Genomic DNA, 57,052 nt, shown 5'->3' with positions numbered 1-57,052 from the left:
GCGCTCGGCTGGCTGGCCTTGACCCAGCTGCATCGCGTCCCGCATCCCGTGGCGCCCGCGCCCGTCGTCGCCGTCAAGGCGGCACCGGTCGTATCGGGGCCTGTGCGGGCGCCGCAAGCGCCGGCGACGGTGAGCGGACCGGTGCCGGCGACGGCGCCCGTGCCGGTGCCCGCCGCCGCATCTGCGCCGGGGGAGCCGCCGCTGGCCGCGCCCGCCGCGGCCGCGGAGCCCGGGCCGAAGCCGATGTCGCGCGCCGAACGCCGCGCCGAGCGTGCCCGCCTCGCCGCGGAGCGCAAGGCCGCCAAGGTCGCCAAGGCCGCCGGCGCCGCGCCGGCCGGAACGCGGAGCGTCGTGCGTGCGCAGGACGTCGCGCCGATGGAGCCGGACAGCGCGGAAGCGCGCGCGGCCCGCCGCGCGATGGCGCAGGCGCTGGCCGCACGCGGAAAATCGGTGAAGAAGACGTCCGCCGCCATGCTCGCCGCGGCGCGCGCGGCCGCGCGGGACGACACGGTAGCGAAGGGCAAGCACGGCGTGCAGGGCCGCGAGGAGACGGGCGCCCAGCGTGCGGAAGGCGAATACCGGCGCGCGCTGGCGAGCCTGCAGGAAGGCCGCATGGGCGAGACGGTCGCCGCGCTCGAACGGGCGCTCAAGTACGAGCCCACGCACGAGGCGGCGCGCCAGACGCTGGTCGGCCTCTTGATCGAAGCGAACCGCACCGACGAGGCGATGCGCCAACTGCAGCTGGGCCTCACGCTGGACGCGCGCCAGCCGGCCATGGCGATGCTGCTGGCGCGCCTGCAGATCGAACGGGGCGGCAGCGGGATCGACACCTTGATGCGCACATTGCCCTATGCCGGCAACGATCCCGACTACCACGCCTTCCTGGCGGCCGCGCTGGCGCGCCAGCAGCGCCACCGCGAAGCGGCCGAGCAGTATCAGCAGGCCGTGCGGGCCATGCCGTCGAACGGCGTGTGGTGGATGGGCCTCGGCATGTCGCTGCAGGCCGAAAAACGCAACGGCGAGGCGCTCTACGCGTACCAGAAGGCGCGCGCGAGCGGCGGGATGTCGGAGGAATTGCAGGGGTTCGTCGAGCGGCGCATCCAGCAGCTCGGGCGATAGATCGGGCCGTCGCGATCGTGTGCGTGATGGATGCCGGGGGCATCGATCACGTGCCCGCGTGGTGACAGGTCAAGCCGGATTTGCCGCGTCCGTGGCGGCATGCGTTGAACGCGTGGGCACGGGGTGCCCACCGTACGATATCCATCGGCAGGCGTAGGGTGGGCGGCCTCCGCCCACCATGGCGTGCGTCACACCGCCGCCAGCCGCGCCAGCGCCACGTTCAGCGTCTCATCCTTCTTCGCGAAGCAGAACCGCACGATGCCCGATTCCGTCGGCCGGCTGTAGAACGCCGACACGGGTATCGCCGCCACGTTGATCTCGCGCGTGAGCCACTGCGCGAATTCGGACTCGCCGAGATCCGAGATCCCGTCGTAGCGCACGCACTGGAAATACGTGCCGTCCGCCGGCAGCAAGGTGAAGCGGGACTGCGCCAGGCCCGCGCGGAACAGGTCGCGCTTGCGTTGGTAGAACGCGGGCAGGTCGCGCCACGGCGCCGGGTCGCGCATGAAGCCGGCCAGGCCGGCCTGCATCGGCGTGTTCACGCTGAAGACATTGTACTGGTGGACCTTGCGGAATTCCGCCATCAACGGCGCCGGCGCGGCCACATAGCCGACCTTCCAACCCGTCACGTGATACGTCTTGCCGAAGCTGGAGACGACGAACGCGCGCTCCGCCAGCACCGGGTGCCGGCTCACGGAGGCGTGCGGCTGGCCGTCGTAGACCATGTGCTCGTACACCTCGTCCGACAGGATCAGGATCTCGGTTCCGGCCACGATGTCGGCCAGCGCATCGAGATCGGCCTGGCGCAGGATGGTCCCGGTGGGGTTGTGCGGCGTGTTCACGACGATCATGCGGGTCCGTGGCGTGACGGCCGCCGCGACGTCGTCCCACGGCAAGCTGTAGCCGTCCGCGCCGACGCGCATGGCGACGGGTACGGCCACGCCGCCGGCCAGCGCGATCGACGGCTGGTAGCTGTCGTAGCAGGGCTCGATGACGATCACTTCGTCGCCCGGATGCACGGCGCACAGGATCGCGGTGATGATGCCTTGCGTGGCGCCGGCCGTGACCGTGATCTCGGCGGCGGCGTCGTAGGCGTGGCCGTACAGCGCGGCGAGCTTGGCGGCGATGGCCTCGCGCAGCACGGGCAGGCCCGTCATCGGCGCGTACTGGTTGTGGCCCGCGCGCATGGCGGCGTCGACGGCATCGAGCAGGCGCGGGTCGCACTCGAAGTCGGGGAATCCCTGGCCCAGGTTGACGGCGCCGTGTTCGCCCGCGAGGGCGGACATGAGGGTGAACACGGTGGTACCGACGGCCGGCAGGCGCGATTGCAGGACGGGTGTGGTCATGGTGCGGATGGATTGGATGAAGATCGGATCATTCTAGCGTGGCCGGGGCCTCGGTCTTGACCCAGACGTCGGGCGTCATGATGCGGAACAGGTTCTCGCGCGCGGTGCGGCGCGCCAGCTTGAGCAGGGCCTTGTCCTTCGTGACGAGGACGGCGGCGTCGGCGTCGCGGGCGATCTCGAGGAATTTCTGGTCGTCGCGGTCGGTGCAGACGGGCAGCCGCAGTGCGCGCGCCGTCGGCGCCACGACCTCGATCAGGGCATCGAAGCGGTCCGCAGCGAGCGGGCGCGTCGTGTCGTCGAGGGGCAGGTGGGAATAATGCAGCACGATGCGGTATTCGTCGCGGCAGTCGGCGCGGGTGACGGCGCGCACGCGGCCGGACTCGAGGGCGGCCAGCAATGGCGCCCAGCGCGGGTCGCGGAAAACGAACAGGTCGAGGCAGACGTTGGTGTCGATGACGATGGGTTTCGCTGGAGCAGGTATCATGTCAGCAATTTTACCCGTTGCACGTGTTCCATAAATGCTGATCGTTCTTTCGCCCGCCAAATCCCTCGACCTCGATTCCCCGCCCACCACCCGCGTACGCACGACGCCGCGCTTCATCGACGATGCCGCCGACCTCATCCGGGTCCTGAAGCCCAGGTCGCCGGCCGAGGTCGGCGCGCTGATGGACATCTCGGATCAACTGTCCGTACTGAACGTGACGCGCTACGCCGACTGGCACCCGGACCACGGCGCCGCGCGCCAGGCGATCATGTCCTTCGACGGCGACGTCTACACGGGCCTCGCCGCGCGCACGCTGGACGCGCGGGCGCTCAAGTATGTGCAGGGCAGGGTGCGCATCCTGTCCGGCCTGTACGGCGTGCTGCGCCCGCTGGACGGCATGCACCCGTACCGCCTGGAGATGGGCACCCGCCTCGCCAACCCGCGCGGCAAGGACTTGTACGCCTTCTGGGGCGAACGCGTGACGGCCGCGCTGAACGCGGACGTGAAGGATGCGGGGGCAAAGGTTCTCGTGAACCTGGCGTCGGAAGAATACTTCAAGTCGGTCAAGCCGAAGCTGCTGGACGTGCCCGTGATCACGCCCGTGTTCGAGGACTGGAAGAACGGCAAGTACAAGATCATCTCGTTCTTCGCCAAGCGGGCGCGCGGCATGATGGCCCGGTACGCGGCCGAGCGGGGCATCAAGGACGTGCGGCACCTGAAGGCGTTCGATGTCGACGGCTATGCGTTCGACGAGGGCGTGTCGACGGACAAGGCGTGGGTGTTCAGGCGGCGAACCGACGCCTGACCCACCGATCAAATCCGGGCCAGCAACTTCGGGGTCAGAGCCCTTTTTAGTGCAAGATCTCGACAGCACGTTTGCGGGCGGGTCGATGCCGGCCCGTTCATCCGCAGGGCGGTATGTCGGACCCGTGCGACCCGGCAACGGCGTAGTGCGCCAAGAAATTGACCGGAAAAATACTCTGATCCCGAATGCAGGCCGAAAAAATGCCCGCATCGTGGCGGGCATCGTCTTCTTTACTGCACGGCATCCTTCGGCGACGGCTTCGGCCCGGCCTTGGCCCAGAACTTCCACCACGGCGCATCGCCCGAGCCCTTGCCGCCCATGAAGCGGCTGTCCGGGTAATTCTTGGCAAAGATGCGCTGCGTGTCGTCGCGCAGGTCGAACATGCCCAGCTTGTCGTAGCAGCGGATCATGATGAACAGCGCTTCCTCGCGCGCGGTCGACTGGTTGAACTGCGTCACGGCGCTCTGCGCGCGGTTCAGCGCGGCCAGGTAGGCGCCGCGGCGGTAGTAGTAGTTCGCCACGTGCACTTCGTACTGCGCCATCGCGTCGATCAGGTAATTCATGCGGGCGATCGAGTCCGGCGCATATTTGCTGTTCGGGAACTTGTCGACCAGTTCCTTGAACGCGGCAAACGCCTCGCGCGTCGCCTTGGGGTCGCGCTCGGTCGGGTCCTGGGCATAGATGAAGCTGAGGAAGCCGATCTGGTCATTGAAGTTGATCAGGCCGCGCAGGTAGTACATATAGTCGACCTGCGGGTGGTTCGGGTGCAGCTTGATGAAGCGTTCCACGGCCGCCAGCGCCTCCGCCTGGTCCTGCGCCTTGTAGTGCGCATAGGCGATTTCCATCTGCGCCTGGGCGGCGTAGGTACCGAACGGATAGTTGGATTCGAGGCGTTCGTACAGCTTGATCGCGGCTTCGTAATGGCCGCCGGTCATTTCCTCCTGCGCGTCAGCGTATAATTTCGATGCTGACACGTTCTTGTTTTCGTCGGATCTTTCCGGCAACAAACCGCAAGCTGACAAACTTAGCAGGACGCTAGTCACGACAATTACAGACAATTTTTTTTGCATAAGCTCTATTGCAAGAAAGTTTTACCGAGATTCAACGAACGGCTGATTATAGCCGATGGGACTGACGTGATATTAACTGCTGCGCCGAATTCGGCGGAAAACCTTTTCGACCCCGACCTGGACGAGGACCTCGACGCCGATCTCGATGCCGGCGCGGGCGGCCCCGACTATGCCCCGATCACCCTGGAACTGGTGCCCGGACACTGCGGCCAGCGCCTGGACAAGGTCGTGGCCGGGCTCGTGCCGCAATTCTCGCGCAGTCGCCTGCAGCAATGGTTCGACGAAGGCCACATCACCGTCGACGGCAAGCCGGCGAAGGGCAAGAGCACGGCCTACGGCGACGAGATGATCGTCGTCGAGCCGCAGCCCGCGCCCGAGGACACGGCCTATACGCCGGAACCGATGGCACTGGACATCGTGTACGAGGATGATGCCATCATCGTCGTCAACAAGCCGGCCGGCCTCGTCGTGCACCCGGGTTCGGGCAACTGGTCGGGCACCTTGCTGAACGGCCTGCTGCACCACTGCCCGCAACTGGTGTCCGTGCCGCGCGCCGGCATCGTGCACCGCCTCGACAAGGATACGAGCGGCCTGATGGTCGTCGGCAAGACGCTGGAAGCGCAGACCGACCTCGTGCGCCAGCTGCAGGCCCGCACCGTCAAGCGCGAATACCTGGCCCTCGTGTGGGGCACGCCGCGCGCCTACGGCACCATCGACTCGGCGATCAGCCGCGACCCGAAAGACCGCGTCAAGATGGCCGTGTCGAACAGCCCGTCGGCCAAGCCCGCCATCACGCACTACGAGCTACTGGAAAGCGGCGAGCTGGACCGCCGCCCCGTCAGCCTCGTGCAATGCCGCCTGGAGACGGGCCGCACGCACCAGATCCGCGTGCACATGCAGTCGCTGGGCTACAGCCTCGTCGGCGACACCGTGTACGGCAAGCAGCACCTGCGCTCGTTCTTCCACCGCCAGGCGCTGCAGGCGCGCCGCCTCGGCCTCACGCATCCGGCCAGCGGCGAGCACATGGAGTGGGTCGTGCCGCTGGCCGACGATTTCGCGGAACTTCTGGAACAAGCCGGGATCGAAGAACCGGAAGCGATTTGATGAGCGGTTCCGGCATGCAGGCGTCTTTGCTCGATACCGACCTGATTCATCCGGCCGCGCCGGACCAGTGGCCCGATCTGCCTGACGCGTTCGGTGCCTTGGCCACGACGCGGCGCGGCGGCGTCAGCATCGGGCCGTACGGTGATGGGCGCGGTGGCGGCGGCCTGAACCTGGGCAGGCACGTGGACGACGATCCCGAGGCCGTCCAGGCCAACCGCGCGCGCCTGCTGGCACGCCTGCCCGGGCCGCCCGCATGGATCGCGCAGGTCCATGGCGCCGACGTCGTCGATGCCGCGACCGTGCAGCCGGGCGAGCCCGTGCGCACGGGCGACGCGAGCATCGCGACGGCGCCGGGCGTCGTCTGCGCCATCCTGACGGCCGATTGCCTGCCCGTGCTGTTCGCGGACCTGGGCGGCAAGGTCGCGGGCGCCGCGCATGCGGGCTGGCGCGGCCTGGCGGGTGGTGTGCTGGGGCAGACGGTCGCGGCCATGCGCGCGGCCGGCGCGGGCGAGATCACGGCCTGGCTCGGCCCGGCGATCGGGCCGGACGCATTCGAGGTGGGGCCCGACGTCCTGGCGGCCTTCGACGCCGCGCTGCCGGGGCAGGCGGCCGATGCGTTCAGGCCATATCCCGGCAGGCCGGGCAAGTACCTGGCCGATATGACGCTGCTGGCGCGCCGCATGCTGGCGCGCGCCGGCGTCACGCGCGTCCACGGAGGCGGACGCTGCACGGCGACCGAGGCCGACTGGTTTTATTCCTACCGCCGCGATGGCACCAGCGGCCGCCAGGCCAGTCTCATCTGGCTGAAGTAGGGGGAGCGCAGGCGCAGCCGGCGCTGTCTGCGCCATCGGGACATGCGCGTGCCGCCGCATGGGCAACCGCAGCGCCATGCACGGCGCCGCCCACGGCGCCACCCGCACCGTCACCCGCAGCGCTATCTACAATGGGCACATATCCCGCGACGGGCACGACCGCCGCACCGTCCGCCGCGCGCAATGCGGCCTGGGCCGCGCGCGCGCGTCGGCGCCGTGATCCCGCAAGGTAAAATACGAGTGAGAACGGCAACACGCCATAGCCGAAAAAAGTGATAATGCCGCCAACCACAGTCGGCTCCGTCGCCGCCATCAGGGTTACGACGTACATCCATCCTATGGCTACGATCCACATGCGATGCTCCGGTTGCTGTCGACAAATCGATTCTACACAATGGACGCCTTATGAATACGCCTGATGCTACCCCGCAGATGCTTGCCGCTCCCTGGATGGCGCCGTTCGCGCAGTTCACCGATCCTTCCGCCTGGCAGTCCATGATGAAACTTCCCGACGGCGCCGACGGTACGGCGGCATTCGCACCGGTGGCCAAGATGCTGGGCGATATCGGCGCCGGGCTGTCCCAGGGCAAGCTGGACGCGCTGCGCGACGATTACGTGCAAAAGGCAACGACGCTGTGGCAGGACTTCGTCAGCGGCAAGTTGCCGTCGTTCAGCGATCGCCGCTTCGCCGCGCCGGAGTGGACGGCGAATGCGATGTCCGCATACAGCGTCGCGTCGTACCTGCTGAATTCCGAGTTCCTGATGGCGCTGGCCGAGGCCGTCGAGACGCCGCCGCGCGACAAGCAGAAAATCCGTTTCGCGGTCCAGCAGATCGTCGATGCAATGTCGCCGGCCAACTTCCTCGCGACGAATCCGGAAGCCCAGCAAAAAATGATCGAGACCAAGGGCGAGAGTCTCACGAAGGGCCTGCAGAATATGCTGGCCGACCTGCAAAAAGGCCGCATCTCGCAATCGGACGAATCCGCGTTCGAGGTCGGCCGCAACGTCGGCGTGACGCCGGGCGCGGTCGTGTTCGAGAATCACTTGTTCCAACTGATCCAGTACACGCCGACGACGCCGGCCGTGCACGAGGTGCCGCTGCTGATGGTGCCGCCTTGCATCAACAAATACTACATCCTCGACCTGCAGCCGGAGAATTCCCTCGTCCGCTACCTGGTGGAGCAGGGCAATACGGTGTTCATGGTTTCGTGGCGCAACCCGGACCAGGGCCTGGCCCGCACCACGTGGGACGACTACATCGAGCAGGGCGCGATCCGCGCGCTGGACGTCACCCGCGCGATCGCGGGCAAGGACAAAGTGAACGTGTTCGGCTTTTGCGTGGGAGGCACCATCGCCGCGACGGCCCTGGCCGTGCTGGCCGCGCGCGGCCACAAGCCGGCCGCGAGCCTGAGCCTGTTCACGACCCTGCTGGACTTTTCCGACACGGGCGTGCTGGATGTCTTCGTCGACGAGACGCAGGTCAAGATGCGGGAGCAGCAGCTGGCGCGCGGGGGCCTGATGCCGGGACGCGACCTGGCGACGACGTTCTCGGCGCTGCGTCCCAACGACCTCGTGTGGAACTATGTCCAGCAGAACTACCTCAAGGGCAAGACGCCGCCCGCGTTCGACCTGCTGTACTGGAATGCCGACAGCACCAACCTGCCGGGGCCGATGTATTGCTGGTACCTGCGCAACACCTATCTCGAGGACAAGCTCAAGGTGCCGGGCGCGCTGACCGTGGCCGGCACGAAGGTCGACCTGGGCGCCATCGATTGCCCGACCTTCCTGTACGGCTCCAAGGACGACCACATCGTGCCGTGGGAAGCCGCGTTCGCGTCGATGGGCCTGCTGAACCCGAAGAAGCCGAAGAACAACCGCTTCGTGCTGGGCGCCTCCGGCCATATCGCGGGCGTCATCAATCCGGCGTCGAAGAACAAGCGCAGCTACTGGGTGGGCGAAGGCGGCCGCACGCGACCGAAGACGGCGGCCGAGTGGAGCGCCAGCGCCGTCGAGAAGAAGGGCAGCTGGTGGCCGGAATGGGCGAAGTTCCTGGCGGAGTTCGGCGGCCAGGACGTGGCGCCGCCCGCGCAGCCCGGCAGTGCCGCTTTCCCCGCGATCGAGCCGGCGCCCGGCCGTTACGTCAAGGCGCGTGCGGATTGAGGCGGCAGCCGGGGGTGTCGAGGCGGTTGGCGGGCGGATTTGCGAAATGAATCATTCAGTTGCTCAGTGAATAATTGCTGCACCTGCGTTCGCAACGTGGTATTTTTAGCGGATATCCTCTTGGAATCGGAGACGCCGCGGGAGATCCCCGCGGTCGCCGCATAATAAATGCGCTACGGCGCTGTACATGGGAATGAGATGAGTAGTGTCAAAAAAAGCACTGAACGCCTGATCAAGAAGTATCCGAACCGCCGGCTGTACGACACCCAGACCAGTTCTTACATCACCTTGTCCGACGTGAAGCAACTCGTGCTCGATTCCGACGAGTTCACGGTCGTGGATGCCAAGACGAACGACGACCTGACCCGCAGCATCCTCCTCCAGATCATTCTCGAAGAGGAAGCGCACGGCGTGCCCATGTTCTCCAGTAACGTGCTGTCCCAGATCATCCGTTACTACGGCCATGCGATGCAGGGCATGATGGGTTCCTACCTGGAAAAGAACGTGCAGGCGTTCACCGACATCCAGAACAAGTTCGTCGGCTCGGCCGCGGGCGCGCTGGAAGGCAAGCCGTTCAGCACCGAGATGTGGACCCAGTTCATGAACATCCAGGGCCCGATGATGCAGGGCATGATGAACAACTACATCGACCAGAGCAAGAACCTGTTCCTGCAGATGCAGGAGCAGATGCAGAGCCAGAGCAAGGCGATGATGTTCGGCGCATTCCCGTTCGGGGTGCCGCCCGAGAAAAAGTGAACGTGTAACGTACCGCGCACGATCAATCGTACCGCGCACGATCAATCGTCGTCCCCGCGCACGCGGGGATCCAATTTCGCAACCGTTCCGGCAGCGCCAGAATTGGGCCCCTGCCTTCGCAGGGGCGACGTTCAAAGGATGTGGGCCATGAAGGCCTTTGTGCGCCCTGCACCCGTCGTGACCCCAAGTTTTCCCTCACGATTTCCCTCCGCCTCCGCTTCCTGTACAATCGCGGATTGCCCTGAATTTTTGCCGCAATCCGACAATGCAAGAACTCCGCCGTAACCCGCTCCCCGCCACCCCTGATGCCACCGGCAACGCGACGCCGCCCAAGGTCGGTTTCGTCTCGCTCGGCTGTCCCAAGGCGCTGGTCGACTCCGAACAGATCCTCACGCAGCTGCGCGCGGAGGGTTACGAGACCGCCAAGTCGTATGCCGGCGCGGACCTCGTGATCGTCAACACCTGCGGCTTCATCGACGCGGCCGTGCAGGAATCGCTGGATGCGATCGGCGAGGCGCTGGCCGAGAACGGCAAGGTCATCGTCACCGGCTGCCTCGGCGCCAAGAAGGATGCCACCGGCGCCGACATCATCACCAAGGTGCACCCGAAGGTGCTGGCCGTGACTGGTCCGCACGCCGTGGCCGAGGTGATGGAATCCGTGCATCTGCACCTGCCCAAGCCGCACGACCCGTTCATCGACCTCGTGCCGGACCACGGCGTCAAGCTCACGCCCAAGCACTACGCCTACCTGAAGATTTCCGAAGGCTGCAACCACCGCTGCAGCTTCTGCATCATCCCGTCGATGCGCGGCGACCTCGTGTCGCGTCCCATCCACGACGTGCTGCAGGAAGCCGAGAACCTGTTCAAGGCCGGCGTCAAGGAACTGCTCGTGATCTCGCAGGACACGAGCGCCTACGGCGTCGACGTCAAGTTCCGCACCGGCTTCTGGAACGGCCGCCCGGTCAAGACGCACATGACGCAGCTGGCCGAGGCGCTGGGCCAGCTGGCCAGGCAGTACGGCGCGTGGGTGCGCATGCACTACGTCTACCCGTACCCGCACGTCGACCAGGTGATCCCGTTCATGGGCGAGCACGTCCTGCCTTACCTCGACATCCCGCTGCAGCACGCGCACCCGGACGTCCTGAAGCGCATGAAGCGCCCCGCGAGCGGCGAAAAGAACCTCGACCGCATCCAGGCCTGGCGCAAGATGAACCCCGACCTGACGATCCGCTCCACGTTCATCGCCGGCTTCCCGGGCGAGACCGAGGCGGAATTCGAATACCTGCTGGACTTCCTGAGGGAAGCGCAGATCGACCGCCTGGGCTGCTTCGCCTATTCCCCGGTCGAAGGCGCGACGGCGAACGCGATCGCGAACCCGGTGCCGGACGAGGTCAAGGAAGAGCGCCGCGCGCGCGTGATGCTGCTGCAGGAAGAGATCTCGGCCAAGCGCCTGCAGGCGAAGATCGGCACGACGATCCGCGTGCTCGTCGACGAGGCGGGCCCGCGCGAAGCGGTCGGCAGGTCGGCGGCGGATGCGCCCGAAATCGACGGCGTCGTGCACATCAAGCGCGCCCTCACGCCGGGCAAGGCCAAGCCGGTGGTCGGCGAATTCATCGACGTGGTCGTGACGAAGGCGGATGCGCACGACCTGTGGGCGACGGTGGCCTGAGCGATCGATACGGCGCTGCGGCGTTGGATGCTACTTGGGTTCCCGCCTGCGCGGGAACGACGACGGGTGGAGCGGCCACAGTGCTTGCAACCTGGGTTTCCGCCTGCGCGGGAACGACGAACACAGCAGTGGAGTACCCGACGTGACCAAACAGTCCATCCAGACCACGCTGACGCACAGCGACTACCGCCCCCCGGCCGGCTTCGCCGCCTACCCGACCGCCATCCACCACGCCTCGACCGTCCTGTTCAAGGACGTGGCCAGCATGCGCGCGGGCGATTGGCGCAACAAGACGGCCTATACCTACGGCCTGCACGGCACGCCCACGACGTTCACCCTGGAAGCGCGGCTGGCTTCCATCGAAGGCGGCGCGCACTGCCTGCTGGCGCCGTCCGGTCTCGCCGCGATCTCGATGATCCTTCTGGCGCTGCTGAAGGCGGGCGACGACGTCCTGCTGCCCGATAATGTCTACAACCCCACGCGCGAGCTGGGGCGCTGGCTGGCCAGCGACTTCGGCATCACGGCGCGCTTCTACGATCCGCTGGTGGGCGCGGGCATCGCGGCACTGCTCCAGCCGAACACGAAGCTGGTCTGGACCGAGGCGCCGGGTTCCGTGTCGATGGAAGTGCCGGACCTGCCCGCGATCTGCGCGGCGGCGCACGACAAGGGCATCCCGGTCGCGCTGGACAATACGTGGGCGGCGGGGCTCGCGCTGCGCGGCTTCGACGTGGGCGCCGACATCGTCATGCAGGCGCTGACGAAATACCAGTCGGGTGGCTCGGACGTGCTGATGGGCGCCGTGATCACGCGCGACGCGGCCCTCAACGAACGCATCGCCATGTCGCACATGCGGCTGGGGATGGGCGTGGGCGCCGACGACACGTACCTCGTGCTGCGCGGCCTGGAAACGATGAAGCTGCGCTTCGACGCGCACGACGCGGCCGCGCGCAGGGTGGCCGGCTGGCTCAAGGGGCGTCCGGAAATCGCGAAGGTGCTGCACCCGGCGTTCGAGGATTGCCCCGGCCACGATGTGTGGCAGCGCGATTTCGATGGAGCCGGCGGGCTGTTCTCCGTCGTCTTCGATGCGCGCTACAGCGGCGAGCAGGTCGACCGGTTCGTCGATTCCCTGGCCCTGTTCGGCATCGGGTACAGCTGGGGCGGGACGCACAGCCTTGCGGTGCCGTACCGGATGCAGGGGATGCGCCGCGACTGGCCGGATGCGGGCGCGCTCGTGCGTTTCAATATCGGGCTCGAAGCGCCCGACGATCTCATCGCCGATATCGGGCAGGCGCTCGGCAAGCTGTAACCACGGTCAGACCGGCATCGCCCGATTGTTGTTGAGGTCGAGAAAGCCCCGAATGATCCGGTACGCCATCCACAACCACGCGCCGGCCCCGACGAGCCACGCCAGCGGAATCCCGATGAGCGTGATCGCGAGGAACACCGCCACCGCCATCCACAGCAGATAGAACCAGAACGACCGGATCATCCACGTGTGGTGGCTGTACACCATCGTCCCGGCCGTGTCCGGCCGCCGGATGTAGTTGACGATCAGCACCAGGATCGACAGCGTGCCGAGCGAAAAGAAAAACGTGAGCGCGTGCGCGACGTAGAGGATGCGCGCGAACTGCTTGGCATCCTCGAGGCCGCGTTCGTAGACGAGTTCCTGGGCCATGCTATGCCTCTGAAATCAGAAGTAATAGCCGATATTAGCATTGAACCGATGACCCGACGATGTCGCGGCCCCACCCGTGCCGAGGGCGTTGCCGAAGCCCGGCGACAGGTAGGGCTGGTTCGTGGCGTTCGAGACGTCGACGATGATGACCCAGCCGCCTGACGCGAACGTCACGCCCGTGACGTTCTGATAGCTGTCGGCATAGCCGGCGGCGGATTTCCTCAGGCGGCTCCAGTCGTTGTAGACCATGAACTGGCTGAACGGCCCGATCGACCCCGGGATTTTATAGGTGACGTTCGCGATGTCGATGTGTCCCCTGGCCGCCAGGCGATTCGAAAAGCCGAACGCACCGATCAGCACGCAGTCCTTGTCGCAGGCGCCGTACCAGTTCCCGGCCAGCGAGCCGTTTCCATCGAAGTCGTTGTCGTATTGGATCGTCTCCAGCTGGACGCCGAGGTTGCCGAATTCGCCGGCCGCGTGCAGTGCGCCGGCCCGGCGGTTGCCGCTGGAGAGCGCCGGGCTCGTTGCGGCCAGCCGTCCCGCCAGGACGGAGGCGCCGATCTCGGTTTTGCCGCCGGCGAACGGGAAGGCGTAGGCCAGCCGGGCGACGACGGTATTTTTCTCCTCGCGGCCATAGCTCTTCATCAGGTGATTGCTGAAGCGCACAGAATCCAGCCCGTCGAGTTCTCCGTTGCTGTCGGTCCACGACAGCAGATGGCGGCCGTCGGACGGGAAGAAGGCGACGTTGGCGTGCAGGCCGCCGATCGTGCGTTGATACTGGACGCCCATCGCATACGTGTCTTCGTAGCCGGCATACCAGGCCATCGACTCGAAGAAGTTATTCGACGCATAGGGCAGGATGCCGAACGGCATGCGCTCCTGTCCCACATGGAGTTCGCTCTTGTCGGCAAACCGGTAGCCGGCCCACAGGTACTCGTTGAACAGCATGTCGGCGCCCTTGTTGGCGCCCGTCTGGCGGCTCGTGTAGTGGTAGTAGCGTTCGCGTCCGGCCGCGAGGAAGCGGCCGTCGTCGTATTTGAAGCCGAGGCGGGCGGTGTCGAATTCGGGCGTGCCTTTGCGCTGGTCGTTCCAGCTGAGCGCCTCCACCCACATCCTGATCGCGCCATCGAATTTGAGCGCGTCCTTGCCCGTTTCCTGCGCGGATGCGCCGGGCGCGGACAAAGCGAGGCAGGCGCCGACGACGGCGACCGCGGCCGCGCCGGTGTGTTTCCGGTTATTCATTGATTTGCTTCCTGGCCGGTCGCGACAGAAGAGGCTTGCCGTGCGCCGCCTCCGGGGCGTCGGCCTCCATGTGGAATTCGCCGACCAGGGACACCAGCAGCGCCGCCTGGTCGTGCAGGCTCTCGGACGCGGCCGCGGCCTGCTCGACGAGCGCCGCGTTCTGCTGGGTCGTGCCGTCCATCTGGGCGATGGCCTGGTTGACCTGGGCGATGCCATTGCTTTGTTCGGCGCTGGCGGCGCTGATCTCGACGACGATATTGGTGACGCGCTGGACGCTCGCCAGGATCTCTTCCATCGTGCGGCCCGCCTCGCCGACCAGCGTACTGCCGGCGCCGACCTTGTCGACCGAATCGCCGATCAGGCCCTTGATCTCCTTGGCCGCCGAGGCCGAGCGCTGCGCCAGGTTGCGCACCTCGCTGGCGACGACCGCGAAGCCGCGACCCTGTTCGCCCGCGCGGGCCGCCTCGACGGCGGCATTCAGCGCCAGGATATTGGTCTGGAAGGCGATGCCGTCGATCACGCCGATGATGTCGACGATCTTCTGCGACGATGCCTTGATCGAGCCCATCGTGTCCACCACCTGGGCGACGACGGCGCTGCCGCGGGCGGCAATCTCCGACGCGCCTTGCGCGAGCTGGTTGGCCTGGCGCGCGTTGTCGGCGTTCTGCCTGACGGTCGACGTCAATTCCTCCATCGACGCGGCGGTTTCTTCCAGCGCGCCGGCCTGCTGCTCGGTGCGGGCCGACAGGTCGGCGTTGCCCTGGCTGATTTCGGTGCTGGCCAGCGCCACGTTGTCCGAACTGTGGCGCACGCGCGCCAGCACGTGCTGGAGCTTGGCGACGAAGTCGTTGAAGCCGCCCGCGATTTGGGCCAGTTCGTCCTTGCCCTTGACTTCCAGGCGCGCGGTGAGGTCGGCGTTGCCGCCGGCCAGGCCGGCCATGGCCGTGCCCAGCACCCGCAACGGCCGGGTCAGGCGGTTCAGCACCGAGACCAGCACGACCGCGGCCGCCACGGCGCACAGCACCGACACCAGCAGCGTATAGACGAGCAGGTCGCGCGCATCCGCGGTCACGACGCGTTGCGGGAAGCTGAGCTTGATCGACCACGGCGCGATGTCGGCCTCCAGCCGGACCGGTTGCAGCAGGTGCACTTCGCCCCAGGTGTCCGCGTATTCATAGGTCTGGCCCTGGCGGATGGCTTCCAGGCCGGCGGCCGGGATGTCGTCGGCCTTCTTGCCGGTGCGCGCGGCGTCCGGGTTGCTGGCGTACAGGCCGCCGTTCGACACGAGCGCCAGGTGGCCGCCGTCGATGACTTTCAGCGACGCGAGGATTTTGCTCAGCCGCGCCAGCCCGAAGTCGACGCTGGCCACGCCGCGGAAGGCGCCCTTGACCACGATCGGCACGTTGAACGACGTCATCGCCACGTCCTTGCCGTCGATCGGATAGGTATGCGGTTCGGTCATATAGGTCCGGCCGGTGCTTTTCGGGATGTCGTACCAGTCGTTGGCATGGGGCTTGTCCGAGAACACGATGGGTTCCACGTGCAGGCCGCCCGCCGCTTCGCGCGAGTAATACGGCATGGCGCGGCCGGTGGCGTCGTATTCCGGCGCCTTGCCGGCATACTCGGCATCCTTGCCGTCGAGCGCATCGGGTTCCCACGTCACGGTGGAGCCGTTCAGGTCCTCCGTGTCCAGTACCGTCGCCTTGACCATCTCGCTCATCTGGGCACGGGTCAGCGCGATGTCGGCGCCGCGCGTCGTGCGCATGGCGCGCGCCAGGCCCAGGACCGTCGTCAGGGGCGACCCCAGGCGGGCCTGCACCGCGGCGGCGGCCTCGCGTGCGGTCGTGCGCGCCAGCCTCATGCTCGATTCCTCGGCGCTGCGGCTGCTGCGGATGCCGGTGACGGTCGACGTGGCGGCAAGGCTGAGGATCACCAGCACGCTCGCGGTCAGGCAGATCTTGGCGTTCAGGCTCAGGGAACGGGAGGCGGCGCGTGGGCCGCGGGCGGCCGGGTGGCGCAGCGCGGCAGGCTGTGGCTGCAACATTGGACTGGATGTCATTGGGGGCTCTCGGGGTACCGGTATCGGCTAAAAATAATTCCGTGTGGAAAATTTTAGGCCGGGTAACGAGGGCATGCCCAAAAATGCCGGCAAAAATCCGCCGTGAACGCCTCAGTGCGGCATCTCCGCCACACTTCCGGTCGTGTTCAATTACATACCGTAAATTAAACGCACGAGCGTGCGCGCCGCGCCCCGCGCCCCGCGTGTCACGCGGCGCGTGCGGTCTGCTGCACCCAGGCGACGAGGCGGTTCGCATCCATCGCCCCGGCCTGGCGCGCGATCTCGCGTCCCCCCTGGAACAGCGCGATGGTCGGGATGCTGCGGATGCCGTAGCGCGCGGCCAGGTCCTGCGACGCTTCCGTGTCGACCTTCAGCAGGCGCACGCGCGGCTCCAGCCGGCCGGCGGCCTGGGCGTAGGCGGGCGCCATCATGCGGCACGGGCCGCACCAGGCGGCCCAGAAGTCGACGAGGACGGGAATGTCGTTGCGCGCGACGTGCTTGTCGAAGCGGGACGACGAGACGTCGGTGGGCTGGGCCGTGAACAGCGCCTGCGCGCATTTGCCGCAGACGGGCTGCTCGGCCAGGCGCGCAGCGGCCACGCGGTTGACGGCGTCGCAGTGCGGACAGACGATGTGCAGGGAATCGGCCATGGTACCTCCTGTGTGATGTTCGTGGGTCAGGCGCGGTGGCGCGTGCGCCGCCGGACCTGCCGTTCGGCATAGAATCGGATGCCGGGCGGATGTCCTCCAACATGGGTTCAGATGAGCGAATTGCAATCCACAGCAAGCGGCCGGCCCCTGATCGGGTGCGCCGGCTGGAGCATACCAAAGGAAGCGGCGGCCGCGTTTCCGGGCGCGGGCAGCCACCTCGAGCGCTACGCGGCCGTGTTCCCGGCCGTCGAGATCAATTCGTCGTTCTACCGGCCGCACCAGCCGCAGACCTACGCCCGCTGGGCCGCCAGCGTGCCGCAAGGCTTCCGGTTTTCCGTCAAGCTGCCGAAGGCGATCACGCACGAGGCGAAGCTGGTGGACACCGACGACCTGCTCGACCGGTTCGTGCGCGAGGCCGGCGAGCTGGGACCGAAACTCGGCTGCGTGCTCGTCCAGCTGCCGCCCAGCGGCGTGTTCGATGCGGCCGTCGTCGCCGATTTCCTGCCGCGGCTGCGCGCGCGCTTTCCCTGCATGCTGGCGCTCGAAGGCCGCCACCCGACGTGGTTCGGCGACTCCGCCACGTCGCTGCTGCGCGAGCACGGCGTCACGCGCGTGATCGCCGACCCGCCGGCAGGCCAGCCGGGCCCGCACGTGCCGACGACGGACGCGTCCTACCTGCGCCTGCACGGCACGCCGCGCGTCTACTATTCGGCCTATCCGCGCGCGTTCCTGCTGGACGTCGAGCGGCGCATCGCGGCGCTGGCGCGGCCGGGCGCGGATCTCTGGTGCATCTTCGACAACACGGCCGAGGGCCACTCGGTGCCGAACGCGCTGGACGTGCTGCGCGGCGTCGAGGTGTCCGCGGCGGCATGAGCCATGGCCAGCGCGACGTTCCGCTTCTACGGCGAATTGAACGACTTCCTCGCGCGCGCGCGGCGCGGCCATGCGTTCACGACCCCGTGCGCGCGGGCGGCGACGACCAAGCACATGGTCGAGGCGCTGGGCGTGCCGCACACGGAGGTCGAGCTGGTCCTCGTGAACGGCGACCCCGCGGGTCTGGACGACATCCTGGAAGAGGGCGACCGCGTCGCCGTCTATCCGCGCTTCACGACCCTGGACGTGGCCGACGTCGCGCGCCTGGCCCAGCGTCCGCCGGGCCGCGCGCGCTTCGTCGCGGACGCCCACCTCGGCGCTCTCGCGCGGCTGTTGCGCATGGCGGGCTTCGACACCATCTACCGCAACACCTTGAGCGACGCGGAGGTCGAGGCGATCGCGCTGGACGACGGCCGCGCCGTGCTGACGCGCGACCGCGCACTGCTCAAGCGCCGCGGCGTCGATTACGGCTGCTATGTACGGGCGCTGAAGGCTGAAGCGCAGCTCGCGGAAGTGGTCGAGCGCTTCGGGCTGGCCCAGCGCGTGCGCCCGTTCACCTTGTGCCTGTCGTGCAATGCGCCGCTGCGGCCCGTCGCGAAGGCGGACGTGCTCGATCGCCTGCCGCCGCGCGTGGCCGCGACGCAGGACGAGTTCCTCACCTGCGACCGCTGCCATGGCGTGTTCTGGAAGGGCTCGCACTGGCAGCGCATGGCCGGCGTGCTCGACGCGATCCTGTGCGCCGCGGGGACCGGCAACGGCTCACATTGATATACACTACTTGCCCGGACGAGCAATCCGTTGACGGCGTGACCCCATGTTGCAGCAAGCATCGATACCCATCCGCACCGAATGCCCCCCTGGCGCCTGCGTCTGCGAGCGCGAGGTGCTGCTGGCCGACCCGGACGCCGACCTGCGCCCGCTGCGCCTCACGCGCAGCGAAGAGCAGCGCCTGCTCGAACGCATCGACGCCGTGGGCAGCTACGCTGAGCTCAGGCTGCTGCAGGAGCGCATCCGCGCCAACCTCGGCGTGGAACTGCGGATCGCGCCCGGCCCGAACGAGGTGCGCACCTTGCGCGGCATCCTGATCGTGCTGGAAGACCGGCCCGGCCTGTGCAAGAAGGTGCGCCAGTCCGTGCCCGCCGCCGTACGCAGGGTGCTGGAGCGGCATCCCGAGATCACCTACGCCATTTTGCATGCGCACGACCTGTTCGGCGCCGGAGACTGAATGAAGATCGTCATCGCCCCCGATTCGTTCAAGGAAAGCCTGACCGCGCTGCAGGTGGCGGCCGCCATCGAAGCCGGCATGCGCGAGGTCTGGCCCGATGCGACCTATGTGAAGGTGCCGGTGGCCGACGGCGGCGAGGGCACCGTGCAGGCGCTGATCGATGCCACCGGCGGCCGGCGCGTGGAGGCGCGCGTGACCGGGCCGCTGGGCCAGATGGTCGACGCGTTCTACGGCACGGCCGGCGGCGCCGGCGGCCTGGCCGTGATCGAGATGGCGGCCGCCAGCGGCCTCGAAGGCGTGCCGCCCGACCTGCGCGATCCGCGCACGGCCACGAGCCGCGGCACCGGAGAACTCATCCTCGCCGCGCTCGATGCCGGCGCGCGCCGCTTCGTGCTGGGCGTGGGCGGCAGCGCGACGAACGACGGCGGCGCCGGCATGTTGCAGGCGCTCGGCGTGCGCTTGCTCGACGACGCCGGCCGCGACATCGGGCCGGGCGGCGCGGCGCTTGCACGCCTGGCCCGCATCGACGCGTCAGGGCTCGATCCGCGCGTGCGCGCGGCGGCATTCCGGATCGCGTGCGACGTCGACAACCCGCTCGTCGGCCCGCGCGGCGCGTCCGCCGTGTTCGGGCCGCAAAAGGGCGCGTCGCCGGAGATGGTGCGGCAGCTCGACGCCGCGCTTGCGCACTACGCGGACATCGTCAAGCGCGACCTCGGCCGGGACATCGCGCAGATGCCGGGTGCAGGCGCCGGCGGCGGCATCGCGGCGGCGATGGTCGTGTTCCTGCACGGGCAGCTGCGGCCCGGCATCGAGATCGTCACCGAAGCCGTCGGGCTGGATGCGGCCGTGCGCGACGCCGACCTCGTCGTGACGGGCGAAGGCCGCATCGACGGCCAGACCGTGAACGGCAAGACGCCGATGGGCGTGGCGCGGGTCGCGCGGCGCCACGGCATACCGGTGGTCGCCATCGGCGGCAGCCTGGCACGCGATGCGGACGCCGTGCACGCGCACGGCATCGAGGTCGTGGTCGCGGCGGTTGCGCGGCCGTGTTCCGTGGCGGAGGCGCTGGCCGCGGCCGAGGACAACCTGCGCCGCGCCGCGCGCAACCTGGCCGCCGCGCTGGCGCTGGGGGCGCGCCTGCGGTAGGGTGGGCAGCCCGTGCCCACGCGTGACGCATGTGATATGTTGGCGTGACGAGCGGGCACGAGTGCCCGGACAGACACCGAGAGCCCCCCTTGCCCGACATCCTTCCCGACGACGAATCCTACTGGTCCGCCATCCGCGCCCAGTACACGCGCTCACCCGACTTCATCAACCTCGAAAACGGCTACTTCGGCATGCCGGCGGACCCCGTGCGCGCGGCGCTCGCGCGCTACCAGGACGAGGTCGACCGCGAGAACGCGTTCTTCCTGCGCACGCGCTGGCCCGCGCGGCTCGCGCGCGTGAAGCAGCTGCTCGCCGCCTTCACCGGCGCGGCGCCCGATGAACTCCTGATCACGCGCAGCGCCGTCGAGTCGCTGAACATCCTGCTGCAGGGCTATCCGTTCGCGCCCGGCGACGCGATCCTGATGGCGCGCCACGATTACGACAGCAGCCACGAGATCGTCCGGATGCTGGCCGAGCGCCGTGGCCTGGCCGTCGTGCAGGTCGACGTGCCGTACGACCTCGAAGACGAGGACGCCGTCCTGGCGCTGTATGCGGACGCGATCACGCCGCGCACGCGCGTGCTGCTGCTCACGCACATCGTGCATCGCACGGGACGCATCATGCCGGTGGCGCGGCTGGCCGCGCTGGCGCGCGAGCGCGGCATCGACGCGATCGTCGACGGTGCCCACGCACTCGCGCAGCTCGACTTCACGATCCCGCAGGTCGGCGCGCCGTTCGCCGCCTACAACCTGCACAAATGGGTCGGCGCGCCGCTCGGCACGGGCCTGCTGTACATCGCGCGCGACCGCATCGAAGACATCGCGCCGCTGTACGGCGACGTGTCGTCCGCGCGCGGCGACATCGACAAGCTGGGCCACGTGGGCACGGTGCCGCCCGCGCCCATCATGGCCGTGGAGGATGCGCTCGCGTTCCACGCCGCGATCGGCGCACGCAACAAGGAAGCGCGCCTGCGCTGGCTGGCGCGGCGCTGGATGGACCAGGTGGCCGGCGCGCCGGGCGTCACCCTGTACACGCCGCGCGATCCGCGCCGGCACTGCGCGCTGGGCGCGTTCGGCATCGCCGGCGTGCCCGCGGGGGAGGTCGTACGGCGCCTCATGGATGAACACCGCATCTTCACCGTCGTGCGCAAGTTCGGCGACACGGAGATCGTGCGCGTCACGCCGCACCTGTACAGCGGCCCTGAGGAACTCGATGCGCTGGCGGACGCGATCCGTCAGTGCGCGCCGCCCAGGTAGGCCGCCACGACCTTGGGATCGTTCCTGAGGCTCGCGGCCGGCCCGTGCACGGCGATGCGGCCGTTCTCCAGCACATAGCCGTAGTCCGCCACGTTCAGCGCGGCCTGGGCGAACTGCTCGACCAGCAGCATCGTGACGCCTTCCGCCTTCAGCCGCGCGATGATGCGGAAGACTTCGTCGACGAGGATCGGGGCGAGGCCCATCGACGGTTCGTCCAGCAGCACGACGTCCGGGTTGAGCATGACGGCGCGCGCCATCGCCAGCATCTGCTGCTCGCCGCCGGACAGGGTGCCCGCCAGTTGCGTACGGCGCTCCTTCAGGCGCGGGAACAGTTCCAGCGCGCGTTCCAGGTCGCGCTGGATGTCGCCCCTGGGCCGGGCGCGCGTAAAACGGGGGAAGGCGCCCAGCAGCAGGTTGTCCGTGACCGTCATGGTCGCGAACACGCGGCGGCCTTCCGGCGAATGGGCGAGGCCGGCGCGCGCGATGCGGTGCGAGTCCATGCCGGTGATGTCGCGGCCGGCGAGCCGCACCGTCCCGCCGCGCGGCTTGAGCATGCCGGAGATGGCGCGCATGGTGGTCGTCTTGCCCGCGCCGTTGGAGCCGATCAGGGTGACGAGCTGGCCCTTCGGGACTTCCAGCGAGATCCCGTGCAGCACTTCGACCTTGCCATAGGCCGCGTGCAGGTTGTCGATGGTGAGCATGTGGTCTCCTCAGACGGCGGCGGTCGTGGGCGCCGCCGGCTCGCCCGCGCCGCCCAGGTAGGCTTCGATCACGCGCGGGTCGGACTGCACGTGCGCCGGCGTGCCTTCGGCGATCTTCTGGCCGAAATCGAGCACGGTGACGGTGTCCGAGATCGACATGACGACATCCATGTGGTGCTCGATGAGGACGATCGTGATGCCGTGGTCGCGGATCTTGCGGATGATGGCCATCAGCTCGCGGATGTCGGGCGCCGTGAGGCCGGCGGCCGGTTCGTCCAGCAGCAGCAGGCGCGGATCGAGCGCCAGCGCGCGGCCGATCTCCAGCAGGCGCTGCTTGCCGTAGGGGAGATTGCGGGCTTCCTCGTCGGCCAGGTCGGCGAGGCCGGTGAAGCGCAGGATCGCCGCGGCCCGCGCGCGCGCCGCCAGCTCCTCGCGCTTGCGCCGCGGCGTGTGCAGCATGGCGTCGAAGGCGTTCGAGCGGAAGGTGTGGTGCAGGCCGACGAGGATGTTTTCCGTCGCCGTCATCTCGCCGAACAGCTGCACGTTCTGGAAGGTGCGGGCGATGCCGCCGAGCGCGATCTGCGCCGGCGTGCGGCCCGTGATGCCGGTGCCGGCGAAGAATACCTGGCCGGCCGTCGGCTTGTAGATGCCGGTGAGGACGTTCATCATCGTGCTCTTGCCCGAGCCGTTCGGTCCGATCAGGCCGTGCACGGTGCCGCGCGCCACCGCCAGGTCGACCTGGTTCAGCGCCTTCAGGCCGCCGAACTGCATCAGCACCTGCTGTACGCGCAGCAGTTCGCCACTCGCGCCTTCCGCCGCCGCGACGCCCGCGAACGGATCGGCGCCGTCGTCCGCGAGCGCGTGCGCATGCGCGCGGCCGCGCCCGAGCAGGCCGCGGAAAAAGCCCACGATGCCTTCCTGCAGATAGTAGACGACGAACAGCGTCATGAGGCCGAAGATCGTCAGGCGCCAGTCGACCATGCTCTCCAGTTTGTACGACACGACGGCCATCGCCAGCGTGGCCACCACGGGCACGGCGACGCGGCCCAGGGTCGTCTTGCGGCGCGCCAGCAGCAGGCCGGCCGCCACGACGGCGAGGACCGCGGCGGCGACGGCGATCTGGCGGAACAGATCGATGTCGGACAGGAGGCTCGGCAGCATCACGACGATCACGGCGCCGATCAGCGCACCGCTGCGCGTCTTGCGGCCGCCCATGATCACCGCGAGCAGGAACAGCATCGTCAGCTCGAAGTTGTAGGTGTTCGGCGAGATGTACTGCTCGGAGTACGCGTACAGGCTGCCCGCCAGGCCCGCGAACCCGGCGCTGATCACGAACGCGTAGACTTTGTAGCGGTAGACGGAGACGCCCATGCAGTCGGACGCGATGGGGCTGTCGCGCAGCGCCTCGAACGCGCGGCCGATGTGCGACTTCAGCAGCCGGTGCACCAGCACCAGCGACACGACCATCAGCGCGGCCACGGCGTAGTAGAACTCGACCTCCGTCAGCTCGTGCCCGGCGACGCTGGGCTTCGTGAGCATGATGCCCATCGGGCCGTCGGTGAGGAAGGTCATCTCGTTGATGAGGATTTGCACGATGGTGCCGAAGGCGAGCGTCACCATCGCGAGGTAAGGGCCCGTCACGCGCAGCGCGGGCAGGGCGAGGATCGCGCCGAACAGGGCGGCGCCGGCGATGCTGGCGGGGATCGTCAACCACCACGCGGCGGCCAGCTTCATCACCAGCACGCCCGTTACGTACGAGCCCACGCCGAACAGGCCGGCGTGGCCCAGCGACACCTGGCCCGTGTAGCCGACGACGATGTCGAGCCCGAACAGCAGGATCGCGTAGATCAGGATCGTCACGACGAGGTGCAGGTAGTACGAGTTCGCGACCAGCACGGGAAAGGCGGCCAGCAGCGCGATGCCGGCGACGGCGCCGACCGAAATCAGTCTGCTCATTGTCGTGGCCATCGTCACACCTTCTTAATCGCGGCCTTGCCGAACAGGCCGGACGGCTTCACCGCGAGCACGAGCAGCAGCAGGACGAGGCCCGGCACTTCCTTGTAGCCGGTCGACAGGTAGAAGCCGGTGGCCGTTTCCGCGATGCCGAGGATGATGCCGCCGACGATGGCGCCCATGCCCGACGTGAGGCCGCCGATGATCGCGACGGCGAACGCCTTGAGGCCCAGCGACGCGCCCATCGTGGCGCTCGTGAGCGTGAGCGGCGCGATGAGGGCGCCCGCGAAGGCCGCCGTGGCGGACGACAGCGCGTACGAGAACGTGATCACCATCTTCGTGTTGATGCCCATGAGGCCCGCCGCGTCGCGGTCGTTGGCGGTGGCGACGACGGCCTTGCCGTAGATGGATTTGCGGTTGAAGATTTCGACGGCCAGCATGATGGCGAGCGCGCCGACGACGACGGCGACCTGCATCGGCTGCACGTTCGCGCCCAGCACCGTGAACGGTTCCGACGACAGCGGCGACGGGAACGGCAGCACGTCCTTGCCCCAGATGTTCTCGGCCACGTTCTTGAAGATGATGGCGAGGGCGATCGTCGACATGATCCAGCCGAATTCCGACTTGATGCGGATCGCGGGGCGCACGGCGATCCATTCGACGAACATGCCTTGCAGCGCGCCGAATACGACGACGACGGGAATCATCAGCCAGTAACTGAGATACGGCCCGCCGTGGATGGTGCCGACGAGCGACAGGCCGACGAGGGCGCCGAGCATCAGCGCCTCGCCCTGGCCGAAGTTGAGGGTGCCGGACGTGGCGAAGGTCAGTTGGTAGCCGAACGCGATCACGGCGTAGATCATGCCGAGCGCGATGCCGGACACGATGAGTTGCAGCAGGATCTCCATGAGGCCTCCAGAGGGTTCGGCAAGACGCGGATAAGCAGCTAACGAATACGCGAATACGTCAATGAATACGTTAATGAATACGCGAACACATACCCCGTCGTCCCCGCGCAGGCGGGGACCCAATCTTGTTTGCGCCGTCGCGATGCGCGCAACTTGGATTCCCGCCTGCGCGGGAACGACGGTGTAGGTGCGCGGGAACGACGGTGTAGCTGCGCGCGAACGACGCGTGATCGCTTATTTGGCCTGCACCACGTGCCCGTCCTTCACTTCACCGAACTTGGTGTTGTCGAAGTTGATGGCCTCGTGGTCGGCGTGCGTGTAGGGCTTGTTGTAGGTGGTGACCACGCCTTCCACCGGGGACTTGAGGTTTTCCAGCGCGGCGGCGATCTTCGGTCCTTCCGTGCTGCCGGCCTGCTGGATCGCGGCGGCGAGCAGGTACACGGAATCGTAGCCCTGCGCGGCCGACACGGCGGACGGCATGCGGCCGCCCGGCGGGTTGTAGGCCTTGACGTAGGCGTCGATGAACGCCTTGCGCTTCGGCGTGTCCGGGTTCTGGATGAAGGTCTGCGGCATGCGGGTGCCGTCGCCGTTCTTGCCCGCGTTGTCGATGAAGTTGGCCATCGCGAGCGTCCAGCTGCCGACGATGGGCACTTTCCAGCCCAGTTTCTGCATGCCGTTGGCGATCTGCGCCAGCTCGGGGCCGATGCCGTAGGTGAGCACGACGTCGGCGCCGGCCTGCTTGGCGCGCAGCAGCTGCGCGGTCATGTCGACGTCGCCGAGGTTGTACTTCTCGACGGCGACCGGCTTCACGCCCTTCTTCGCGAGCGTCTTTTCGAGGTCCTCGCGCCCCAGCTGGCCGTAGTTGGTGGAGTCGGCGAGGATCGCGGGCTTCTTGAAGCCGCGGCGCGCGATGGCTTCCTCGACGATCATCGCGGACTGGATCGTGTCGTTGGCCGAATTGCGGAAGATGTAGTTTTCCGGCTGGCTGGCGAACTGCTTCGTGACGATGGAGCCGGTCGCCACGTTGTTCATGACGGGGATCTTGGCCTGCTGGTAAAAGCGCTGCGAGGCGAGGGCGACGCCCGTGTTGATGTAGCCGACGGTGGCGACGACGTGTTCCTTGTTGATGAGTTCCTGCGCGACCTGCACCCCGCGTTCGTTCTTCGCCTCGTCGTCGCGTTCGACCAGTTCGATCTTGCGGCCCAGCACGCCGCCCTTGGCATTGATTTCATTCACGGCGAGGCGGACGCCGTCGCGCATCGACACGCCCATCGGCGCCGACCCGCCCGTGAACGGACCGGACACGCCGATCTTGATCGGCTCGGCCGCCATGCCGGCCGTCGAAAACCCCAGCACTACCCCTGCAACCAATGCCTTTACTTTGAAATTCATTGCGGTCTCCGTAGTCATCTTCTCGTTTTACGCCGGGACGCCGAGGATCGGCGCCGGGCCCATCGTGGGCGATTGTAGAATGGCAATCAAACAACGGCAAACGATTGATGTGACGCGTTGCAACATGCGTCATTCATGCAAATGCGTAAGGAAAGCGTCAGGGAGGAGGGGTAGGACACATAAAAAAGGGCTGTGTTCGCGTTAAGTCTGTGAACTGAATCTGGTTGCGGAGGTCATACGCATCGTCGAGTTAACTCATGAGGAGTGACGATGCACGGCCTGACGTTCGATGAAGTGCCTCAAGCCGGTCTTGCCGGGCAACGTGCTGTTGATCAGCGACGGGGCCATCGCGTATCGCCGTTTTGCCGCGCAAGCGGGCATCACGCACGAGGCGGTGAACGTGTCGGCCGGCATTCGGGCGCGCGGTGCGATCCACATCCAGAATGTCAACAGCTGGCACAGCCGTTTCAAGAGCTGGCTGGTGCGCTTCCGCGGTGTCGCGAGCCGCTATTTAATCAACTATTCGGGCTGGCAACGGTTATTGGATGCGCGGCGGCTGACGACGCCGGCGCACCTGCTGTGCGCTGCGGCCCAGCTCGGCTAGCCGGCTGCGCTCGCTTACCTAATTAACGCGAACACAGCCATAAAAAAAGGCCGCGCCGAGGCGCAGCCTTTGTCCGACCGACGTTCGGGCAAATGTCAGCGATGGCCGTGCCACCCACCGCGATGACCCCAGCCACCGCGATGGCCGCCGCTCCAGTGGCCCCAGCTGAAGCCGAGGCCGATCGAGATCGGCGGATACCACAGCGGGTCCGCGTACACGGGTCCGTAGGGCGCATAGACCGGGGCGGGCGCGTAGACGGGCGGCGCGACATACACCGGCTGGGTCACGACCGTGGCCGGGGCCGGTGCGTAGGTCACGCGGCCGGCGTCGCCGGATGCGGCGGCGGCCGCACCGGTGCCGGGCGCGACCGGCGTCACCGACACGACCTGCCAGCCGTCGGCGTCCGGCTGGGCATAGGCGCGCGTGCCGTAGTTGGCCGGCGCGGGGTAATACGTGGCGCAGCCGCTGAGCGCTGCTGCGAGCGAAACGATAATGGCGAGCGTTTTCATGGCGGTTCTCCTCACCTGCTAACTATACGGATTCGGGCGGCGCGCGCCTGTGGATTTACAGGCTGTTACACCTGTTCACTTTGCGGAACAATGGCCGGCTTGGCACAGCCCGAGCTTACTGCCGGCAGCGGCGCCCGGTTTGATGATATCGTGTCGGGTTCCGTCTCGCTTACGCTTTTCGATGTCTTCTTCTACGCAGTCCGGCGCGCGGCCGGCCGGCTGGTCGGCCTGGGTGCCGTACGCCGCCCTCCTGACGTCCCTCGTCTCGCTGACGGCGGGCGCCTCGCTTGCCAAGCAGTTGTTCCCCGTCGTCGGCGCGACCGGCGCCACGGCGATGCGCCTCACGTTTGCCGCCGTGATCCTCGCCGTCGTGTTCCGGCCCTGGCGCGTCAAGGGGCGCGGCGACCGGCGCGCGCTGCTGCAATACGGCCTGACGCTGGGCGCGATGAACCTCAGCTTCTACACGGCGCTCGCGTACGTCCCGCTGGGGATCGCCATCGCCGTCGAGTTCACGGGGCCGCTCGTCGTGGCCGTGGCGACGTCGCGCCGGCGCCTGGATTACGCCTGGATCGGCGTCGCCTGCGCCGGCCTCGCGCTGCTGCTGCCGCTGCGCGGCGGCGTGGCGGCCGTCGACTGGCGCGGCATCGCGTTCGCGCTCGTGGCGGGCGCCTGCTGGGCCGTGTACATCCTTGCCGGCAAGCGCGCCAGTGCCGCGTACGGCCCGGCGGCGTCGAGCTGGGGCACGGCGCTCGGCGCGCTGATCGCGGCCCCCGTCGGCATCGCGCATGCGGGCGCTGCGCTGCTGGCGCCGTCCGTGCTGGAGGTCGGCGTCGCGGTCGCCGTGCTGTCCAGCGCGATCCCGTATTCGCTCGAGATGGTGGCGCTGCGCCGCCTGCAGGCCAACACCTTCAGCACGCTGCTCAGTGCGGAACCGGCGATCGGCGCGCTGATGGGTCTCGTGCTGCTCGGCGAGCATCTCGACGCCGCCCAGTGGCTCGCGATCGCCCTGATCGTCGCATCGTCGATCGGCGCGGCGACGAGCGCCGGCCTGGCCGCCCGGCGCCGTCCCGCCGATGCCGAACCGCCGGTGCCGTTGTGAACCACGACATCCGCCTGCTGCGGGAAGACGACTGGGCCGCGTTCCGGCAATTGCGCCTGCTCGCGACGGTCGAGGCGCCGCTGGCGATCTGGCCCACGCGCGAGGAAGAGGCGCGGGGCACGCCGGCGGAGGTGCGCGCCCGCATCGCGCCGACGGCGTCGCAGGCCGTGTTCGGCGCATTCGCGGGGACGGACCTCGTCGCGATCGCCGGCGTGCGCCGCGAGCCGCTGGCGCAGGTGGCGCACAAGGCCACGTTGTGGGGCGTGTACGTGCACCCCGCGCACCGGCGCGGCGGGCTCGCACGCCGGCTGCTGGGCGCCGCGTGCGCCCACGCGCGCGCGCAGGGCGCGCTGCAGGCACACCTGGCGGTGAATGCGGACAATCCACGCGCGCTCGCCCTGTACGCATCGCTGGGGTTCACGGCGTACGGCCGCGAGCCGCGCGCCCTGTGCGTCAAGGATGCGTTTTACGACGAGGTCCTGATGGCGCTCCCGCTGGACGACGCGGCATCGTTTGCCGCGCTGGGTTAGAGTAGCGGCTCGATAACGACGACCGAGGGAAGACCATGCAACGACGACAACTGGGCCCGGATGGCCTGACCGTGCCGGAAATCGGCCTGGGATGCTGGCAGCTGGGAGGCGGCTGGGGCAACGACTGGAACGACGACGTGGCGCGGCAGACGCTGCAAATGGCGGTCGACTCCGGCGTGCGCTTCATCGATACGGCCGACGTCTACGGCGACGGCGCCAGCGAGCGCTCGATCGGCCGCTTCCTCGCCGGCCGGACCGGCACCGACATCGTCGTGGCCACCAAGCTGGGACGCGCCGGCATCTACCCGGACGGCTACACGCGCGCATCGCTGCGCGAAGCGACGCAGCGCTCGCTCGAGCGTTTGCAGGTCGATGCGCTGGACCTCACGCAGCTGCATTGCGTGCCGACCGACGTGCTGCGCCAGGGCCACGTGTTCGACTGGCTGCGCGAACTGCAGCAGGAAGGCCTCATCCGGCGCTGGGGCGCCAGCGTCGAATCCGTCGACGAGGGCATGATCTGCCTGGAGCAGGAAGGACTGGCGTCGCTGCAGGTCATCTTCAACATCTTCCGCCAGAAGCCTGCCGAGGTACTGTTCCCGCGCGCGGTGGAGCGCAAGGTCGGCATCATCGTGCGGCTGCCGCTGGCGAGCGGCTTGCTGGGCGGGAAGATCACGCGGGCGACGACGTTCCGCGCCGACGACCACCGCCATTTCAACCGCGACGGCGCCATGTTCAATGTGGGCGAAACGTTCGCGGGACTGGAACTGGAGCGCGGCATCACGGCCATCGAGCAACTGGCGCCACTGGTCCCGGCCGGGATGACGATGGGCCAGATGGCGCTGCGCTGGATCCTCGACCACCCGGCGGTGTCGGTCGTGATCCCGGGCGCGAGCCGCCCGGACCAGGTGCGCGCGAACGTGGACGCGGCTGCCGTGCCGCCGCTGCCGGCGGCGCTGCACGAGCAGCTCGCCGGCATGTACCGCGCCCACGTGCGCGATTTCATCCGCGGGCCGTACTGACCCGCGAAAATTTACGTCGACGTCAGAGCGCGACGTCGACGCGGGCCGACCACGAACGGCCGTTGATGCCGAACGGGCAGGTCTCCCAGCAGTACGTGAAGCCCATTTGCGGGAACGGCGCGGCCTTGACCGGATCCCACCTGGTCGGGAACGTGTTGAAGATGTTGTTCGAGCCGACGGTCAGGCTGGTCGACTTGCTGAAGTTGTAGCGCACGGTGGCGTCCACGATCCACTTGGCGTCCCACGTCTGGATGAACGGCGCGGTGAAACCCTGGCCCTGCACTTCGCCGTAGTAATTGGCGCGCACGTTGCCGTTCCATCGGTCGTGCGTGTAGTCGGCCGCCACGACGTGGTGCTGGCGCGGCTGGCCGCGTTCGATCAGCGTCACCTGGGAATCGTCGAACAGCTGGGTGCCCGTCAGCACCGGCGAATCCGAATGGCGCCCCGTCACCGACGTGCGGTTGAAGTCCAGCTGCGCGGACAGCACGAGGGTCGAACCGGGCCAGCGCGTCGTGTGGTCGGCGACGATGTCCAGGCCCTTCGTCTCGGTGTCGATCGCGTTCGTGAAGAACTGCGCCTGGCCGACTTTCAGCGGGTCGAGGATGGCCTTGATCGGGCAAGCGGCGGCCGTGGCGCACGCACCGGATTCCGGCGCGATGGTCGACGAGAACACGATGCGGTTGTCGATGTCGATGCGCCACAGGTCGGCCGTCAGCGAGAAGTTCGACACGGGGCGCAGCACGATGCCCACGCTGCCGTTCTTCGACGTCTCCTGCTTCAGGTTCGGGATGCCGAAGGCCCTGGTGACGGCGCTGCCTTCGCGCGCGGTCAGGGTCTCGGTCAGCACGCCCGCGCTGTTCAGGTTCGTCGACACGGAGCTGTAGAATTTCTGCTGCACGCTCGGCGCGCGGAAGCCCGTCGACAGCGTGCCGCGGAAGCCCACCTGGCGGGTCGGGTCGTAGCGCAGCGACAGCTTGCCGGTCGTCGTGCTGCCGAAGTCCGAGTATTTTTCCCAGCGCGCGGCAGCGCCGATCAGCAGTTGCGGCGTGATGTTGTGTTCGACGTCGGCGTACAGCGCGATGTTGTGGCGCGCGTCGTCGACGGCCGTCGCGGGCGTGTAGCCGGGGAAGCCCTGCGTGCCCGAAGCGGCCGCGGCGCCCGTCTGGTCCTTGATCGCGATGGCCGGGTTGTTCGTGCGGCCGTACTGGTACGAGACCGGATCGCCGGCGTCGATCGCATAGCCGTCGCGGCGCCATTCGAAGCCGGTGGCGAAGTTGACCTTGCGGCCCATCACGTCGAGCGGGCCGCGCAGGTCGGCGTTGAGCGTGGTCTGCGTGAATTTCAGCTTGCCGGTGTCGGCTTCCAGCGGCGATTCGGCGTAGATGCCGCCGCCCGGCTTCGGCTCGTACCAGTAGCTGACGTTGATCGTTTCCTTTTCGTGGAAATCGAGTTCGCTGCGGCCGTGGTTGACGGAGACGTCGGCCTTCCAGTCGTTCGGCAGGTCGCGGCGGTAGCCGACGGCAAGCGACGCGTCCTTGACGGTCGTGCGGATGTTCGGCAGGAAGCCGTTCGGATAGATGGCCGGCACGTTGCGGCCGTCGCCGGCGGAGCGGAAGAAGCCGGACGAATCGCCGGTGCGGTGCGACACGCCGCCGAACACATAGACTTCGCCGTCGCTGGCGACGGGAATCGCCGAGTTCCACCAGAAGTACTGGTCCTTCGCGAGGCTGTCGCCGATGCGCTGGGTGACGCGCGGCGGGTCGACGCGCAGCGTGTCGACGCCGGCGCGGTTGGTTTCGCCGCGGTAGCGGGCTTCGGCCGTCAGGTTGACGTAGCCGCCGTCGCCGATCGTCCAGCCCTTGTTGACGCTGCCCTGGCGCAGTTCGCCGCCGCCTTCCGTCGTGCCGCCGACGGTGCCGGACAGCTGCGTCTCGTTGGTCTGGGTCTTCAGCACGATGTTGATCACGCCGGCGATGGCGTCCGAGCCGTACTGCGCCGCCGCGCCGTCGCGCAGCACTTCGATGCGCTGGATCGCCGACATCGGGATCGCGTTGATGTCCGTGCCGGCCGAGCCGCGGCCGATGGTCTGCTGCACGTTGACGAGCGCCTGCTGGTGGCGGCGCTTGCCGTTCACGAGCACGAGCAACTGGTCCGGGCCGAGCGAGCGCAGGGTGGCGGGGCGGATGATGTCGGTGCCGTCGCTGATGAACGTGGTCGAGAAGTTGAACGACGGGTCCAGCGTCTGCAGCAGCTTGCCCAGTTCGACGGGGCCGGCCATCGCCATGTCCTTGCCGCTGATCAGGCCGACGGGTGCGGCTGAATCCAGCGCGGTGCGCGCCGTCGAGCGCGAGCCGAGCACCACGACGGACGCCATGCCCGAGTCGGCGGGCGGCTGGGCCGGCACGGCGGCGGCCTGGGTGGCTGCGGGAGGTTCGGCGGGGGTGTCCTGGGACCAGGCGGGGGCGAAAGCGAGGAACAACGAAGAAGCGAGCAAGGTGCGGGTGAAGACGGGTACGGCGCGGTGTGGTGTCATCCTGGGTCTCTCGATGGTTGTTGTTGTGCGAACGCGGCCGCACCGGTTTGGTGCTGGCCGGGCGTGGACCAGTGTAACGAGCGCTCAACCGTATTCACAATCGTCACTTGTATATACTGTTGTGAAATTGATGCATACAATGCAATCTTGCTTGTTACAATAGACGGAATCCGGCTATTCTGGACACCATGGCGGAGAGACCGACCTCGGAAACGGGCTGGATGAGCATGCGAATTCCGGATATGCATATACCCGAAATGTCACAATGTTGCCAAGGAGATTGGTAACGGAGCGGTGCCGGACCATGCGGCCGCTTGCTGGCGGCCGGGTCGGGGCGGTGCGGCGACCGGATAGGATCGGTCGCGTTCTTCGGTGCGGATGCGTGGAGGAGGGGGCGCCCCGTTCAGGCGGTGACGTCGATGGTGGAGCCGGGCGCCGCGGTCGGCGCGGTCGATGCGGAGGCGCTGTAGGTCATCGAGGCGGTCGGCGTCGTCCCGCTCGTGGCCGACGAGCCGCCGCCGGCCTGCGCCTTGTGGCCGTGGTGATGGTGTGCCTGGTGCGTGCCCTGCGTCGCGCCGCCGGAGCCGGCCGCATTCTTGCGGTCTTCCTGCAGCTTGGCGAGGGCCTGCTTGGCGGCGTCGGCGTCGCCGCTGTCGAGTGCCTTGCCGATCGCGGCGATGTCCTGGTCGCGCTGGCTCGTGCCCGCGGTCGACCCCGTCGTGGCGGACGCCGTCGCGCCCGCGCCCTGGCGATGCTTTTGAAGTGTGTCGAACGCCGCCCTGGCGCTGGTAAGGTCGCCGCTGTTGATGCCGTCGGCGAGCGATTTCATCGCGCCGCCGCCGGACGGCCGGTCGTTCGAGGTCGATGAAATGGATTGGTACGTCGCACTGGTCGAGACTGCGGATACGGACATGATCGTTCTCCCATGAAGTTGAGGGTGGCGCCGGCCGCGTCGTGCGTCGGGTGCCATGCCTCTATAACGTCATGCGCGCAAAAACCTGAGGGGCGCGGCCGGCCGTTTTACCCGGCTTTACATGCATTACGCATCGTCCATGTTCGGACCGCGCCGCTCAGGCGTAGACGTTGATCGTATTGACGATGCCTTGCGCGACGGCGTCGGCGACCGCGACGCTCGTCAGCGCGGGATTGGATTTCAGGATCGAGCCCCAGTCGCCGGGGACGGCGGCGGACACCGACGTGTCGGACGCCGGGGATGTGGTCGTGGACGCGTCCTGGCTGGTCGACGTGCCGTCCGCGGCGGGCGGTTGCGGCGCCGCGCCCGCGGCCGCGTTGCTGGCGGCCGCGACCTGGTTCAGCAGGCCGGTGGCGTCATACGTCTGGAATCCGGACGGGGCGCTTCCGAGCGTCGCCACGATGCTCGCTTCCTGGGCCAGCGCGGCAATCGCCACGCTGGTCGTCGCCGTCGGCGTCGGTGCTGTCGTTGGCGGCGTGGTCGAGGGCGGACTCGACGTCGTGTAGGTCGGCGTGGACGTCGTCGACGTGAGGGAGGAAATAGTCATGATGATTTCCTAAAATGTTTCCACGCGTCAATTGTACACCCAGTTCAGCCGAGAATGGTCAACAGCCCGTCAAGTCCGCTGAAATTCAGCGCCACGTTCGCCTGCGCGCGCACGACCGGCTTGGCGCGGAACGCCACCGACAGCCCGGACACGCCCATCATCCTGAGGTCGTTGGCGCCGTCGCCCATGACGATCGCGCGCCGCGTATCGATGCCAAGTCCGGCGCACACGCGTTCCACGGTGCGCTTCTTTTCCTCGGCGTCCACGATGCCGCCGACGACCCTGCCGGTCAGGACGCCGCCCGCCGCTTCCAGCACGTTCGCGTGGGTGTAGTCGAGGCCCAGGCGCGTCTTGAGGCGCTCGGTGAAGAACGTGAAGCCGCCCGACACGAGCAGCGTCTTGAGGCCGGCGGCCTGCACGCCCTGCAGCATCGCTTCGCCGCCCGGCGAGATGCGCAGGCGTTCCTCGTACACGCGCTCCAGGGCCGACGTCGGCAAGCCTTCCAGCAGCGCGACGCGGCGCGTGAGGCTCTCGGCGAAATCCAGCTCGCCGCGCATCGCCGCTTCCGTGATCGCCGATACCTGGGGTTTCAGGCCCTGCATGTCCGCGATCTCGTCGATGCACTCGATGGTGATCAGGGTCGAATCCATGTCCATCGCGACCAGGCCGAAATCGGCCAGGGTCAGGCCCGCTTCGACGAACGTGGCGTCGATGCCGGCCGCGTGGGCCGCCGCGTCGACGGCGGCCCTGCGTTCCGGCGTGACGTCGACGCCGTCGCAGCGCAGCGCGTGCGCGTGGAGTTCGGTGGTGCGTGCGGGATGGGCGAGTCGGGCGACGCGCGCGAGCGCGGCCTGGTCGGCCTGCGGGCCCTGGAGTACGAGCTTGATGGACATGATTCGTTCTGCTTGTGGATGATTACGCGAGGAGTTGTTTGATGGTCTGCTTGACCTGGTTCACGCGCGCGGCCAGGTCCGGCATGTTCGACGTGATGCGCAGCTTGTCCTGGCCGGCCAGCTTGACGTGGCGGTTCTTCTGGATCAGCGTGATGATCTTGATCGGATCAATGGGCGGCTTTTCCATGAATTGCAGGCTGGCGCTTTCCGCATGCGCGTCGATCTTGACGATGCCGACGGACTTCGCCGCGATGCGCAGGCGGTGCGTCTCGATCAGCGCCTTCACGGCATCCGGGAGCTTGCCGAAGCGGTCGATCAGTTCTTCCTGCATGTCGTCGATGCGGCCCTGTTCCTCGCAGTTCGCGAGCCGTTTGTAGATCGACAGGCGTTCGTGCACGTCGCCGCAGAAATCGGCCGGCAGCAGGGCCGGCACGTGCAGGTTGATTTCCGTCGTCGACGACAGCGGCGCGCTCATGTCCGGCTCGCGGCCGGCCTTGAGCGCCTTCACGGCTTCGTTCAGCATGTCGGAATACAGCTGGAAGCCGATCTCCAGCATCTCGCCCGACTGGTTCTCGCCCAGCACCTCGCCGGCGCCGCGGATTTCCAGGTCGTGCATGGCGAGGTAGAAGCCGCTGCCCAGTTCTTCCATCGCCTGGATCGCGTCCAGCCGCCGCTGCGCCTGTTTCGACAGCCCGAGCACGTCGCTGACGAGCAGGTAGGCATAGGCCTGGTGGTGCGAACGCCCGACGCGGCCGCGCAGCTGGTGCAGCTGGGCGAGGCCGAACTTGTCGGCGCGGTGCATGATGATCGTGTTCGCGGTCGGCACGTCGATGCCGGTCTCGATGATGGTCGTGCACAGCAGGATGTTGTAGCGCTGGGCGACGAAATCGCGCATGACTTTTTCCAGGTCGCGCTCGTGCATCTGGCCGTGCGCGACGGCGATGCGCGCTTCCGGCAGCAGTTCGCGCAGCATCGCGAGGCGGTTGTCGATGGTCTCGACCTCGTTGTGCAGGAAGTAGATCTGGCCGCCCCGTTTCAGTTCGCGCAGGCAGGCCTCGCGGATGACGGAGCCGCCCTCGCTGCGCACGAAGGTCTTGATCGCGAGGCGCTTCTGCGGCGCCGTCGCGATGACGGAAAAGTCGCGCAGGCCTTCCAGCGCCATGCCCAGCGTGCGCGGGATCGGCGTCGCGGTCAGCGTCAGCACGTCGACCTCGGCCCGCAACGCCTTCAGCGCTTCCTTCTGGCGCACGCCGAAGCGGTGTTCCTCGTCGATGATGACGAGCCCCAGGCGCGTGAACTTCACGTCCGGCGACAGCAGCTTGTGGGTGCCGATCACGATGTCGACGGTGCCGTCGGCCATGCCCTTGATCGCGTTGTTGATCTCCTTGCCGGTGCGGAAGCGCGACAGTTCCGCGATGCGCACGGGCCAGTCGGCGAAGCGGTCGGAGAACGTCTGCGCGTGCTGTTCCGCGAGCAGGGTCGTGGGCGCGAGGATCGCGACCTGCTTGCCGCCCATGACCGCGATGAACGCGGCGCGCAGCGCGACTTCCGTCTTGCCGAAGCCGACGTCGCCGCACACGAGGCGGTCCATCGGCCGGCCCGACGTCATGTCCTGGATGACGGCGGCGATGGCCGCGCGCTGGTCCGGCGTCTCGTCGAAGCCGAAGCTCTGGGCGAAGTTTTCGTAGTCGCCGGCGGAATATTCGAACGAATGGCCCTGGCGCGCGGCGCGGCGGGCGTACAGGTTCAGCAGCTCGGCGGCCGTGTCGCGCACCTGTTCCGCCGCCTTTTTCTTGGCCTTGTCCCACTGGCCGGAGCCGAGCGTGTGCAGCGGCGCGTCCTCGGGCGAGGCGCCCGAGTAGCGCGAGATCACGTGCAGTTGCGACACCGGCACATAGAGCTTCGACTCTTTCGCGTACTCGAGGTGCAGGAATTCCGTCTCGCCTTCGCCCAGGTCCATGCTGACGAGGCCCAGGTAGCGGCCGATGCCGTGGTTGATGTGCACGACCGGGTCGCCGATCTTCAGCTCCGACAGGTCGCGCACCATCGATTCGACCTGCGACCCCGCTTCCTGTTTCTTCTTGCCGGCGCGGCGGCCGGAGCCGGCGTACAGCTCCGTCTCCGTGATGAACACGAGGTGGCCGGCGCCTTCTTCCATCAGTTCGAAGCCGGCCTGCAGCGGCGCGACGCCCAGCACGACCTTCGCATCCGACGCACGCAGTCCGTCGAAGCCTTCGACGGGCGCGAGATCCAGCTTGTATTCGTTGAAGTACTGCTGCAGCGTCTCGCGCCGGCCGGCCGATTCCGCGCAGATCATCACGCGCTCGCCGGCCGCCTGCATCAGGTACGAGCGCAGGTTCGCGAGCGGATCGTCGAGGCGGCGGTTGACGGCGATGTCGGGGATCGCTGCGGACAGTTCCGATGCGCCCGCGCCCGCGTCACGCGCGATGGCCCAGCGGCCGTGCGGCTTGGCCCGCACGAAGAAGTCCTCGGTGCCGAGGAAGATCTCCTTCGGTTCCAGGATCGGGCGGTCGCGGTCGGTCTTGAGGAATTTGTAGCGCGACTCCGTGTCGGTCCAGAAGCGTTGGATGGATGCCTCGATGTCGCCCACCAGGGCGAGCGATGCGTCGTCCGGGAGGTAGTCGAACAAGGTGGCCGTCTCGTCGAAGAACAGCGGCAGATAGTATTCGATGCCGGCCGACGCGATGCCGTTGCCGATGTCGCGGTAGGTCGTCGAGCGCGACGGATCGCCTTCGAAGCGTTCGCGCCAGCGCCCGCGGAACGCGGCGCGCGCCTGTTCGTCCATCGGGAATTCGCGGCCCGGCAGCAGGCGCACTTCCTTGACCGGGTACAGCGAGCGCTGGGTGTCGGCGTCGAACGTGCGGATCGTCTCGATCTCGTCGCCGAACAGGTCGAGGCGGTACGGCAGCGCGGAGCCCATCGGGAACAGGTCGATCAGGCCGCCCCGCACGGAATATTCGCCGGGCGACATCACCTGCGTGACGTGGGTGTAGCCGGCGAGCGTCAGCTGGGCCTTGAGCTTCGCCTCGTCCAGGTGTTCGCCCTGGCGGAAGAAGAAGGTGTACGCGGCGAGGAAGGACGGCGGCGCCAGGCGCACGAGGGCCGTCGTCGCCGGGACGACGAGCACGTCGCACTGGCCGTTGCGCACTTCGTGCAGTGTCGCCAGGCGTTCGGACACGAGGTCCTGGTGCGGGGAGAACGCGTCGTAGGGCAGCGTCTCCCAGTCCGGCAGCAGGTGGCACGACAGCTTGCCTTCTGCGAACCACGGGATTTCGTCGAGCAGGCGCTGGCCGTCGCTGGCGTTCGCGACGATCACGGTCAGCATCTGCTTCCTGGCTTTCAGCGCGAGGGCGGCGACGGCGAGCGCATAGGCATCGGCCGAGCCATGCAGCTGGGGCAGGGCGAAACGGGTTCCGGGTTTGGGAAGGTGTCTGGTGAGGTCGAAGGGCATTGACGCGTGCTATTGTCGGGTCGTCAGGACGAGCAGACATTATAGACGAACAACGCCCGGGCCGCCCTGCGCCGACCCGTTCGCGCCAGGTTCAGCGCACGCCGGTGCCGGACGTGTTGTCGCCCGAGTTGCCGGTGGCCGTCGCGCCCTTGGCGTTCATGCCCGACGAGGTGCCCGACGAACCGGAGGTGGCGGTGCCCGCCGGCATCGCGCCCGGGCCGCCCGCGCCTTGCACGCCCTGGCCGGCGCCGCTGGAGGTCGCGCCCGACGCCGTGCTGCCGCGCATGGTGTCGCCGGTGTTGTTGACCGCGTTGCTGCCCATATTGTTGCCCGTGTTGTTGCCCGTGGCGCTGCATGCCGCCAGTCCCAGGGCCATCAGGCCGCCGGTCAGGATGCCTCGATACGTTTTCATGGTTCACTCCCGTGATTGACGAACGCGACCATCATGCGGCGGAGCAGGGCCGTACAGAATAGGATGGGCACGTGACGCGCTGTAGGATTGGGCGCACCGATCGATGGCATGCCGCGCGCGATCGTCCGGCCGCGAATGGGCCGGACGGAGCGTGGAAGCGATCAGTGGCCGTTGGTGCCCTGGGTGCTCGTGCCCTGGGTGTTGGTGCCCTGGCCGGTCGCGTCCGAGTTGCCGGCGCCGCCGGCGGAGGTCGTGGGCGGGACGGAATTCGCCGTGCCCGCCGCGCCGGTGGCCGGGGCCGCCATCGTGGAGGAATCGGTCGTGCCGGTCGTGCTCGAGCCGGTGCTGCTGGACGTCGCGCCCGCCGCGGAGCTGCCGGTCGCGTCGCTGCCGTTGGTGGCGGTCGAGCTGCATGCGGCCAGGCTCATGGCCATCAGGCCGCCGATCAGAAGGGCTTGGTACTTTTTCATCGTTCACTCCTGTTGTAAAAGTGACGCCATCATGGCGGCACACATGCCTGCACGAAATAGGATCATCCCGTACAGACATGTAGGACTGGACGCACGATCTCTTTGTTTTGTGGCAATGCGCTTGGCAGGGCGTTAACGAAAAACGGGCCGCACGCGGCGGCCCGTCGGGGTGATCGTCGACCGCTCAGAACAGCGTGTTCGACGGCTGCTGCCGCTGCGGCTGCGGTTGCGGTTGAGGCTGCGCTGGCGTCGTGCCCGGCGCGCCCGGCGGGATCGGCCTGACCAGGGGCTCGCCCTCGATTGGCTGCACGGCGTTCGGGTCCGGCGCCTGGTCGAGGTCGATGCTGCCCAGCGCGGGCGTCTCGGCGAACTCGGCGTAGACCCAGTCGTCGTTCTCGCGCACGACGCCGTCCGGCGCCAGACGCTCTTCCTGCGGCGGCTTGTTGGCAAGCGCCACGCGCATGTAGTCGATCCAGATCGGCAGCGCGACGGTGGCGCCGAATTCGCGCCCGCCCAGCGATTTCGAATCGTCGTAGCCCATCCACGCGACGGCGACGACGTTGCCGCCATAGCCCGAGAACCAGCCATCCTTTGCATCGCTCGTCGTGCCGGTCTTGCCGGCGATGTCGGTGCGGCCGAGGGCCTTCGTCGCTTCCGCGCCGGTGCCGTAGCGGGTCACGTCGCGCAGCATGCTGTCCGTGATGAAGGCGTTGCGTGGATCGAGGACGCGTTGCTCGTCGGTGTGCTCGGCCGCCGGCTTCGTCTGCTGGATGATCTTGCCGTCGGCGTCCTCGATGCGGGCGATCAGATAGGGCCGCACGCGGTAGCCGCCGTTCGCGAACACGGCGTACGCGCCGGCCATCTGCAGCGGCGTCGCGGCGCCCGTGCCCAGCGCCAGCGTGTAGTTCTGCGGCTGGCGCGCCAGGTCGAAGCCGAACCTGCCGACGAATTCGTGCGCATACGGCACCGTGATCGCGCGCAGCAGGCGCACGGACGGCACGTTCTTCGACTCGGCCAGCGCGCGGCGCATCGTGATCGGGCCGTCGTACTTGTTGTCGTCGTTCTGCGGCGACCACGTCCTGCCGGCGTCCTCGCCCGGCATGTCGAGCGGCGCGTCGAGGATGAGCGTGCCCGGCGAATACCCCTTGTCGACGGCGGCCGAGTAGATGAACGGCTTCATGCCGGAGCCGGGCTGGCGCCAGGCCTGCGTGACGTGGTTGAATTTCTGGAAGTTGTAGTCGAAGCCGCCGACCATCGCGTGGTAGGCGCCGGTGTCGGCGTCGATGGCGACGAACGCGGCCGCCACCTGCGGCACCTGCGTCACGCTCCAGTGGTCCTTCGCGTCCTTGGCCACGCGGATGATGGCGCCGGGCGACAGGCGCATGCTCTCCTTCGCGCTGGACGACAGGCCGGCCTGGGCGAACTTCAGGCCCGCGCCGGTGAGGTCGACCATGTCGCCGTCGACCGTCTCCACGCGCACCGTCTTGCCCGTCGCCGACAGCACGACGGCCGGGATCAGGCCCTCGCTGACGGGACGCTTGCCGAGCGCGTCGTTGATCGCGTCCTCGCGTTCCGCCGGATCGGACGGCAGGTCCATGCGGTCTTCCGGACCGCGCCAGCCGTGGCGCTGGTCGTAGGTGATCACGTTGCGGCGCACGGACGCGTAGGCGGCGTCCTGCTCGGGCTTCAGGATCGTCGTGTAGACCCGGATGCCCTTCGTGTACGCGTCTTCCTTGAACTGGCTGTACACGGCCTGGCGCGCCAGTTCCGCCACGTATTCCGCGTGCGTGCCGTAGTCCTGCACGCCGCGCTGGTTGACGCGCAGCGGCTCGGCCAGCGCCTTCTGGTACTGCTCTTCCGTGATGTAGTTCAGCGCGCGCATGCGCCCCAGCACCGCGTGCTGGCGCTCGCGCGCCCGCTTCGGATTCGCGACCGGATTATGGCGCGCCGGATTCTGCGGCAGGCCCGCCAGCATCGCCATCTCGGCGACCGAGAGCTGGTCCAGCGTCTTGTTGAAATAGATCCGCGCGGCGCTCGAGAAGCCGTAGGCGCGCTGGCCCAGGTAGATCTGGTTCATGTACAGCTCGAGGATCTCGTCCTTCGACAGCGCGGCCTCGATCTTGTACGCGAGCGCGACCTCGTTGATCTTGCGCGACAGCCGCTTTTCGCGCGACAGGAAGAAGTTGCGCGCCACCTGCATCGTGATCGTGGACGCGCCGCCGGAGCCGAAGCCGCCGCGCAGGTTCGATCCGACGGCGCCCATCGCGCGCTTCCAGTCGATGGCGCCGTGCTCGTAGAAGCGGGCGTCCTCGATGGCGAGCAGCGATTTCTTCATCAGGTCGGGGATCTTCTTGATCGGGACGAAATCGCGGTGCTCTTCGCCGAACTCGCCGATGAGGACGTTGTCTGCCGTATAGACGCGCAGCGGGATCTTGGGCCGGTAGTCGGTCACGGCATCCAGCGCCGGCACGTTGGGCAGCACGCGGAACACGATGTAGCCGGCCACGCCGGCGATGAACAGGACGATGACGGCGGCCAGGATGGCCAGTGCCGGAATCAGGAAGCCGCGCTGGCGGCGGGCGCGCGGCGTTGCCGGCTTGCGGGTATTTGTCAAAACAGAACTCTCTTGATGCGGGTCGAAAACCCGTTGGGAGACCGTAACTACGGGCGATGTGCGAAATTATAATCCGCTTTTCTTCCACTACGGCATGTGCGATAGTCACGCTTTCAGGGCCTGTCCGGCGATCCCGACAGTCCTGCTCGCCAATACCCATGCCTGAAGGACACCCCTCCCATGCCTTATGACCCCAGCCCGCCGACCGTCAAGCCGTATATTCCGGCGTCCAGCACGCTGCCGGAGCTGACGTGGCGCGCCCTCATCATGGGCACCGTGCTCGGGATGATCTTCGGCGCGTCGTCGCTGTACCTCGTGCTCAAGGTGGGCCTGACCGTCAGCGCGTCGATTCCCGTCGCCGTCATCGCGATCACGCTGTTCGGCCTCGCCAGGAAGGCGGGCGGGCGCGAGGCGACGATCCTGGAGAACAGTATCACGCAGACGGCCGGTTCGGCCGGCGAATCGCTCGCGTTCGGCCTCGGCGTCACCATGCCCGCGATCATGATCCTCGGCTTCGACCTGGAGATCTCGCGCGTGATGCTCGTGGGCGTGCTGGGCGGCCTGCTGGGCATCCTCATGATGATCCCGATGCGCCGCACGATGATCGTCGACCAGCACCGCGAACTGAAATACCCGGAAGGCACGGCGTGCGCCGAAGTGCTGAAGGCGGCGGCGACGGAATCGTCGCGCGCGGCCGCGGGCGAAGTGCGCGACGCCGGTTCGGACGAGGCGAAGGAAGCGCGCCAGCGCGCCTTCATCATCTTCGGCGGCTTCGGGCTCGGGTTGTTGTACAAGGTGCTCAACATCTCGCTCAAGCTGTGGAAGGACACGGTGAACTTCGTGTTCGACGCGCCGCTGAAGGCCGGTTCGGCCGGCGCCGAGATCTCGCCGGAACTGCTGGGCGTCGGCTACATCATCGGGCCGCGCATCGCGATGATCATGGCGGGCGGCGGCGTGCTGTCCTACCTGCTGCTGATCCCGATGATCAAATTCTTCGGCGACGCGCTGACGGTGCCGGTGGCGCCGGGCACGATGCTGATCCGCGACATGAGCCCGGACGACGTGCGCAGCGCCTACGTGCTGTACATCGGCGCGGGCGCCGTCGCGGCCGGCGGCCTGATTTCGCTCGTGCGCTCGCTGCCGACGATCTGGAACGGCCTGAAAGGCGGGCTGTCCGGCATCGGCAAGGGTTCGGCCGCGGACCTGTCGCTGCGCACCGAGCAGGACATGCCGCTGAAATGGGTGGTGATCGGCTGCCTCGGCATCATCGCCGCGATCACGTTCGCGACGCCGCTGCACATGAATTTGCTTGGCGCGCTGCTGATCCTCGTGTTCGGGTTTCTCTTTTCGACCGTCTCGTCGCGCCTGACGGGCGAGGTGGGTTCGTCGTCGAACCCGATCTCCGGCATGGCCGTCGCGACGCTGCTGTTCACGTGCCTGATCTTCCTCCTGATGGGCTGGACGGGCGGGCGTTACTACGTGACGGCGCTGTCCGTCGGCGCCATCGTCTGCATCGCCGCCAGCAATGCGGGGACGACGTCGCAAGACCTCAAGACGGGCTTCCTCGTCGGCTCGACGCCCAGGCTGCAGCAATACGCGATCCTCGCGGGCGCGCTCGCGTCGGCGCTGGTCCTGGGGCCGATCCTGTTGAAACTGAACGACGCGGGCACCGTGTACGTGCCGGCCGCGCAGGTGGCGCCGCACGTGACGACGGACGCCTCGCGGTTGACGGACACGATGCAGCTGCAAGGCCCGCAGGCGGCCTCCGACCACGCCACCTATAAGGTCTGGCAGAAGACGGACTCGAACGGCGGCCCGGCCGGCAAATACCTCGTGCGCGCGGACGGCACGCTCGCCTACCTCGTCGACCCGGGCATCAACGGCCAGTACCACACGCGCCCGGACGGCTCCGAGGTCAAGAAATTCGACGCGCCCAAGGCCGTGCTGATGTCGTACATCATCAAGGGCATCCTCGACCACCAGCTGCCGTGGACCCTCGTGCTGTTCGGCGTGATGGTCGCCGTCGTGCTGGAGATGTCGGGCGTGGCGTCGCTCGCGTTCACGGTCGGCGTGTACCTGCCGCTGGTGTCGACCTTGCCGATCGCGATCGGCGGCATCATCCGCTGGCTGGTCGACCGCCGCAACGGCACGCTGCCGCAATACACGGGGCTGTCCGGGGACGAGTTGCAGGCCGCGGGCGACCGCAGTTCGGGCACGCTGCTGGCGTCCGGCTATATCGCCGGCGGCGCGCTGGCGGGCATCATCATCGCCATTACGGCCGGGGTGATGACGGATTTCGACAACACGATGAACAAGTGGGCGGAAGCGGCGAACCCGTTCTTTGCCGGCGCGAGTTCAGACCTGCTGTCGATTCTGCCGTATGCGGCGATCTGCGTGCTGCTGTACGTGGTTGGACGCGAGAAGGCCGCGACATGATGGCGTGATCGCGGGCGCGGGGCACTCACCGCATTGGTGGGCTCGGGGAGCCCACCCTACGAACGCAATGTTCACGTCGGATGGGCACCCCGTGCCCACGACACGCGTGAACGGCCGCATTACGTGTCGAGCGTCGCGCGCATCGCCGCCATCTCGGCGACGATCCAGTCACGGAAATGCCGGATCTTGGTCATCGACTCCTTGTGCGGATTGACGAGGAGCCGGTAGCCGTAGCCGAACGGCGCGCTCCTGCACGCGAGCTGCAACAAGGTGCCGGCGCGGATGTCCCCGAACGCGATGCCGTACGGCACGAGGCCGATGCCCTGGCCGGCCACGGCCGCCTGCGCCAGCACACCCCAGTGGCTGTACGTGCGCGAAAAATCGTAGTCGCCCTTCAGCGCGCGGTTTTCGTTCAGCAGTTGCAGCCAGCCCTCCGGCGTGCGCTCGCACAGCAGCGGGAAGCGGGTGAGATCCGACAGCAGCAGCGCGTCCTGGCCGGCGGCCAGCAGATCGGGGCTGTACACGGGCACGAGGCGCTCGCGGAACAGCAGTGCCGGGTCGCCGTCCTTCACGGGGCCGTAGCGGATCGCCACGTCGACGTTGTCGTCCGCGATGTCGACCGGCGTGTCGTTCGAATCGATGCGCAGGTCCAGTTCCGGATGCAGCTTGGTAAAGCGCGACATGCGCGGCACCAGCCACTTGATCGCGAACGAGTGCGTCGTCGAGATGCGCAGCACGGCTTCGTCGCTGCCGCGCTGCAGGGCCGCCACCTTGGCGCCCAGGTCGGCCAGCATGCGCGTCACGGCGATCGCCAGTTCCTGGCCCTTGGCCGTCAGGGCGATGTGGCGCGGATGCCGCACGAACAGGGCGAAGCCGACGGCTTCCTCGAGCTGCTTGACCTGCAGGCTGACGGCGGCCGGCGTCTTGTGCAGCTCGCGCGCGGCCAGCTTGAAGCTGCCCCAGCGCGCGGCGCATTCGAAATCGATCAGGCCGGAGAGGCTGCGCAGCGGTCTCACCGCTCACTCCAGCATAAGTTTTTCTTGTTCATAACATTTATTTTTCTAGTTTGAACAATTGCGGTTCTGGTTACAGAATATAGCGGATCGACGACGACGTGCCTAAGGAAAACTTCATGACCAAGAACATCCTGGTGATCGGTGGGACCCGTTACATCGGCAGGCTGCTGGTGCAGCGCCTGCTGCGCGCCGGCCATCGCGTGACGGTTGCGACGCGCGGTTATGCGCCCGACCCGTTCGGCGAGCGCATCGCGCGCGTGCGCGTCGACCGCCGCAACGAGACCGCCATGCGCAACGCGTTCGCCCATGCCGGGCCGTTCGACGTCGTCTACGACCAGATGTGCTACAACCCGCTCGACGCCGCCATCGCGGTGCGCACGTTCGCGGGCAGGGTGGGGCGCTACGTGATGGCGTCGACGATCGACGCCTACCGCGTCCTCGGCTACGAACATGGACGGCCGTTGACGGAATCCGGCCTCGCCATCGAGGCGCAGACGATCGACACGGGCTACCCATGGCACGACCCGTGCCGCGCCACCGAGTGCTACGTCGCGGGCAAGGTGCAGGCCGAGGCCTATCTCGTGCGCGACGGTTCGCTGCCGCTGGTCGTGCCGCGCCTGGCGCACGTGCTGGGCGGGCCGGAAGACTTCACGGGCCGCCTCGCGCACTACGTGGAACTGGCGCGGCTGAACGGCGTCCTGGAATATGCGAACCCGGATGCGGCGCTGTCGTTCCTGCCGCTGCAGGGCGCGGCCGATTTCCTCGTCTGGGTTGGCATGCAGCAGTTCACGGGGGCGGTCAACGCGGCGTGCGACGGCGCGCTGTCGGCGGCCCGCCTGTTCGAGCGCGTGGGCGCCGTGCTCGACATGCCGGTGCGCACGCGCCGTGCCGCGGCGGGGGCGGCGCCGGGCCGCCTGTCGCCGTTCGACGTGCCGGGCCCGATGGTGCTCGACACGGCGCGTGCGCAGGCCCTGGGGTACCGGTTCGGGCATTGCGACGAATGGATCGACGATACGATCCAGCTGCACGACCTGGCGTTCGTGTAGGGTGCCCACGCGAAGGCCAACGCGATGCATACGTCACGCGTGGGCATCGGGATGCCCACCCTCGTAAAACGTCGGCCTGGGAGGCCGTCGTTTTACTTCACGCCGTGCATCAGTTTCTGGATCAGCGGCGCGATCAGGAACAGCAGCACGCCGGCGCCGATCAGGGCCCAGAAGCCGAACGTGTAGCCGGACAGCGCCGATTCCACGGTCATGCCTTTTTCGCCCGACACGACGGACGCGAAGATGCCCGAGAGGTTGTTGCCGATGCCGGTCGACAGGAACCAGCCGCCCATGCCCAGGCCGACGAGGCGGGTCGGCGCCAGCTTGGTCACCATCGACAGGCCGATCGGCGACAGGCACAGTTCACCGATGGACTGGATCACGTAGACCATGAACAGGGTCCAGAACGGGATCTTGCTGTCCGGGCCGACGAGGTGCTGCAGGGCGAACATCAGCAGCAGGAACGCGAGGCCGTTGAAGATCAGGCCGAGGCCGAACTTGCGCGGGATCGACGGGTTCTTGCGGCCCATCGCGAGCCACACGGCGGCGACGATCGGCGCGCACACGATGATGGCCAGCGTGTTCACCGACTGGAACCAGCCGGTCGGGAACGCCCAGCCGCTGAAGTCGCGGCGCACGATGTATTCGGCCAGGAAGGTGAACGAGCTGCCGGCCTGCTCGAAGAAGCACCAGAACATCACGTTGAAGAAGAAGATGACGAGCATGGCGATCGTCTTGTCGCGCACGACCGCGCCGCCGCGGATGCCTTCCACCATCAGCATGACCGCGAGGATGATGAAGAGGACCGACAGCAGGCCTTGCAGCTTTTCCGCGCCCAGTTTCAGCACGAAGTAGACGACGGGGATGACGACGAACGAACCGATGATGACGCCGACGAGGCGGATCGGGCTGCCGAGCGCTCCGGTGGCGGCGCCGATGCCCTTCAACATGCGGCGGCCGATCTGGAACCAGATCAGCGACAGGATCATGCCCACGCCGGCCGCGAAGAACACGACCTTGTAGGCCGGGACGCCGCTCTGGCCGGACATGCCCTCGGCCAGGACGCCCGTGAGGATCGGGGCGAGGAAGCCGCCGCCGTTGATGCCCATGTAGAAGATCGTGAAGCCGGAGTCGCGGCGCTGGTCGTTGATGCCGTACAGCTGGCCGACCATCGCGGAGATGTTCGGCTTGAACATGCCGTTGCCGACGATGATGGTGGCGAGGCCCAGCTTGAAGACGTCGGGATTCGGCACCGTGATGGCGAACAGGCCGAGCACCATGAACGCGGCGCCGACGAGGATGGATCGCTGGTAGCCGATCACACGGTCGGCGATGTAGCCGCCGAACACGGCGCCGGCGTACACCAGGGCGAGGTAGGAGCCGTAGGTGAGGTTGGCGTCGGCCTGGCCCACGCCGCTGCCGCCGTAGAACTGGGCGACGATGTAGAGCACCAGGGCCCAACGGATGCCGTAGAAAGCGAAACGTTCCCAGAACTCGGTCATGAACAGCATCCACAGCGGCGCCGGGTGCCCCATGATCTGCCTGAATTCCGGTACCGCCCTCGGTTCGGCGGTTGTAGTAGCTGCACCGCTCATGCGGTTCCTCCCCTATCTTTATAAGAATGATTGCGTATTCGGGGCATGACCGGCCTGGGTAAGGATGGCTGCCCAGCGTCGCATTTTAGTGTAAATCGTGCATACCGGGCCAGCTTTTTACGGCTCATCCGTATGCCGAATCGGCATAAACGAAATGGAGGACGCAAACTCGTGTGACTTGTCGTATATTGGAGCAAAAGCCACACTGATTGACAGAAGAGGAAAGGAACCAACCATGAATTACGACGTTGTCGATACGCTGATTTCTCCGGAAGGACGACTGGAAGTCCTGTCGAAGGCCGAGGTGTCCAAGCTCCTCGATACGAGCCAGGGCGGGCTGTACCAGATCTTCCGCAAATGCGCGCTGGCGGTGCTCAACTCCGGCAGTTCGATCGACGACGGCAAGGAACTGCTCGAGCGCTACAAGGATTTCGACATCAAGATCATCCAGCGCGAACGCGGCATCAAGCTCGATATCCGCGGCGCGCCCGCGCATGCCTTCGTCGACGGCAAGATGATCAAGGGTATCCACGAGCACCTGTTCTCGGTCCTGCGCGACATCGTCTACGTGAACTTCGAGGTGACCGACAATCCGCGCTTCGACCTCACGCGCCCGGAAGGCATCACGGATGCCGTCTTCCACATCCTGCGCAACGCCAACGTGATCCAGCCGCAGCGCAATCCGAACCTCGTCGTGTGCTGGGGCGGCCACTCGATCAACCGCGTCGAGTACAACTACTCGAAGCACGTGGGCTACCAGCTGGGACTGCGCGAACTCGATATCTGCACGGGTTGCGGCCCCGGCGCGATGAAGGGCCCGATGAAGGGCGCCACCATCGGCCACGCCAAGCAGCGCCTGCAGGGCGGCCGCTACCTCGGCATCTCGGAGCCGGGCATCATCGCGGCCGAATCGCCGAACCCGATCGTCAACGACCTCGTGATCATGCCGGACATCGAGAAGCGCCTGGAGGCGTTCGTGCGCGTCGGCCACGGCATCATCGTGTTCCCGGGCGGTGCCGGCACGGCGGAAGAAATCCTGTACATCCTCGGCATCCTGCTCCATCCGGACAACGCGGAACTGCCGTTCCCGCTCGTCTTCACCGGCCCGGCGCCGGCGCGCGCCTACTTCGAGCAGATCGACCAGTTCATCGGCCTGACCCTGGGTCCGGACGCGCAGCGCCGCTACAAGATCATCGTCGACGACCCGGACGCCGTGGCGCGCGAGATGCAGACCGGTATCCGCCAGGTGCGCGAGTTCCGCAAGTCGCGCAGCGACGCGTACTACTTCAACTGGGGCCTGCGCATCGACCCGGAATTCCAGAAGCCGTTCCGCCCGACGCACGAGAACATGCGCAACCTGTCGCTGCACAAGAACCAGGAGACGCACCTGCTGGCCGCGAACCTGCGCCGCGCATTCTCGGGCGTCGTCGCGGGCAATGTGAAGGAAGAGGGCATCCGCGCGATCGAGCAGTTCGGCAAGTTCGAGATCCACGGCGAGAACGAGATCATGGCGCCGATGGATGCGTTGCTGCAGTCCTTCGTCGAACAGAGCCGCATGAAGTTGCCGGGCAAGGAGTACATTCCCTGCTACCGCGTGGTCCGATAACGTAAGGGCGCCGTCGCCCCCGCGCAGGCGGGGGGCCAATGTTGCGTGCGCCGTCGCGATGTGCGCGGTGCTTGGGTTCCCGCCTTCGCGGGAACGACGGTTTCCGGGCCGACGACAATAAAAAAGGCGCGGACGATTTCTCGTCCGCGCCTTTTTTCGTGAGGCGTCACCAGCCTGCGGCGATCAGTCTTCCTTGCGCAGGTGCGGGAACAGCAGCACGTCGCGGATGTTCGGCGAGTCGGTAATGATCATCATGAGGCGATCGATGCCGATGCCGCAGCCGCCCGTCGGGGGCATGCCGTATTCCAGCGCGCGGATGTAGTCGGCGTCGTAGTACATCGCCTCCTCGTCGCCCGCGTTCTTCGCTTCCACCTGCGCCAGGAAGCGCGCCGACTGGTCTTCCGGGTCGTTCAGCTCGGAGAAGCCGTTGGCGATCTCGCGGCCCACCATGAACAACTCGAAGCGTTCCGTGATGCCCGCGCGCGTGTCCGACGCGCGCGCCAGCGGCGACACTTCGACCGGGTAGTCGATGATGAACGTCGGTTCCCACAACTGCGCTTCGGCCGTCTCTTCGAACAGCGACAACTGCAGCGCGCCCAGGCCCGAGATGGCGTGCGGCTTGACGCCGAACTTCGTCAGTTCCGCCTTCAGGAACGCCATGTCGTGCAGCTGTTCGTCGGTGTAGTGCGGCGCGAACTTGTTGATGGCCTGGACGATCGTCAGGCGGTGGAACGGCTTGGACAGGTCCAGCGCGCGCCCGCCGTAGGTCAGTTCGGCGGTGCCGTGGGCATCGATGGCGGCCTGGCGGATCACGGCTTCCGTGAAGTCCATCAGCCACTTGTAGTCGGTCCACGCGGCGTAGAACTCCATCATCGTGAATTCCGGGTTGTGGCGGATCGACACGCCCTCGTTGCGGAAGTTACGGTTGATCTCGAACACGCGGTCGAAGCCGCCGACGACGAGGCGCTTCAGGTACAGCTCGGGCGCGATACGCAGGAACATCTGCATGTCGAGCGCGTTGTGGTGCGTGATGAACGGCTTCGCGGCGGCGCCGCCCGGGATCGCGTGCAGCATCGGCGTCTCGACTTCCATGAAGCCGTGGTCCTGCATGAAGCGGCGGATCGACGAGATCGCGGCAGTGCGCGCCTTGAACGTGCGGCGCGTTTCCTCGTTCATGATCAGGTCGACGTAGCGCTGGCGGTACTTGGTTTCCTGGTCGGCGAGACCGTGGAATTTGTCCGGCAGCGGGCGCAGGGCCTTCGTGATCAGGCGGAGCAGGGTGACCTTCACCGTCAGCTCGTCGGTCTTGGTCTTGAACAGCGTGCCCTCGACGCCCAGGATGTCGCCCAGGTCGTAGTGGCGCAGCGCTTCCATCGCTTCCTCGCCCGTGTTGTCGAGGGTGACGTAGATCTGGATGCGGCCGTCGGCGCGCGGGCCGGATGCGTCCTGCAAGGTCGCGAAAGCGGCCTTCTTGCCCGCTTCGCGCTTGAGCATCATGCGGCCCGCCAGCACGACCTGCTGCGGCTCCGCTTCCAATTGTTCGCGCGTCCAGCCGCCGAACTGCTCGGTGAGGTCGGCCGACTTGTGCTGCGGGACGAAGTCGTTCGGGAAGGCGATGCCTTTTTCGCGGATGGCGGCCAGCTTGACGCGGCGCTCGGCGATGATCTTGTTGTCTTCGGCCGCGAGGTTCGTTGGCTCGTTGCCCGGTTGCTGTTCTTGGTTTTCGGTGCTCATGTCAGGTATCGGTCTGGTAGGAATTACGGGGTGCCGAGCAGGTCGCCGACGTTCAGTTCTTCGTAGTGCTCGACGATGCGCACGACGTTGTCGAATTCGCGGAACGCTTCCGCCGGCAGCGTCGTCGTGATGACGACGGCGCGCATGCCGGCGCGGCGCGCCGCTTCCACGCCCATCGGCGCGTCTTCGAACACGATGCAGTCCGCAGGCGGCACGCCGAGCTTCTCGGCCGCCTTCAGGAAGACGTCCGGATGCGGCTTGCCGCGCGCGACGTCGGCCGCGCCGACGACGGCGTCGAAGTGGCGCCGCAGGTCGAGTTCGTCGAGCGTGAAGACGATGTTCGCGGGCGGGGCGGACGTCGCCACCGCCAGCCGCACGCCTTGTGTGCGCGCGGCCGTCACGAAGGCCTCGAAGCCCTGGATCGCGCTGCGGTGCGGACCGTAGATCTCGCGGTACAGCACGTCCTTCTCCTGCGCCAGCACGGCGATCTCGTCGTCCGGGATGTCGGCGCCGAGGCGCTCGCGCAGGATCTCGCGGCCCTGGGCGCCCGCCGTCTCGCGGAAGAACGCGTCGGCGTCGTACGTCTTGCCGCGGCGGGCGAAGAACGCCAGCCACGAATCGGTGTGGAACGCCATGTTGTCGACGATGGTGCCGTCCATGTCGAAGATGAAGGCGGGCTTCGTCATCGGTTACACGCCTTGCTTGAGCGAGGCGGAGATGAAGTCGTCGAGGTCGCCGTCCAGCACGTTCTTCGTGTTGCCGGTCTCGAACCCGGTGCGCAGGTCCTTGATGCGCGACTGGTCGAGGACGTAGGAACGGATCTGGTGGCCCCAGCCGACATCGGTCTTCGAGTCTTCCAGCTTCTGCTGCTCGGCCATGCGCTTGCGCAGTTCGAGTTCGAACAGCTTGGCGCGCAGCATGTCGAACGCCTCGGCCTTGTTGCGGTGCTGCGAGCGGTCGTTCTGGCACTGCACGACGATGCCCGACGGCGCGTGCGTCAGGCGCACCGCGGAGTCGGTCTTGTTGATGTGCTGGCCGCCGGCGCCGGACGCGCGGTAGGTGTCGATGCGCACGTCGGCCGGATTGATCTCGATCTCGATCGATTCGTCGACCTCGGGATACACGAAGATCGACGAGAACGACGTGTGGCGGCCGTTGGCCGAGTCGAACGGCGACTTGCGCACGAGGCGGTGCACGCCCGTTTCCGTGCGCAGGTGGCCGTAGGCGTATTCGCCCTCGACCTTGATGGTGGCCGTCTTGATGCCGGCGACCTCGCCCTCGGACAATTCCATCACCTCGGCCTTGAAGCCCTTGCGCTCGCAATAGCGCAGGTATTGGCGCATCAGCATCGATGCCCAGTCCTGGGCCTCGGTGCCGCCGGCGCCGGCCTGGATGTCGATGAAGCAGCTGGCGTGGTCCATCGGATTGCTGAACATGCGGCGGAATTCCATCTGCTCGACCACTTTCGCGATCTCGCCGGCGTCGGCTTCCACGGCTTCGATGGTGGCGTCGTCGCCTTCCTCGCGCGCCATCTCGAACAGGTCGGCCGCGTCGCCCAGGTCGGCGCGCGCCTTTTCCAGGGTCAGGACGACGCCTTCCAGCGCCTTCTTCTCACGGCCCATGTCCTGGGCGCGTTTCTGGTCGTTCCAGATCGCCGGATCTTCGAGTTCCTGGTTGACCTGCTCTAACTTCTCCGCTTTGCGGTCGAAGTCAAAGATACCTCCGAAGTTCGGCTTCACGGCTGGTCAGGTCGTTCAGCAGGGCGGAGAGGGCATTGATGCGTTCAGCTTCCATGGTCTTTGGCAAATTTTATTGGTTGAATCGAACCCACGATTATACCGTAATGGCAGGCGCTCCCGTGCTCGCCTTGCCGTGCGCCATGGCGCTGGCTTATGATGCCTGCCCATGAAGCCCCGCCTTTCCCATCTTTTGCCGCTGATTCCGGCGGCCGCGTCCGCCTTTGCCGCACCGGTGGCGCCCGGCACGCACGCCACGCTCGCGATCCTGGAGACGACCGACCTGCACGCGAACGTCGTCGGCTACGATTATTTCAAGCTGGCGCAAGACCCCTCGTTCGGCCTCGACCGCACGGCGACGCTGATCGCCCAGGCGCGGGGCGAGTTTCCGAACACGGTGCTGCTCGATGACGGCGACACGATCCAGGGCACGGCGCTGGGCGATTACCAGGCCCTCGTCGCGCCCGTGAAGTGCGGCGAACTGCCGGCCATCTACCAGGCGATGCGACGCCTCGGCTATGACGGCGGGAGCGTCGGCAACCACGATTTCAACTACGGCCTGGGCTATCTCGGCCAGGTGACGGGCACCCGCTTCGACGTCCCCGGCATCGAGCAGCACGCCAAGCCGTGCGCCGGTCCCGGGTTTCCCATCGTGCTCGCGAACGTCTACAGCGTCAGGACGCATGCGCCGCTGTTCGCGCCTTACCGCATCATCGACAAGCGCGTGCGCGCCAAGGACGCGGCCGGGCATGCCGTCGAGGCGACGGTCAGGATCGGCATCATCGGCTTCACGACGCCCACGATCATGGCGTGGGACAAGCGCGCGCTGGAGGGCCGGGTCTACACGGAAGGGCTCGTCGAGACGGCACGCCGCTACCTGCCCGAGATGCGCCGCCAGGGTGCCGACCTGATCGTCGCCATCTCGCACGGCGGCCTGGACGCCAGCCCGTATTCGCCGACGATGGAGAACGGCAATTACTACCTGGCGCAAGTGCCCGGCATCGATGCGCTGCTGATGGGGCATGCGCATCAGTTGTTTCCGAATCCGGCGAGCAAGGTCGCGCAATTCGACCTGCCGCATGTCGACAAGGTGCGCGGTACCGTGTTCGGCGTGCCGGCCGTGATGGCGAACCTGTGGGGCAAGGACCTGGGCGTGATCCGCTTCGACCTGCGGCACGACGGCAAGGGCTGGACGATCAACCGCGACCGGACCGTCGTCGAGACGCGCGCCACGCAGCAGTCCGACAAATCGTATGTCGCGGCCGATCCGGCCGTGCTGGACAGGGTGCGCACCGCCCACGAGGCCACGATCCGCTATGTGCAAACGCCCGTCGGCAGCACGGATTTCCGCATGTCGACGTATTTCGCCGATGTGGGCGATCCGTCCGCCATCCAGGCCGTCAACGCCGCGCAGGCGGACTATGTGCGCAACTACGTGAAGGCGAATCTGCCGCAATACAAGGACGTCCCCGTGCTGTCCGTATCGGCCGCGTTCAAGTCCGGCGCGGCGGGCCCGGGCGATTACACGGACGTGGCGCCCGGCAGCCTCGCGCTGAACAATGCGGCCGACCTGTACCTGTATCCGAACGCGCTGTATGCGGTCAAGGTCGACGGGGCGGGATTGAAGGCGTGGCTGGAACATGCGGCGGGACGCTTCAACACCATCGATCCGGCACGGACGGCGCCGCAGGAACTCGTCAACGGCGGCTTCCCCAGCTATAACTTCGACACCGTCACATCACCCGATCTGCGCTACGAGATCGACGTGACGCGGCCGGCCGGACAGCGCATCCGCAACCTGGCGTGGCGGGGCAAGCCCGTCGCCAGCGACCAGGCCTTCCTCGTCGCGACCAATAACTACCGCGCGAGCGGCGGCGGCGGCTTCCCCGGCCTGGACGGTAGCCGGACCGTGATTGCCGCGCCGGACACGAACCGCGACGTGCTGATCGCCTGGATCCGCGCGCATAAGCGGCTCACGCGGGCCACGGACGGCGCGGCGCGCAGCTGGCGCTTCGCCAGGGTGCATACGGCGGGACCGGTCGTGTTCCATGCGCCGCCGGGCAAGCTGGACCTGGCGCGCGCGGCGGGACTGGATAATGTGTCGGAAATGCGGGCGGACGACGGCCAGGGCAAGGGGTTCGCGCTGTACGCGGTCGACCTGGCGAAATAAGGGCGCTCAGTTGCGCAGGGTGCGGCCCGTGGCCTGGATCTCGCTCGAGGCGATCTCGGCCAGGTCGATGAGGCTTTGTACTTCGGCCGCGCGCAGGCGGCGCGGTTCGCGGTCGATCACGCACAACGTGCCGAGCGGCTGGCCGGACTTGTCGCGCAGGGGCACGCCGGCATAGAAGCGGATGTGCGGTTCCTGCAGCACGAGCGGATTGCAGCGGAAGCGCTCGTCTTCCATGGCGTCTTCGACGACGAATAATTCGTTCTTGAGGATCGCGTGCGAGCAGAACGCCCAGTCGCGCGGCGTCTCGCGCGCGGCGAGGCCGGTGCGGGCCTTGAACCATTGGCGGGTCGAGGTCAGCAGAGAGATCAGGGCGATCGGCGAACCGGTCACCATCGAGGCGAGGCGCACGAGGCGGTCGAAGCGGACTTCCTCGTCGGTGTCGACGAGGCCGGTGGCGGCCAGCGCGGCCAGGCGCGCGCGCTCGTTGGCGCCGACCGGGTAGCCGGCCTGCGGCGCCGGCTGGTATTCCTTGTCCGTGCTGGGGTTCGGGGTCGAACGCCCCGGGTCGTCGCCATGCATCAAGCCTTGCACGAGACTCAGGCGCGTGCGGCGGTGGCCGCCGGGCGTCTTCCAGGATTCGATTGCGCCGCTTTCCATCCAGATCTGCACGGTACTCGTCGCCACGCCCAGCAGGCGCGCCACTTCGCTCGTGGTCAGGATCGGGTCGTCTTCTTGTAAGTTGCTTTGCATAAACATCCTCATTACCGTCAGTATAGCGGATTCGGAGGGGTTCGCATTTCTTAAAATATAGTTGCGTTATGGAACGTGCTTCTAAGCCAACATTTCCATCCGATTTTACATTTTCGCGCACAATGTGACATTAACGGCATGGGCGCGACGCCGGCGCGGCGCTCAATGCACGGCGTGGCGTTCCGGCTGCACGAGCACGAACGGGCTGACGACGGACGCCCACAGCAGGGTATCGGCGGCCTGCCACGTGCTGGCCTGCACGTCCGATACTTTGGCGACCTTGCCTTCGGTCATCCACTGGGTGATCGCGGCCTTGTCGTCGTGGGCGATGCGCAGGGCGACGTCGACGAGGTCCAGCGCTTCGCTCACGTACACGACGGCGCCGTGGGCGAAATGGCGTTCCAGTTCGGACCAGTGCACGCGGGCGGTTTCGCGGTTGATCTTGTCGTGCAGTTCGTTGTCTTTGAGCGGATCGGTTTTCATGAGCTGGGTATTCGTGATTCAGAGGCGTTCGACGGCGGGGCGCGGCGAACCCGCCCATGTTAACCGATATGCATGGCCCTTGCGGACATTGCCGACCAGCGCCGGGCGGAAACACGCGAGGTTCGTGCCGCCAAGCTGGCGTACGCTCGGGTAGATGACGCCCATCGCGCCCGCGTCCAGCAGGTCGGCGGCCAGCGCCTGCGAGGCGACGTAGCTGTCCGGGGCAAGACAGTCGTGCCAGGCATCGGCGCCGCGCAGGTCGTGGAAGGTGGCGCTGAAGTCGGCCAGCAGCGCCTGGTAGTTCACGCTGTCGTCGAAGCGGCCGACCTCCTGGTATTCGACGGCCTTGTGGAACGCCACCTCGGCCAGCGCCGTCTCGGCGTCGAACGCGCAATACCAC

At 67.3% G+C, this 57,052-nt stretch carries 49 protein-coding genes (2 of these 49 only partly in view); 21 read left to right on the top strand and 28 right to left on the bottom strand.

What is annotated here, in order from left to right:
* On the top strand, positions 1–1,119 hold the 3' portion of the coding sequence (locus tag U9J41_RS09520) for a tetratricopeptide repeat protein (protein WP_322401954.1). It extends 156 nt beyond the left edge of the window; only the last 1,119 of its 1,275 coding nucleotides appear in the window; the start codon falls outside the window, past its left edge; the stop codon is at positions 1,117–1,119.
* Between the two features lie 188 nt (positions 1,120–1,307).
* Here U9J41_RS09520 and U9J41_RS09515 read toward each other — a convergent pair whose 3' ends face one another.
* Both U9J41_RS09515 and U9J41_RS09510 read right to left on the bottom strand, forming a co-directional pair.
* Positions 1,308–2,465, bottom strand: coding sequence for a pyridoxal phosphate-dependent aminotransferase (locus U9J41_RS09515; protein ID WP_322401953.1), 1,158 nt, complete (start codon positions 2,463–2,465; stop codon positions 1,308–1,310).
* A 28-nt stretch (positions 2,466–2,493) separates the two neighbouring features.
* Positions 2,494–2,949, bottom strand: coding sequence for a putative toxin-antitoxin system toxin component, PIN family (locus U9J41_RS09510; RefSeq protein WP_322401952.1), 456 nt, complete (start codon positions 2,947–2,949; stop codon positions 2,494–2,496).
* Between the two features lie 34 nt (positions 2,950–2,983).
* Here U9J41_RS09510 and yaaA point away from each other — a divergent pair, with 34 nt between their 5' ends.
* Positions 2,984–3,754 carry a peroxide stress protein YaaA gene (gene yaaA, locus U9J41_RS09505; RefSeq protein WP_322401951.1) on the top strand — a complete coding sequence of 257 codons (771 nt, stop codon included), beginning with the start codon at positions 2,984–2,986 and terminating at the stop codon, positions 3,752–3,754.
* 230 nt (positions 3,755–3,984) lie between these two features.
* Here the strand turns inward: yaaA and U9J41_RS09500 are convergent, their stop codons facing one another.
* Positions 3,985–4,824 carry an outer membrane protein assembly factor BamD gene (locus U9J41_RS09500; RefSeq protein ID WP_322401950.1) on the bottom strand — a complete coding sequence of 280 codons (840 nt, stop codon included), beginning with the start codon at positions 4,822–4,824 and terminating at the stop codon, positions 3,985–3,987.
* Positions 4,825–4,890: 66 nt separating this feature from the next.
* Between U9J41_RS09500 and U9J41_RS09495 the strand changes: the two genes are divergently transcribed.
* From U9J41_RS09495 to U9J41_RS09470, 6 genes are all read left to right on the top strand, one after another.
* Positions 4,891–5,928: an RluA family pseudouridine synthase gene (locus U9J41_RS09495; RefSeq protein ID WP_322401949.1), complete on the top strand. Its 1,038-nt coding sequence runs from the start codon at positions 4,891–4,893 to the stop codon at positions 5,926–5,928.
* A 14-nt stretch (positions 5,929–5,942) separates the two neighbouring features.
* Complete coding sequence (gene pgeF, locus U9J41_RS09490; RefSeq protein ID WP_322402053.1) at positions 5,943–6,740, top strand: peptidoglycan editing factor PgeF; 798 nt, start codon at positions 5,943–5,945, stop codon at positions 6,738–6,740.
* A gap of 405 nt (positions 6,741–7,145) precedes the next feature.
* The gene (gene phaC / locus U9J41_RS09485; RefSeq protein ID WP_322401948.1) at positions 7,146–8,900 is read left to right on the top strand and encodes a class I poly(R)-hydroxyalkanoic acid synthase; all 1,755 of its coding nucleotides are present in this window, start codon (positions 7,146–7,148) and stop codon (positions 8,898–8,900) included.
* Positions 8,901–9,098: 198 nt separating this feature from the next.
* Positions 9,099–9,656, top strand: coding sequence for a polyhydroxyalkanoate synthesis repressor PhaR (gene phaR, locus U9J41_RS09480; protein ID WP_322401947.1), 558 nt, complete (start codon positions 9,099–9,101; stop codon positions 9,654–9,656).
* Between the two features lie 265 nt (positions 9,657–9,921).
* A complete protein-coding gene (gene rimO / locus U9J41_RS09475; RefSeq protein WP_322401946.1) occupies positions 9,922–11,325 on the top strand; it encodes a 30S ribosomal protein S12 methylthiotransferase RimO in 1,404 nt (467 codons plus the stop codon).
* A gap of 142 nt (positions 11,326–11,467) precedes the next feature.
* Positions 11,468–12,631, top strand: coding sequence for a cystathionine beta-lyase (locus U9J41_RS09470; RefSeq protein ID WP_322401945.1), 1,164 nt, complete (start codon positions 11,468–11,470; stop codon positions 12,629–12,631).
* Positions 12,632–12,637: 6 nt separating this feature from the next.
* On the opposite strand, the gene U9J41_RS09465 is transcribed toward U9J41_RS09470, so the two are convergent.
* The 4 genes from U9J41_RS09465 to trxC form a co-directional block, all read right to left on the bottom strand.
* A complete protein-coding gene (locus U9J41_RS09465; protein ID WP_322401944.1) occupies positions 12,638–13,000 on the bottom strand; it encodes a DUF4870 family protein in 363 nt (120 codons plus the stop codon).
* A 15-nt stretch (positions 13,001–13,015) separates the two neighbouring features.
* Positions 13,016–14,242 carry a hypothetical protein gene (locus tag U9J41_RS09460; protein WP_322401943.1) on the bottom strand — a complete coding sequence of 409 codons (1,227 nt, stop codon included), beginning with the start codon at positions 14,240–14,242 and terminating at the stop codon, positions 13,016–13,018.
* Positions 14,235–16,286: a methyl-accepting chemotaxis protein gene (locus U9J41_RS09455; RefSeq protein WP_322401942.1), complete on the bottom strand. Its 2,052-nt coding sequence runs from the start codon at positions 16,284–16,286 to the stop codon at positions 14,235–14,237. The genes U9J41_RS09460 and U9J41_RS09455 overlap by 8 nt, the downstream gene beginning before the upstream one ends.
* A gap of 221 nt (positions 16,287–16,507) precedes the next feature.
* The gene (trxC, locus tag U9J41_RS09450) at positions 16,508–16,951 is read right to left on the bottom strand and encodes a thioredoxin TrxC (RefSeq protein WP_322401941.1); all 444 of its coding nucleotides are present in this window, start codon (positions 16,949–16,951) and stop codon (positions 16,508–16,510) included.
* 111 nt (positions 16,952–17,062) lie between these two features.
* Between trxC and U9J41_RS09445 the strand changes: the two genes are divergently transcribed.
* From U9J41_RS09445 to U9J41_RS09425, 5 genes are all read left to right on the top strand, one after another.
* Positions 17,063–17,824, top strand: coding sequence for a DUF72 domain-containing protein (locus tag U9J41_RS09445; protein WP_322401940.1), 762 nt, complete (start codon positions 17,063–17,065; stop codon positions 17,822–17,824).
* Between the two features lie 3 nt (positions 17,825–17,827).
* Entirely contained in the window at positions 17,828–18,592 is a 765-nt protein-coding gene (locus tag U9J41_RS09440) for a Mut7-C RNAse domain-containing protein (protein WP_322401939.1), read from the top strand.
* A gap of 46 nt (positions 18,593–18,638) precedes the next feature.
* Positions 18,639–19,049, top strand: coding sequence for a hypothetical protein (locus tag U9J41_RS09435; RefSeq protein WP_322401938.1), 411 nt, complete (start codon positions 18,639–18,641; stop codon positions 19,047–19,049).
* On the top strand, positions 19,050–20,195 hold the full coding sequence (locus U9J41_RS09430; RefSeq protein WP_322401937.1) for a glycerate kinase: 1,146 nt from the start codon (positions 19,050–19,052) through the stop codon (positions 20,193–20,195).
* A gap of 89 nt (positions 20,196–20,284) precedes the next feature.
* Positions 20,285–21,451 carry an aminotransferase class V-fold PLP-dependent enzyme gene (locus U9J41_RS09425; protein ID WP_322401936.1) on the top strand — a complete coding sequence of 389 codons (1,167 nt, stop codon included), beginning with the start codon at positions 20,285–20,287 and terminating at the stop codon, positions 21,449–21,451.
* Here U9J41_RS09425 and U9J41_RS09420 read toward each other — a convergent pair.
* From U9J41_RS09420 to U9J41_RS09405, 4 genes are all read right to left on the bottom strand, one after another.
* Entirely contained in the window at positions 21,430–22,152 is a 723-nt protein-coding gene (locus U9J41_RS09420; protein WP_322401935.1) for an ABC transporter ATP-binding protein, read from the bottom strand. The genes U9J41_RS09425 and U9J41_RS09420 overlap by 22 nt on opposite strands.
* Positions 22,153–22,161: 9 nt before the next feature.
* Positions 22,162–24,108 (bottom strand): branched-chain amino acid ABC transporter ATP-binding protein/permease, encoded by a 1,947-nt coding sequence (locus tag U9J41_RS09415; RefSeq protein WP_322401934.1) that lies wholly within the window; start codon positions 24,106–24,108, stop codon positions 22,162–22,164.
* 14 nt (positions 24,109–24,122) lie between these two features.
* Positions 24,123–25,013: a branched-chain amino acid ABC transporter permease gene (locus U9J41_RS09410; RefSeq protein ID WP_322401933.1), complete on the bottom strand. Its 891-nt coding sequence runs from the start codon at positions 25,011–25,013 to the stop codon at positions 24,123–24,125.
* 234 nt (positions 25,014–25,247) lie between these two features.
* Positions 25,248–26,405: an ABC transporter substrate-binding protein gene (locus tag U9J41_RS09405; protein WP_322401932.1), complete on the bottom strand. Its 1,158-nt coding sequence runs from the start codon at positions 26,403–26,405 to the stop codon at positions 25,248–25,250.
* Between the two features lie 289 nt (positions 26,406–26,694).
* Here U9J41_RS09405 and U9J41_RS09400 point away from each other — a divergent pair, with 289 nt between their 5' ends.
* Positions 26,695–27,009, top strand: coding sequence for a hypothetical protein (locus U9J41_RS09400; protein WP_322401931.1), 315 nt, complete (start codon positions 26,695–26,697; stop codon positions 27,007–27,009).
* 95 nt (positions 27,010–27,104) lie between these two features.
* On the opposite strand, the gene U9J41_RS09395 is transcribed toward U9J41_RS09400, so the two are convergent.
* On the bottom strand, positions 27,105–27,518 hold the full coding sequence (locus U9J41_RS09395) for a hypothetical protein (protein WP_322401930.1): 414 nt from the start codon (positions 27,516–27,518) through the stop codon (positions 27,105–27,107).
* A gap of 181 nt (positions 27,519–27,699) precedes the next feature.
* Between U9J41_RS09395 and U9J41_RS09390 the strand changes: the two genes are divergently transcribed.
* The 3 genes from U9J41_RS09390 to U9J41_RS09380 are packed head-to-tail and all read left to right on the top strand — an operon-like array spanning position 27,700 to position 30,166.
* Positions 27,700–28,617 (top strand): EamA family transporter, encoded by a 918-nt coding sequence (locus U9J41_RS09390; protein WP_322401929.1) that lies wholly within the window; start codon positions 27,700–27,702, stop codon positions 28,615–28,617.
* Positions 28,614–29,147: a GNAT family N-acetyltransferase gene (locus U9J41_RS09385; RefSeq protein WP_322401928.1), complete on the top strand. Its 534-nt coding sequence runs from the start codon at positions 28,614–28,616 to the stop codon at positions 29,145–29,147. Before U9J41_RS09390 ends, U9J41_RS09385 begins: the two co-directional genes overlap by 4 nt.
* A 35-nt stretch (positions 29,148–29,182) precedes the next feature.
* Complete coding sequence (locus U9J41_RS09380) at positions 29,183–30,166, top strand: aldo/keto reductase (protein ID WP_322401927.1); 984 nt, start codon at positions 29,183–29,185, stop codon at positions 30,164–30,166.
* A gap of 22 nt (positions 30,167–30,188) precedes the next feature.
* Here U9J41_RS09380 and U9J41_RS09375 read toward each other — a convergent pair whose 3' ends face one another.
* From U9J41_RS09375 to U9J41_RS09340, 8 genes are all read right to left on the bottom strand, one after another.
* Positions 30,189–32,699: a TonB-dependent receptor plug domain-containing protein gene (locus tag U9J41_RS09375; protein ID WP_322401926.1), complete on the bottom strand. Its 2,511-nt coding sequence runs from the start codon at positions 32,697–32,699 to the stop codon at positions 30,189–30,191.
* A 403-nt stretch (positions 32,700–33,102) separates the two neighbouring features.
* Entirely contained in the window at positions 33,103–33,612 is a 510-nt protein-coding gene (locus U9J41_RS09370; protein ID WP_322401925.1) for a hypothetical protein, read from the bottom strand.
* A gap of 157 nt (positions 33,613–33,769) precedes the next feature.
* Positions 33,770–34,219 carry a hypothetical protein gene (locus U9J41_RS09365; RefSeq protein ID WP_322401924.1) on the bottom strand — a complete coding sequence of 150 codons (450 nt, stop codon included), beginning with the start codon at positions 34,217–34,219 and terminating at the stop codon, positions 33,770–33,772.
* Between the two features lie 44 nt (positions 34,220–34,263).
* Positions 34,264–35,112, bottom strand: a complete 849-nt coding sequence (serB, locus tag U9J41_RS09360; protein WP_322401923.1) for a phosphoserine phosphatase SerB — start codon at positions 35,110–35,112, stop codon at positions 34,264–34,266.
* 22 nt (positions 35,113–35,134) lie between these two features.
* Positions 35,135–38,584, bottom strand: coding sequence for a transcription-repair coupling factor (gene mfd / locus U9J41_RS09355; protein WP_322401922.1), 3,450 nt, complete (start codon positions 38,582–38,584; stop codon positions 35,135–35,137).
* A 91-nt stretch (positions 38,585–38,675) separates the two neighbouring features.
* Positions 38,676–38,996 carry a hypothetical protein gene (locus tag U9J41_RS09350; RefSeq protein WP_322401921.1) on the bottom strand — a complete coding sequence of 107 codons (321 nt, stop codon included), beginning with the start codon at positions 38,994–38,996 and terminating at the stop codon, positions 38,676–38,678.
* Between the two features lie 161 nt (positions 38,997–39,157).
* Positions 39,158–39,466 carry a hypothetical protein gene (locus U9J41_RS09345; protein WP_322401920.1) on the bottom strand — a complete coding sequence of 103 codons (309 nt, stop codon included), beginning with the start codon at positions 39,464–39,466 and terminating at the stop codon, positions 39,158–39,160.
* Positions 39,467–39,650: 184 nt separating this feature from the next.
* Positions 39,651–42,080 (bottom strand): penicillin-binding protein 1A, encoded by a 2,430-nt coding sequence (locus tag U9J41_RS09340; RefSeq protein ID WP_322401919.1) that lies wholly within the window; start codon positions 42,078–42,080, stop codon positions 39,651–39,653.
* 180 nt (positions 42,081–42,260) lie between these two features.
* On the opposite strand from U9J41_RS09340, the gene U9J41_RS09335 reads away from it, so the two are divergent.
* Entirely contained in the window at positions 42,261–44,516 is a 2,256-nt protein-coding gene (locus U9J41_RS09335; RefSeq protein ID WP_322401918.1) for an OPT family oligopeptide transporter, read from the top strand.
* 119 nt (positions 44,517–44,635) lie between these two features.
* Here U9J41_RS09335 and U9J41_RS09330 read toward each other — a convergent pair whose 3' ends face one another.
* Positions 44,636–45,532 (bottom strand): LysR substrate-binding domain-containing protein, encoded by an 897-nt coding sequence (locus tag U9J41_RS09330; protein WP_322401917.1) that lies wholly within the window; start codon positions 45,530–45,532, stop codon positions 44,636–44,638.
* 116 nt (positions 45,533–45,648) lie between these two features.
* Here U9J41_RS09330 and U9J41_RS09325 point away from each other — a divergent pair, with 116 nt between their 5' ends.
* Complete coding sequence (locus U9J41_RS09325; RefSeq protein ID WP_322401916.1) at positions 45,649–46,578, top strand: NAD-dependent epimerase/dehydratase family protein; 930 nt, start codon at positions 45,649–45,651, stop codon at positions 46,576–46,578.
* A 92-nt stretch (positions 46,579–46,670) separates the two neighbouring features.
* Here the strand turns inward: U9J41_RS09325 and U9J41_RS09320 are convergent, their stop codons facing one another.
* Positions 46,671–48,173 (bottom strand): peptide MFS transporter, encoded by a 1,503-nt coding sequence (locus U9J41_RS09320; protein ID WP_322401915.1) that lies wholly within the window; start codon positions 48,171–48,173, stop codon positions 46,671–46,673.
* Between the two features lie 235 nt (positions 48,174–48,408).
* On the opposite strand from U9J41_RS09320, the gene ppnN reads away from it, so the two are divergent.
* Positions 48,409–49,779, top strand: a complete 1,371-nt coding sequence (gene ppnN, locus U9J41_RS09315) for a nucleotide 5'-monophosphate nucleosidase PpnN (protein ID WP_322401914.1) — start codon at positions 48,409–48,411, stop codon at positions 49,777–49,779.
* A 183-nt stretch (positions 49,780–49,962) separates the two neighbouring features.
* Here the strand turns inward: ppnN and lysS are convergent, their stop codons facing one another.
* The 3 genes from lysS to prfB form a co-directional block, all read right to left on the bottom strand.
* Complete coding sequence (gene lysS / locus U9J41_RS09310; RefSeq protein ID WP_322401913.1) at positions 49,963–51,513, bottom strand: lysine--tRNA ligase; 1,551 nt, start codon at positions 51,511–51,513, stop codon at positions 49,963–49,965.
* A gap of 23 nt (positions 51,514–51,536) precedes the next feature.
* The gene (locus U9J41_RS09305; protein WP_322401912.1) at positions 51,537–52,199 is read right to left on the bottom strand and encodes an HAD family hydrolase; all 663 of its coding nucleotides are present in this window, start codon (positions 52,197–52,199) and stop codon (positions 51,537–51,539) included.
* Between the two features lie 3 nt (positions 52,200–52,202).
* Positions 52,203–53,307, bottom strand: a protein-coding gene (gene prfB, locus U9J41_RS09300) for a peptide chain release factor 2 (protein ID WP_322401911.1) whose coding sequence is annotated in 2 segments (ribosomal slippage) — positions 52,203–53,225 and positions 53,227–53,307 — 1,104 coding nt in all. Because the reading frame shifts where the segments join, the coding sequence is not laid out codon by codon here.
* A gap of 111 nt (positions 53,308–53,418) precedes the next feature.
* On the opposite strand from prfB, the gene U9J41_RS09295 reads away from it, so the two are divergent.
* Positions 53,419–55,419 (top strand): bifunctional 2',3'-cyclic-nucleotide 2'-phosphodiesterase/3'-nucleotidase, encoded by a 2,001-nt coding sequence (locus U9J41_RS09295; RefSeq protein WP_322401910.1) that lies wholly within the window; start codon positions 53,419–53,421, stop codon positions 55,417–55,419.
* Positions 55,420–55,425: 6 nt separating this feature from the next.
* Here U9J41_RS09295 and U9J41_RS09290 read toward each other — a convergent pair whose 3' ends face one another.
* The 3 genes from U9J41_RS09290 to U9J41_RS09280 all read right to left on the bottom strand — a co-directional run.
* Positions 55,426–56,169, bottom strand: a complete 744-nt coding sequence (locus U9J41_RS09290; protein WP_322401909.1) for a GAF domain-containing protein — start codon at positions 56,167–56,169, stop codon at positions 55,426–55,428.
* A gap of 162 nt (positions 56,170–56,331) precedes the next feature.
* On the bottom strand, positions 56,332–56,652 hold the full coding sequence (locus U9J41_RS09285; RefSeq protein WP_322401908.1) for a DUF2288 domain-containing protein: 321 nt from the start codon (positions 56,650–56,652) through the stop codon (positions 56,332–56,334).
* Positions 56,653–56,670: 18 nt separating this feature from the next.
* A protein-coding gene (locus U9J41_RS09280) for an RES family NAD+ phosphorylase (RefSeq protein WP_322401907.1) crosses the window boundary here: on the bottom strand, positions 56,671–57,052 show its 3' portion. The gene runs 302 nt beyond the window's last position; 382 of the gene's 684 nt are visible here — the last part of the coding sequence; its start codon lies beyond the right edge, outside the window — the gene reads right to left on this strand; the stop codon is at positions 56,671–56,673.

The organism is Massilia luteola (assembly GCF_034420155.1).
Classification (GTDB): Bacteria; Pseudomonadota; Gammaproteobacteria; order Burkholderiales; family Burkholderiaceae_D; genus Telluria; species Telluria luteola.
Note: the sequence above shows the minus strand (reverse complement) of the source record. Positions and strands in the feature narration are given on the sequence as shown.

Excerpts from the sequence above, each read along its gene's own strand:
- U9J41_RS09515 (WP_322401953.1), bottom strand. The coding sequence starts at position 2,465 with ATGACCACACCCGTCCTGCAATCGCGCCTGCCGGCCGTCGGTACCACC.
- U9J41_RS09510 (WP_322401952.1), bottom strand. The coding sequence starts at position 2,949 with ATGATACCTGCTCCAGCGAAACCCATCGTCATCGACACCAACGTCTGC.
- yaaA (WP_322401951.1), top strand. The coding sequence starts at position 2,984 with ATGCTGATCGTTCTTTCGCCCGCCAAATCCCTCGACCTCGATTCCCCG.
- U9J41_RS09500 (WP_322401950.1), bottom strand. The coding sequence starts at position 4,824 with ATGCAAAAAAAATTGTCTGTAATTGTCGTGACTAGCGTCCTGCTAAGT.
- pgeF (WP_322402053.1), top strand. The coding sequence starts at position 5,943 with ATGCAGGCGTCTTTGCTCGATACCGACCTGATTCATCCGGCCGCGCCG.
- phaC (WP_322401948.1), top strand. The coding sequence starts at position 7,146 with ATGAATACGCCTGATGCTACCCCGCAGATGCTTGCCGCTCCCTGGATG.
- phaR (WP_322401947.1), top strand. The coding sequence starts at position 9,099 with ATGAGTAGTGTCAAAAAAAGCACTGAACGCCTGATCAAGAAGTATCCG.
- rimO (WP_322401946.1), top strand. The coding sequence starts at position 9,922 with ATGCAAGAACTCCGCCGTAACCCGCTCCCCGCCACCCCTGATGCCACC.
- U9J41_RS09465 (WP_322401944.1), bottom strand. The coding sequence starts at position 13,000 with ATGGCCCAGGAACTCGTCTACGAACGCGGCCTCGAGGATGCCAAGCAG.
- U9J41_RS09460 (WP_322401943.1), bottom strand. The coding sequence starts at position 14,242 with ATGAATAACCGGAAACACACCGGCGCGGCCGCGGTCGCCGTCGTCGGC.
- U9J41_RS09455 (WP_322401942.1), bottom strand. The coding sequence starts at position 16,286 with ATGTTGCAGCCACAGCCTGCCGCGCTGCGCCACCCGGCCGCCCGCGGC.
- trxC (WP_322401941.1), bottom strand. The coding sequence starts at position 16,951 with ATGGCCGATTCCCTGCACATCGTCTGTCCGCACTGCGACGCCGTCAAC.
- U9J41_RS09445 (WP_322401940.1), top strand. The coding sequence starts at position 17,063 with ATGAGCGAATTGCAATCCACAGCAAGCGGCCGGCCCCTGATCGGGTGC.
- U9J41_RS09440 (WP_322401939.1), top strand. The coding sequence starts at position 17,828 with ATGGCCAGCGCGACGTTCCGCTTCTACGGCGAATTGAACGACTTCCTC.
- U9J41_RS09435 (WP_322401938.1), top strand. The coding sequence starts at position 18,639 with ATGTTGCAGCAAGCATCGATACCCATCCGCACCGAATGCCCCCCTGGC.
- U9J41_RS09430 (WP_322401937.1), top strand. The coding sequence starts at position 19,050 with ATGAAGATCGTCATCGCCCCCGATTCGTTCAAGGAAAGCCTGACCGCG.
- U9J41_RS09420 (WP_322401935.1), bottom strand. The coding sequence starts at position 22,152 with ATGCTCACCATCGACAACCTGCACGCGGCCTATGGCAAGGTCGAAGTG.
- U9J41_RS09415 (WP_322401934.1), bottom strand. The coding sequence starts at position 24,108 with ATGAGCAGACTGATTTCGGTCGGCGCCGTCGCCGGCATCGCGCTGCTG.
- U9J41_RS09410 (WP_322401933.1), bottom strand. The coding sequence starts at position 25,013 with ATGGAGATCCTGCTGCAACTCATCGTGTCCGGCATCGCGCTCGGCATG.
- U9J41_RS09405 (WP_322401932.1), bottom strand. The coding sequence starts at position 26,405 with ATGAATTTCAAAGTAAAGGCATTGGTTGCAGGGGTAGTGCTGGGGTTT.
- U9J41_RS09400 (WP_322401931.1), top strand. The coding sequence starts at position 26,695 with ATGAAGTGCCTCAAGCCGGTCTTGCCGGGCAACGTGCTGTTGATCAGC.
- U9J41_RS09395 (WP_322401930.1), bottom strand. The coding sequence starts at position 27,518 with ATGAAAACGCTCGCCATTATCGTTTCGCTCGCAGCAGCGCTCAGCGGC.
- U9J41_RS09390 (WP_322401929.1), top strand. The coding sequence starts at position 27,700 with ATGTCTTCTTCTACGCAGTCCGGCGCGCGGCCGGCCGGCTGGTCGGCC.
- U9J41_RS09380 (WP_322401927.1), top strand. The coding sequence starts at position 29,183 with ATGCAACGACGACAACTGGGCCCGGATGGCCTGACCGTGCCGGAAATC.
- U9J41_RS09375 (WP_322401926.1), bottom strand. The coding sequence starts at position 32,699 with ATGACACCACACCGCGCCGTACCCGTCTTCACCCGCACCTTGCTCGCT.
- U9J41_RS09370 (WP_322401925.1), bottom strand. The coding sequence starts at position 33,612 with ATGTCCGTATCCGCAGTCTCGACCAGTGCGACGTACCAATCCATTTCA.
- U9J41_RS09365 (WP_322401924.1), bottom strand. The coding sequence starts at position 34,219 with ATGACTATTTCCTCCCTCACGTCGACGACGTCCACGCCGACCTACACG.
- serB (WP_322401923.1), bottom strand. The coding sequence starts at position 35,112 with ATGTCCATCAAGCTCGTACTCCAGGGCCCGCAGGCCGACCAGGCCGCG.
- mfd (WP_322401922.1), bottom strand. The coding sequence starts at position 38,584 with ATGCCCTTCGACCTCACCAGACACCTTCCCAAACCCGGAACCCGTTTC.
- U9J41_RS09350 (WP_322401921.1), bottom strand. The coding sequence starts at position 38,996 with ATGAAAACGTATCGAGGCATCCTGACCGGCGGCCTGATGGCCCTGGGA.
- U9J41_RS09345 (WP_322401920.1), bottom strand. The coding sequence starts at position 39,466 with ATGAAAAAGTACCAAGCCCTTCTGATCGGCGGCCTGATGGCCATGAGC.
- U9J41_RS09335 (WP_322401918.1), top strand. The coding sequence starts at position 42,261 with ATGCCTTATGACCCCAGCCCGCCGACCGTCAAGCCGTATATTCCGGCG.
- U9J41_RS09325 (WP_322401916.1), top strand. The coding sequence starts at position 45,649 with ATGACCAAGAACATCCTGGTGATCGGTGGGACCCGTTACATCGGCAGG.
- U9J41_RS09320 (WP_322401915.1), bottom strand. The coding sequence starts at position 48,173 with ATGAGCGGTGCAGCTACTACAACCGCCGAACCGAGGGCGGTACCGGAA.
- ppnN (WP_322401914.1), top strand. The coding sequence starts at position 48,409 with ATGAATTACGACGTTGTCGATACGCTGATTTCTCCGGAAGGACGACTG.
- lysS (WP_322401913.1), bottom strand. The coding sequence starts at position 51,513 with ATGAGCACCGAAAACCAAGAACAGCAACCGGGCAACGAGCCAACGAAC.
- U9J41_RS09305 (WP_322401912.1), bottom strand. The coding sequence starts at position 52,199 with ATGACGAAGCCCGCCTTCATCTTCGACATGGACGGCACCATCGTCGAC.
- U9J41_RS09295 (WP_322401910.1), top strand. The coding sequence starts at position 53,419 with ATGAAGCCCCGCCTTTCCCATCTTTTGCCGCTGATTCCGGCGGCCGCG.
- U9J41_RS09290 (WP_322401909.1), bottom strand. The coding sequence starts at position 56,169 with ATGCAAAGCAACTTACAAGAAGACGACCCGATCCTGACCACGAGCGAA.
- U9J41_RS09285 (WP_322401908.1), bottom strand. The coding sequence starts at position 56,652 with ATGAAAACCGATCCGCTCAAAGACAACGAACTGCACGACAAGATCAAC.